The organism is Pseudomonas imperatae (assembly GCF_057128625.1).
In genome coordinates this window covers 1-57289 of record NZ_JBSKHP010000001.1, presented here as the reverse complement: position 1 = coordinate 57289, position 57289 = coordinate 1, and the positions used below count along the sequence as shown (strand labels likewise).

Annotated in this window: 52 protein-coding genes and 2 pseudogenes (1 of these 54 cut by a window edge); 27 read left to right on the top strand and 27 right to left on the bottom strand. The window is 62.5% G+C overall.

Going from position 1 to position 57289, the window contains the following annotated elements; translation table 11 throughout:
* Together hemL and ACWKWX_RS00265 are read left to right on the top strand one after the other, a co-directional pair.
* A protein-coding gene (gene hemL, locus ACWKWX_RS00270; protein ID WP_416427048.1) for a glutamate-1-semialdehyde 2,1-aminomutase crosses the window boundary here: on the top strand, positions 1-282 show its final stretch. It extends 1002 nt beyond the left edge of the window; only the last 282 of its 1284 coding nucleotides appear in the window; the start codon falls outside the window, past its left edge; the stop codon is at positions 280-282.
* A gap of 227 nt (positions 283-509) precedes the next feature.
* A complete protein-coding gene (locus tag ACWKWX_RS00265) occupies positions 510-1058 on the top strand; it encodes a tetratricopeptide repeat protein (RefSeq protein ID WP_416427049.1) in 549 nt (182 codons plus the stop codon).
* A 10-nt stretch (positions 1059-1068) separates the two neighbouring features.
* Here ACWKWX_RS00265 and ACWKWX_RS00260 read toward each other — a convergent pair whose 3' ends face one another.
* Positions 1069-1395 carry a DUF1820 family protein gene (locus ACWKWX_RS00260; RefSeq protein ID WP_008374706.1) on the bottom strand — a complete coding sequence of 109 codons (327 nt, stop codon included), beginning with the start codon at positions 1393-1395 and terminating at the stop codon, positions 1069-1071.
* Between the two features lie 232 nt (positions 1396-1627).
* Here ACWKWX_RS00260 and ACWKWX_RS00255 point away from each other — a divergent pair, with 232 nt between their 5' ends.
* From ACWKWX_RS00255 to lnt, 4 genes are read left to right on the top strand one after another with little or no spacing between them, the layout of a single operon-like run.
* Positions 1628-2623, top strand: a complete 996-nt coding sequence (locus ACWKWX_RS00255; RefSeq protein WP_473004603.1) for a PhoH family protein — start codon at positions 1628-1630, stop codon at positions 2621-2623.
* Positions 2616-3077, top strand: a complete 462-nt coding sequence (gene ybeY, locus ACWKWX_RS00250; protein WP_416427051.1) for an rRNA maturation RNase YbeY — start codon at positions 2616-2618, stop codon at positions 3075-3077. The genes ACWKWX_RS00255 and ybeY overlap by 8 nt, the downstream gene beginning before the upstream one ends.
* A gap of 40 nt (positions 3078-3117) precedes the next feature.
* On the top strand, positions 3118-3957 hold the full coding sequence (locus tag ACWKWX_RS00245) for a CorC family transporter (protein WP_416427052.1): 840 nt from the start codon (positions 3118-3120) through the stop codon (positions 3955-3957).
* 19 nt (positions 3958-3976) lie between these two features.
* Entirely contained in the window at positions 3977-5494 is a 1518-nt protein-coding gene (gene lnt, locus ACWKWX_RS00240) for an apolipoprotein N-acyltransferase (protein WP_416427053.1), read from the top strand.
* Positions 5495-5586: 92 nt separating this feature from the next.
* On the opposite strand, the gene ACWKWX_RS00235 is transcribed toward lnt, so the two are convergent.
* Positions 5587-6351 carry a YdcF family protein gene (locus ACWKWX_RS00235; RefSeq protein WP_416427054.1) on the bottom strand — a complete coding sequence of 255 codons (765 nt, stop codon included), beginning with the start codon at positions 6349-6351 and terminating at the stop codon, positions 5587-5589.
* Between the two features lie 114 nt (positions 6352-6465).
* Positions 6466-6786 carry a hypothetical protein gene (locus tag ACWKWX_RS00230; protein ID WP_416427055.1) on the bottom strand — a complete coding sequence of 107 codons (321 nt, stop codon included), beginning with the start codon at positions 6784-6786 and terminating at the stop codon, positions 6466-6468.
* 273 nt (positions 6787-7059) lie between these two features.
* On the opposite strand from ACWKWX_RS00230, the gene leuS reads away from it, so the two are divergent.
* From leuS to ACWKWX_RS00205, 5 genes are all read left to right on the top strand, one after another.
* Positions 7060-9666 (top strand): leucine--tRNA ligase, encoded by a 2607-nt coding sequence (gene leuS, locus ACWKWX_RS00225; protein WP_416427056.1) that lies wholly within the window; start codon positions 7060-7062, stop codon positions 9664-9666.
* Positions 9667-9738: 72 nt separating this feature from the next.
* Positions 9739-10344 (top strand): LPS-assembly lipoprotein LptE, encoded by a 606-nt coding sequence (locus ACWKWX_RS00220; RefSeq protein WP_416427057.1) that lies wholly within the window; start codon positions 9739-9741, stop codon positions 10342-10344.
* Between the two features lie 40 nt (positions 10345-10384).
* Positions 10385-11422, top strand: a complete 1038-nt coding sequence (holA, locus tag ACWKWX_RS00215) for a DNA polymerase III subunit delta (RefSeq protein WP_416427058.1) — start codon at positions 10385-10387, stop codon at positions 11420-11422.
* A gap of 143 nt (positions 11423-11565) precedes the next feature.
* Entirely contained in the window at positions 11566-11718 is a 153-nt protein-coding gene (arfA, locus tag ACWKWX_RS00210) for an alternative ribosome rescue factor ArfA (protein WP_483826775.1), read from the top strand.
* A gap of 96 nt (positions 11719-11814) precedes the next feature.
* On the top strand, positions 11815-13137 hold the full coding sequence (locus tag ACWKWX_RS00205; protein WP_416427059.1) for a lytic murein transglycosylase: 1323 nt from the start codon (positions 11815-11817) through the stop codon (positions 13135-13137).
* Positions 13138-13189: 52 nt separating this feature from the next.
* On the opposite strand, the gene ACWKWX_RS00200 is transcribed toward ACWKWX_RS00205, so the two are convergent.
* The 13 genes from ACWKWX_RS00200 to ACWKWX_RS00140 all read right to left on the bottom strand — a co-directional run bounded on the left by ACWKWX_RS00200 (position 13190) and on the right by ACWKWX_RS00140 (position 25573).
* Positions 13190-14119, bottom strand: coding sequence for a S66 peptidase family protein (locus tag ACWKWX_RS00200; protein WP_483826774.1), 930 nt, complete (start codon positions 14117-14119; stop codon positions 13190-13192).
* 165 nt (positions 14120-14284) lie between these two features.
* The gene (lipA, locus tag ACWKWX_RS00195; RefSeq protein WP_416427474.1) at positions 14285-15265 is read right to left on the bottom strand and encodes a lipoyl synthase; all 981 of its coding nucleotides are present in this window, start codon (positions 15263-15265) and stop codon (positions 14285-14287) included.
* 40 nt (positions 15266-15305) lie between these two features.
* Positions 15306-15953: a lipoyl(octanoyl) transferase LipB gene (lipB, locus tag ACWKWX_RS00190; protein WP_473004607.1), complete on the bottom strand. Its 648-nt coding sequence runs from the start codon at positions 15951-15953 to the stop codon at positions 15306-15308.
* Positions 15953-16228: a DUF493 domain-containing protein gene (locus tag ACWKWX_RS00185; protein WP_027981082.1), complete on the bottom strand. Its 276-nt coding sequence runs from the start codon at positions 16226-16228 to the stop codon at positions 15953-15955. The genes lipB and ACWKWX_RS00185 overlap by 1 nt, the downstream gene beginning before the upstream one ends.
* 82 nt (positions 16229-16310) lie before the next feature.
* Positions 16311-17471, bottom strand: coding sequence for a D-alanyl-D-alanine carboxypeptidase family protein (locus tag ACWKWX_RS00180; RefSeq protein ID WP_416427062.1), 1161 nt, complete (start codon positions 17469-17471; stop codon positions 16311-16313).
* Positions 17472-17646: 175 nt separating this feature from the next.
* Complete coding sequence (locus tag ACWKWX_RS00175) at positions 17647-18660, bottom strand: septal ring lytic transglycosylase RlpA family protein (RefSeq protein ID WP_416427063.1); 1014 nt, start codon at positions 18658-18660, stop codon at positions 17647-17649.
* Positions 18660-19670 carry a lytic murein transglycosylase B gene (gene mltB / locus ACWKWX_RS00170; protein WP_483826773.1) on the bottom strand — a complete coding sequence of 337 codons (1011 nt, stop codon included), beginning with the start codon at positions 19668-19670 and terminating at the stop codon, positions 18660-18662. The genes ACWKWX_RS00175 and mltB overlap by 1 nt, the downstream gene beginning before the upstream one ends.
* 17 nt (positions 19671-19687) lie before the next feature.
* Positions 19688-20791 carry a rod shape-determining protein RodA gene (rodA, locus tag ACWKWX_RS00165; protein WP_416427476.1) on the bottom strand — a complete coding sequence of 368 codons (1104 nt, stop codon included), beginning with the start codon at positions 20789-20791 and terminating at the stop codon, positions 19688-19690.
* 31 nt (positions 20792-20822) lie between these two features.
* A complete protein-coding gene (gene mrdA, locus ACWKWX_RS00160; RefSeq protein WP_416427065.1) occupies positions 20823-22718 on the bottom strand; it encodes a penicillin-binding protein 2 in 1896 nt (631 codons plus the stop codon).
* An 18-nt stretch (positions 22719-22736) separates the two neighbouring features.
* A complete protein-coding gene (gene rlmH, locus ACWKWX_RS00155; protein WP_027981077.1) occupies positions 22737-23204 on the bottom strand; it encodes a 23S rRNA (pseudouridine(1915)-N(3))-methyltransferase RlmH in 468 nt (155 codons plus the stop codon).
* A 9-nt stretch (positions 23205-23213) separates the two neighbouring features.
* Positions 23214-23606, bottom strand: a complete 393-nt coding sequence (rsfS, locus tag ACWKWX_RS00150) for a ribosome silencing factor (protein ID WP_027981076.1) — start codon at positions 23604-23606, stop codon at positions 23214-23216.
* A 16-nt stretch (positions 23607-23622) separates the two neighbouring features.
* Positions 23623-24291 (bottom strand): nicotinate-nucleotide adenylyltransferase, encoded by a 669-nt coding sequence (gene nadD, locus ACWKWX_RS00145; RefSeq protein WP_416427477.1) that lies wholly within the window; start codon positions 24289-24291, stop codon positions 23623-23625.
* A 10-nt stretch (positions 24292-24301) separates the two neighbouring features.
* Positions 24302-25573 (bottom strand): glutamate-5-semialdehyde dehydrogenase, encoded by a 1272-nt coding sequence (locus tag ACWKWX_RS00140; RefSeq protein WP_483826772.1) that lies wholly within the window; start codon positions 25571-25573, stop codon positions 24302-24304.
* 180 nt (positions 25574-25753) lie between these two features.
* On the opposite strand from ACWKWX_RS00140, the gene ACWKWX_RS00135 reads away from it, so the two are divergent.
* Together ACWKWX_RS00135 and ACWKWX_RS00130 are read left to right on the top strand one after the other, a co-directional pair.
* Entirely contained in the window at positions 25754-26449 is a 696-nt protein-coding gene (locus tag ACWKWX_RS00135) for a DNA-3-methyladenine glycosylase (protein WP_483826771.1), read from the top strand.
* A 3-nt stretch (positions 26450-26452) separates the two neighbouring features.
* Complete coding sequence (locus tag ACWKWX_RS00130; protein WP_483826770.1) at positions 26453-27769, top strand: bifunctional DedA family/phosphatase PAP2 family protein; 1317 nt, start codon at positions 26453-26455, stop codon at positions 27767-27769.
* A gap of 106 nt (positions 27770-27875) precedes the next feature.
* Here the strand turns inward: ACWKWX_RS00130 and ACWKWX_RS00125 are convergent, their stop codons facing one another.
* From ACWKWX_RS00125 to ACWKWX_RS00115, 3 genes are read right to left on the bottom strand one after another with little or no spacing between them, the layout of a single operon-like run.
* Complete coding sequence (locus tag ACWKWX_RS00125; protein ID WP_416427069.1) at positions 27876-28466, bottom strand: LON peptidase substrate-binding domain-containing protein; 591 nt, start codon at positions 28464-28466, stop codon at positions 27876-27878.
* 10 nt (positions 28467-28476) lie between these two features.
* Positions 28477-29187, bottom strand: coding sequence for an LrgB family protein (locus ACWKWX_RS00120; RefSeq protein ID WP_473006907.1), 711 nt, complete (start codon positions 29185-29187; stop codon positions 28477-28479).
* A gap of 2 nt (positions 29188-29189) precedes the next feature.
* The gene (locus tag ACWKWX_RS00115) at positions 29190-29543 is read right to left on the bottom strand and encodes a CidA/LrgA family protein (protein WP_473004612.1); all 354 of its coding nucleotides are present in this window, start codon (positions 29541-29543) and stop codon (positions 29190-29192) included.
* A 157-nt stretch (positions 29544-29700) separates the two neighbouring features.
* On the opposite strand from ACWKWX_RS00115, the gene ACWKWX_RS00110 reads away from it, so the two are divergent.
* The 3 genes from ACWKWX_RS00110 to ACWKWX_RS00100 all read left to right on the top strand — a co-directional run bounded on the left by ACWKWX_RS00110 (position 29701) and on the right by ACWKWX_RS00100 (position 32646).
* Positions 29701-30156, top strand: coding sequence for a MaoC family dehydratase (locus ACWKWX_RS00110; RefSeq protein WP_416427071.1), 456 nt, complete (start codon positions 29701-29703; stop codon positions 30154-30156).
* An 88-nt stretch (positions 30157-30244) separates the two neighbouring features.
* Positions 30245-31978, top strand: a complete 1734-nt coding sequence (locus ACWKWX_RS00105; RefSeq protein WP_473004613.1) for a C13 family peptidase — start codon at positions 30245-30247, stop codon at positions 31976-31978.
* A gap of 26 nt (positions 31979-32004) precedes the next feature.
* Positions 32005-32646 carry an oxidoreductase gene (locus ACWKWX_RS00100; RefSeq protein ID WP_416427073.1) on the top strand — a complete coding sequence of 214 codons (642 nt, stop codon included), beginning with the start codon at positions 32005-32007 and terminating at the stop codon, positions 32644-32646.
* A 160-nt stretch (positions 32647-32806) separates the two neighbouring features.
* Here ACWKWX_RS00100 and ACWKWX_RS00095 read toward each other — a convergent pair whose 3' ends face one another.
* The 4 genes from ACWKWX_RS00095 to ACWKWX_RS00080 form a co-directional block, all read right to left on the bottom strand.
* Positions 32807-33094 carry a YceK/YidQ family lipoprotein gene (locus ACWKWX_RS00095; protein WP_416427074.1) on the bottom strand — a complete coding sequence of 96 codons (288 nt, stop codon included), beginning with the start codon at positions 33092-33094 and terminating at the stop codon, positions 32807-32809.
* On the bottom strand, positions 33087-33716 hold the full coding sequence (gene ubiX, locus ACWKWX_RS00090; protein ID WP_416427075.1) for a flavin prenyltransferase UbiX: 630 nt from the start codon (positions 33714-33716) through the stop codon (positions 33087-33089). Before ubiX ends, ACWKWX_RS00095 begins: the two co-directional genes overlap by 8 nt.
* Positions 33713-35062, bottom strand: coding sequence for a UDP-N-acetylmuramate:L-alanyl-gamma-D-glutamyl-meso-diaminopimelate ligase (gene mpl, locus ACWKWX_RS00085; protein ID WP_416427076.1), 1350 nt, complete (start codon positions 35060-35062; stop codon positions 33713-33715). Before mpl ends, ubiX begins: the two co-directional genes overlap by 4 nt.
* A gap of 145 nt (positions 35063-35207) precedes the next feature.
* Positions 35208-37109 (bottom strand): sigma-54-dependent Fis family transcriptional regulator, encoded by a 1902-nt coding sequence (locus ACWKWX_RS00080; protein WP_483826769.1) that lies wholly within the window; start codon positions 37107-37109, stop codon positions 35208-35210.
* A 286-nt stretch (positions 37110-37395) separates the two neighbouring features.
* On the opposite strand from ACWKWX_RS00080, the gene exaC reads away from it, so the two are divergent.
* The 11 genes and pseudogenes from exaC to ACWKWX_RS00025 all read left to right on the top strand — a co-directional run bounded on the left by exaC (position 37396) and on the right by ACWKWX_RS00025 (position 48018).
* The gene (gene exaC, locus ACWKWX_RS00075) at positions 37396-38916 is read left to right on the top strand and encodes an acetaldehyde dehydrogenase ExaC (RefSeq protein WP_473004614.1); all 1521 of its coding nucleotides are present in this window, start codon (positions 37396-37398) and stop codon (positions 38914-38916) included.
* Between the two features lie 165 nt (positions 38917-39081).
* The gene (locus tag ACWKWX_RS00070; protein ID WP_416427079.1) at positions 39082-39540 is read left to right on the top strand and encodes a GNAT family N-acetyltransferase; all 459 of its coding nucleotides are present in this window, start codon (positions 39082-39084) and stop codon (positions 39538-39540) included.
* 203 nt (positions 39541-39743) lie between these two features.
* Positions 39744-40400 (top strand): DedA family protein, encoded by a 657-nt coding sequence (locus tag ACWKWX_RS00065; RefSeq protein ID WP_416427080.1) that lies wholly within the window; start codon positions 39744-39746, stop codon positions 40398-40400.
* A 3-nt stretch (positions 40401-40403) separates the two neighbouring features.
* On the top strand, positions 40404-41222 hold the full coding sequence (locus ACWKWX_RS00060) for a M90 family metallopeptidase (protein ID WP_483826768.1): 819 nt from the start codon (positions 40404-40406) through the stop codon (positions 41220-41222).
* A 112-nt stretch (positions 41223-41334) separates the two neighbouring features.
* Positions 41335-41862, top strand: coding sequence for an inorganic diphosphatase (gene ppa / locus ACWKWX_RS00055; protein ID WP_416427082.1), 528 nt, complete (start codon positions 41335-41337; stop codon positions 41860-41862).
* Positions 41863-41984: 122 nt separating this feature from the next.
* Entirely contained in the window at positions 41985-42722 is a 738-nt protein-coding gene (locus ACWKWX_RS00050; protein WP_483826767.1) for a LexA family transcriptional regulator, read from the top strand.
* Positions 42723-43101: 379 nt separating this feature from the next.
* Positions 43102-44331: a tyrosine-type recombinase/integrase gene (locus ACWKWX_RS00045; protein ID WP_483826766.1), complete on the top strand. Its 1230-nt coding sequence runs from the start codon at positions 43102-43104 to the stop codon at positions 44329-44331.
* Positions 44332-45338: 1007 nt separating this feature from the next.
* On the top strand, positions 45339-46736 hold the full coding sequence (locus tag ACWKWX_RS00040) for a YfjI family protein (RefSeq protein ID WP_483826765.1): 1398 nt from the start codon (positions 45339-45341) through the stop codon (positions 46734-46736).
* Positions 46720-47079: a hypothetical protein gene (locus ACWKWX_RS00035; protein WP_483826764.1), complete on the top strand. Its 360-nt coding sequence runs from the start codon at positions 46720-46722 to the stop codon at positions 47077-47079. Before ACWKWX_RS00040 ends, ACWKWX_RS00035 begins: the two co-directional genes overlap by 17 nt.
* Positions 47057-47628: pseudogene (locus ACWKWX_RS00030) on the top strand (integrase domain-containing protein); the annotation flags it as partial. The gene ACWKWX_RS00035 and the pseudogene ACWKWX_RS00030, both read left to right, overlap by 23 nt.
* A gap of 44 nt (positions 47629-47672) precedes the next feature.
* A pseudogene (locus ACWKWX_RS00025) lies at positions 47673-48018 on the top strand (hypothetical protein).
* Here ACWKWX_RS00025 and ACWKWX_RS00020 read toward each other — a convergent pair.
* The 4 genes from ACWKWX_RS00020 to ACWKWX_RS00005 are packed head-to-tail and all read right to left on the bottom strand — an operon-like array spanning position 48015 to position 56766.
* Entirely contained in the window at positions 48015-48950 is a 936-nt protein-coding gene (locus ACWKWX_RS00020; protein ID WP_483826763.1) for a diguanylate cyclase domain-containing protein, read from the bottom strand. The pseudogene ACWKWX_RS00025 and the gene ACWKWX_RS00020 overlap by 4 nt on opposite strands.
* The gene (locus tag ACWKWX_RS00015; protein ID WP_483826762.1) at positions 48940-53829 is read right to left on the bottom strand and encodes a PAS domain S-box protein; all 4890 of its coding nucleotides are present in this window, start codon (positions 53827-53829) and stop codon (positions 48940-48942) included. The genes ACWKWX_RS00020 and ACWKWX_RS00015 overlap by 11 nt, the downstream gene beginning before the upstream one ends.
* A gap of 46 nt (positions 53830-53875) precedes the next feature.
* Positions 53876-55594: a putative bifunctional diguanylate cyclase/phosphodiesterase gene (locus tag ACWKWX_RS00010; RefSeq protein ID WP_483826761.1), complete on the bottom strand. Its 1719-nt coding sequence runs from the start codon at positions 55592-55594 to the stop codon at positions 53876-53878.
* A 41-nt stretch (positions 55595-55635) separates the two neighbouring features.
* A complete protein-coding gene (locus tag ACWKWX_RS00005; RefSeq protein ID WP_483826760.1) occupies positions 55636-56766 on the bottom strand; it encodes a response regulator in 1131 nt (376 codons plus the stop codon).
* Positions 56767-57289 lie beyond the last annotated feature (523 nt).

Here is a 57289-nt window from a genome sequence, read left to right as displayed (position 1 = left end):
CTGCAGCAGCGCGCCGACGCCGCCGGCATCCCGTTCGTGACCACCCAGGCGGGCGGCATGTTCGGCCTCTACTTCAGCGGCGCCGACGACATCGTCACCTTCGAAGACGTGATGAGCAGCGACGCCGAGCGCTTCAAGCGCTTCTTCCACCTGATGCTGGAAGGCGGCGTGTACCTGGCGCCAAGCGCGTTCGAGGCGGGCTTCACCTCCATCGCCCATGGCGATGCCGAGCTTAAAATCACCCTGGATGCGGCCGAGCGCGCCTTCGCAGCGTTGAAATAAGAACGTTGTGGGAGCTGGCTTGCCAGCGAGCTTTTGAGGCCCTGAAAAGCTCGCTGGCAAGCCAGCTCCCACACAGCGTTCCAGCTGTTACTTTTACTCAATCCCTACCCACAGAGCAGAAAAACGAGTAAAGACTTTGTAAGGACAGGCCGGCTTATTTCATAATGTGCCACCAGTCCTTGTTCTGGCCGGGTCCGCCCGTTTCCTGTTGAGGTAAGTCGATCCCCATGAACCGCACCGGCCGCGCCCTTGCCCTGGGCTGCCTGTTGCTTCTTCAGCCCCTGCTGGCCTCGGCAGGCGGCAATTCGCTGTTGATTCCGGCGATGGGTCGCTGCACGCTCAACACCCAGCCCCAGGACCTGCCACAGGCCCTGGCCAGCTGCCAGGCGGCCGCCAAGTCCGGCGACGCCCAGGCGCAATACGAGCTGGGGCAGTTCTACTACGACGGCACCGCCACCCCCCGCGACCTGAACCAGGCGCTCAATTACTTCGAGCAGGCCTCGCTGCAAGGCCATGCCGACGCGCAATACCACCTGGGCTTGATGTTCTTCCACGGCGAAGGCGTGCCGGCCAACAACGTGCAGGCCTACATTGTGCTGAAGATGGCCGCCGTGAACGGCCAGGAAGACGCCCTGGACAGCGCCGACGAGGTGGCCGCGCAGATGCCGCGCGACCAGCTGGAAATGGCCACCCAGGTGCTGGGGCAGATTTTCCGCAAATACCTGCTGGAACTGCAGACCGCCGACGGGCGCTCGCCCTTCTCGCCGCTGCCCTGAGCTGACGCCGTTACTTCTCCGGCATCGGCATGGGGAATGGCATCACGTTGCTGACGCCGCGGGCTTCGCTGATTTTCGGCGTGCCCAGGCGCTCCACTTCATCGATGCGCACGATCGAATGCATGGGCACGAAGCTGCGCACCACGCCCTCGAACTGGGCCTTGAGTTTTTCTTCGCTAGGGTCCACGACCACCTGGGTGCGCTCGCCAAAGACGAATTCCTCGATTTCCAGGAAGCCCCACAGATCACTCTGGAAGATCTGCTTGGCGTACATCTCGAACACCTGGCCCTGGTTGAGGAAAATCACTTTGTAGATTGGAGCTTCGCGTTTGGTCATCTTGGGTGGGTAACAGTCGGGGGTGGTAAAGAGGGCGAAAACTATAGCACAGGCGCCCGCCCGGCAATGCCAGGAACCCCGCTCGAAGATGAGCCGACCGATGGCAGGGCGGTTGTTACCGGGGTGGGCGCGTGCATTACATGACCACTGGACATCTGGGGCCTTTCGCCGCTGGCCTGCTGGGGTTATCCTTGAATCCAACTCAATTGCCGTCGGGCGGCTAAAAACGACCTTGAACGCACCCATAGAACCTCATCGCTTCATCCTCGAGCCCTTCGAGGCTCGCCGCTTCGCCAACCTCTGCGGGCAGTTCGACGAACACCTGCGCCTGATCGAACAACGTCTCGAGATCGAGATCCGCAACCGCGGCAACCAGTTCGAGCTGATTGGCGAACCCACGCACACCACCTCTGCCGAGCACCTGCTGCGTCGCCTGTACCGGGAGACCAAGGCCACCGAGCTGTCCCCGGACCTGGTGCACCTGTACCTGCAGGAGTCGGCCATCGAAGAGCTGGACAACCCGTCTTCCAACGAAGTGCCGGTGTCGTTGCGCACGCGCAAGGGCATGATTCGCCCGCGCGGGCTGAACCAGCAGCGCTACGTGAAGGAAATCCTGGGCAACGACATCAACTTCGGCATCGGCCCGGCCGGTACCGGCAAGACCTACCTGGCCGTGGCCTGCGCGGTCGACGCGCTGGAGCGCGAGCAGGTGCGCCGCATCCTGCTGGTGCGCCCCGCGGTCGAAGCCGGCGAGAAGTTGGGCTTCCTGCCCGGCGACCTGGCCCAGAAGATCGACCCGTACCTGCGCCCGCTCTACGACGCGCTGTACGAGATGCTGGGCTTCGAGCACGTGGCCAAGCTCATCGAGCGCCAGGTGATCGAGATCGCCCCGCTGGCCTACATGCGCGGTCGCACCCTGAACAACAGCTTCATCATCCTCGACGAAAGCCAGAACACCACCGTCGAACAGATGAAGATGTTCCTCACCCGCATCGGTTTCGGCTCTACCGCCGTGATCACCGGCGACATCACCCAGGTCGACCTGCCCAAGGGCACCAAGTCGGGCCTGGCGCACGTCATCGACGTGCTCGATGGCGTGCCAGGCATCAGCTTCACCCATTTCAAGCCCAAGGACGTGGTGCGCCATCCGCTGGTGCAGCGCATCGTCGAAGCCTACGAGCGCTTCGATGCCCGCCCGGTAGAAAAGGACAACGTGCGCAATGGTTGAACTGGACCTGCAGGTTGCCACCAATGACCCGGTGCCCAGCGAAACGCTCTTCCAGCAATGGTGCGAGACGGCGCTGGGCATGCGCAAGGGTGACTCGGAGCTGACCATCCGCCTGGTGGACGTGCCCGAAGGGCGCGAGCTGAACAACACCTACCGTCATAAAGATTACGCCACCAACGTCTTATCCTTCCCGGCAGACGTGCCTGACGACATGCTCGACATCCCGCTGCTCGGCGATCTGGTGATCTGCGTGGCGGTGGTGGAACGCGAAGCGGCCGAACAAGGCAAGTCGCTGGAAGCGCATTGGGCGCACCTGGTCATCCACGGCTGCCTGCACCTGCTTGGTTTCGACCATGAAGAGGACGAGGAAGCCGAGGAAATGGAAGCGCTGGAACGAGAGTTGCTTGCCAAACTGGGTCATCCCGACCCCTATGCAGACGACGATGAACACTAATATTCACCACCGAAACAGCAAGGATCACGAGAAAAGGGCCATGAGCGAAGATCGATCGAGCAACGGGCAGAAGTCATGGCTGGGTAAAATCACCCAGGCTTTTGCCCATGAGCCGAAAAACCGCCAGGAGCTGCTGGAGCTGCTGCGCGAAGCCCACCAGAACAAGCTGCTCGACAGCGAAGCGCTGACCATCGTCGAAGGCGCTATCCAGGTTGCCGACCTGCAAGTGCGCGACATCATGGTGCCGCGCTCGCAGATGATCAGCATCAAGTCGACCCAGACACCTCGCGAATTCCTGCCCGCGGTGATCGACGCCGCCCACTCGCGCTACCCGGTGATCGGTGACAGCCACGACGACGTGATCGGCGTGCTGCTGGCCAAGGACCTGCTGCCGTTGATCCTCAAGGAGAACGGCGACAACTTCAACATCAAGGACCTGCTGCGCCCGGCCACCTTCGTGCCCGAGTCCAAGCGCCTGAACGTGTTGCTGCGCGAGTTCCGCGCCAACCACAACCACATGGCCATCGTCATCGACGAATACGGCGGCGTGGCCGGGCTGGTGACGATCGAGGACGTGCTGGAGCAGATCGTCGGCGACATCGAGGACGAGCACGACGTGGAAGAGGACAGCTACATCAAGCCTCTGCCCAGCGGCGACTTCCTGATCAAGGCCCTGACGCCCATCGAAAACTTCAACGAGTTCTTCGACAGTGAGTTCTCCGACGACGAGTTCGACACCGTCGGTGGCCTGGTGATGAGCGCTTTCGGCCACCTGCCCAAGCGTAACGAGACCACGGAAATAGGTGCTTACCGCTTCCGCATTCTCAACGCCGACAGCCGCCGGATACACTTGCTGCGCCTGACCCCCATTTCCCGCTGAAAACGCATTAAGGATCAAGATGCGCTGGATCACCCGCCCCGGCTGGCCCGGTAACCTGCTGGCCGTGGCGGCCGGTGCCCTGACTCCCCTGGCGCTGGCGCCGTTCAACATCTGGCCGTTGTCACTGTTGTCGCTGGCGCTGCTGTACCTGGGCCTGCGCGGGCTCAGCCCGCGCCAGGCGTTCATGCGTGGCTGGGCCTACGGCTTCGGCCTGTTCGGCGCCGGCACCAGCTGGATCTACGTCAGCATTCACAACTTCGGCGGTGCCTCGGTGCTGCTGGCCGGCTTCCTGATGCTGCTGTTCAGCATTGCGGTGGCGCTGTTCTTCGCCCTGCCCACCTGGCTGTGGGCGCGCTGGCTGCGCCGCAACGAGGCGCCGCTGGCCGACGCCCTGGCCTTTGGCGCCCTGTGGGTGGCCCAGGAGGCCTTCCGCGGCTGGTTCCTGACCGGTTTCCCATGGCTGTACGCCGGTTATAGCCAACTTGACGGCCCCCTGGCCGGGCTGGCGCCGGTGGGTGGCATGTGGCTGATTTCCTTCGTGCTGGCCCTGACCGCAGCGCTGCTGTGCAACCTGCATCGCCTGCGCCAGCGCGCCTCCTTCCTGGTGGCCGGCATCGTCCTGCTGCTGGCCCCCTGGGGCATCGGCCTGGCGCTCAAGCATCACGCCTGGACCGAGCCCCTGGGCCAGCCGCTGAGCGTGGCGGCCGTGCAGGGCAACATCGAGCAGGAAATGAAATGGGACCCGGCCCAGGTCGACGCGCAGCTGGCGCTGTATCGCGACATGACCTTCACGGCGAAGAAGACCGACCTGATCATCTGGCCGGAAACCGCCGTGCCGGTGCTGATGGACAACGCCCAGGGCTACCTGGACATGATGGGCAACTTCGCCTCCAGCCATAACGCGGCGCTGATCACCGGCGTGCCGATCCGCCAGCAGGTGCGCCACCAGAACCAGTACTACAACGGCATCACCGTGGTGGGCCAGGGTGATGGCACCTACCTGAAGCAGAAGCTGGTGCCGTTCGGCGAATACGTGCCGTTGCAGGACCTGCTGCGCGGGCTGATCACCTTCTTCGACCTGCCTATGTCGGACTTCGCTCGTGGCCCGGCCGACCAGGCGCTGCTGCAGGCCAAGGGCTACCAGATCGCGCCGTTCATCTGCTACGAAGTGGTGTACCCCGAGTTTGCCGCGGGTGAAGCCGCCAAGGCCGATCTGCTGCTGACCATCAGCAACGACACCTGGTTCGGCACCTCCATCGGCCCGCTGCAGCACCTGCAGATGGCGCAGATGCGTGCCCTGGAGGCCGGCCGCTGGATGATCCGCGCCACCAACAACGGCGTCACCGCGCTGATCAACCCGTTCGGGCAGATCACCGCGCAGATCCCGCAGTTCCAGAAAGGCATCCTGTACGGCGACGTGGTGCCCATGCACCAGCTCACGCCGTACCTGCAGTGGCGCTCGTGGCCGCTGATCATCCTGTGCCTGGTGCTGTTCGGCTGGGCCCTGCTGGCCAGCCGGATCGCCAAGACGGTGTGATTGGGGCCTCGGCTCCCCCGTAGCAGCGGCCGAAGGCCGCGTCCAGGGCACCACGGCAGGGCCAGGACGCAGCCTTCGGCAGCTGCTACGGATTAACGGTAAAACAGGCGATACCCGACCAACCCCACCGCCTCGTTCAACAACTGCCCGCTCTGCCAGAACGCCTTGCCCTCGGGCATCCAGCCGCCCAGCGGGCGGGCGTTGTCGATGCCCAGGAAGCCCACCGGCGCGCTCACCACCTCAAGGCCCGCATGTTCGAAGCTCCAGCGCGCCCGCGGCATGTGCCAGGCCTGGGTGACTACCACCACGCGGTGGATGCCCTGGGCCTTGAGGATCTCGGCGCTCAGGGTGGCGTTTTCCCAGGTGGTGCGGCTGGCGCCTTCCTGCCAGCGGGTGGCCACGCCGAAATCATCGCGCAACGAGGTGGCCATGATGTACGCCTCGCTGGGCGGCGAGCCGTAGTGCAGGCCGCCGGAAGTGAGTATCGGCAAGCCCGAGGCCTTGGCCAGCCGGGCCGCGTAGCGCACGCGTTCGAGATTAACGCCGGTGGGCTGGTCTTCACCGCCCCAGGCCGGGTCGCCGCGCTCGCGGCCGGCGCCCAGGATCACGATGGCATCAGCGCGTTGGGCCAGCTGCGGCCATTGTTCAGCGGTAAGGGCCGGTTCCTGCTCCAGCCCGTGGGCGGCCAACTGCACCACCCGCGGCAGGCTCATCAGCCACAGCCCGGCCAGGCCCACCACGAAGCAGGCCAGGGCCAGGCGCGGCCGCGAGCGGCGCAGCCACCAGGCCAGCAGCAGGCACAGGAAAAGCACGCCAGGCGGCAGGAATAATTGTTTGATGAAGTAACGAAAAGGCATCGAGCATCTCCCAGGATGCCCGAAGCCTAAGGGTTAAGGCGCACGGCCTCAATCTGAATGTGTGTACGCAAGTCTCGCCGGCGGTCTGGGTGCATGAGCAGCGCCTCCGGTCTATTATTTGAACTGCGCGGCCCTTGCCTTGGCGCCGGTCTTTCTCGCGGTCTTGTCCTTGATCCACACCACATTGCTGGTGGCGGGCGCGGCGTCCCTGGGGTCACGCACCACGGCACCGGCATGCACGCCCACTGGCATGGAGTCCAGGTAGGCATTGATCAGTTCCACTTCCGCGCGGCTCAAGCCACGCAACTCGAGTTCGGCAGGCGCTTCGTTGCGCAAACGTACAGATGTGCGGGCAACGTCGAGGGCCAGGCCGAGACGATCGATCAGACGCTCGAACAGCTCCGGCTTCATAGCATTAACATGTGACTCAACCATCCGTTCACCTCATTGAAGATAAAACAGCTTCCCCATTGATGAGCTTAGCGGCGCAGGCGAAACCAGCCCGCTGCAGCGACCAACGGCCAATGCCTGCGGGGCTTTGCTGGCTTTTGGCCGGGTTGGATGGGCATGCCTGGATGCAATATGGGTTTCCCACCTTGAAGCGGGGTCATGTATGCTACGGCGTTTAAAGATCGCCACCGGATTGCCGGGTGTAGCGGATTTCACGCTGCCTGGATAAGGTCACCCATTTCTCAGCGCAAAGTAGCCATGCACGAACTCTATCAGCCCCGCGAAATCGAAGCCGCCGCCCAGTCGTTCTGGGACGAGCAAAAGTCCTTTGAAGTAAGTGAACAACCAGGCAAGGAGACCTACTACTGCCTGTCGATGTTCCCCTACCCCAGCGGCAAGCTACACATGGGGCACGTGCGCAACTACACCATCGGCGACGTGATCTCGCGTTACCACCGCATGCAGGGCAAGAACGTCCTGCAGCCGATGGGTTGGGACGCGTTCGGCATGCCGGCGGAAAACGCCGCCATGAAGAACAAGGTCGCGCCGGCCAAGTGGACCTACGAGAACATCGCCTACATGAAGACCCAGCTGAAAAGCCTGGGCCTGGCCATCGACTGGTCGCGCGAAGTCACCACCTGCAAGCCTGACTACTACCGTTGGGAGCAGTGGCTGTTCACCCGCCTGTTCGAAAAAGGCGTGATCTACCGCAAGAACGGCACCGTGAACTGGGACCCGGTCGACCAGACCGTGCTGGCCAACGAGCAGGTCATCGACGGCCGTGGCTGGCGTTCGGGCGCGCTGATCGAGAAGCGCGAAATCCCGATGTACTACTTCGCCATCACTGCCTACGCCGAAGAGCTGCTGGAAAGCCTGGACGAACTGACCGGCTGGCCCGAGCAGGTCAAGACCATGCAGCGCAACTGGATCGGCAAGTCGCGCGGCATGGAAGTGCAGTTCCCGTACCACCAGGCGTCGATCGGCGAAGCCGGCACCCTGAAAGTGTTCACCACCCGCCCCGACACCCTGATGGGCGCCACCTACGTGGCCGTGGCCGCCGAGCACCCGCTGGCCACCCTGGCCGCGCAGAACAACCCTGAGCTGCAGGCGTTCATCAACGAATGCAAGAGCGGCAGCGTCGCCGAAGCCGACGTCGCCACCCAGGAAAAGAAAGGCATGCCGACGTCGCTGTTCGTCGAGCACCCGCTGACCGGCGACAAGCTGCCAGTGTGGGTCGCCAATTACGTGCTGATGCACTACGGCGACGGCGCGGTCATGGCCGTGCCTGCGCACGACGAGCGTGACTTCGAGTTCGCCCACAAGTATGGCCTGCCGGTGAAGTCGGTAGTACGCACCAGCGCCGGCGACACCAACCCTGCCCCGTGGCAGGAAGCCTATGGCGAGCACGGCACGCTGATCAATTCCGGCGAATTCGACGGCCTGGACTTCGCTGGCGCATTCGACGCCATGGAAGTGGCGCTGATCAAGAAAGAGCTGGGCAAGTCGCGCACCCAGTTCCGCCTGCGCGACTGGGGCATCAGCCGCCAGCGCTACTGGGGCTGCCCGATCCCGATCATCCACTGCGACACCTGTGGCGACGTGCCGGTGCCCGAAGACCAGTTGCCGGTCAAGCTGCCCGAAGACGTGGTGCCGGACGGCGCCGGTTCGCCGTTGGCGCGCATGCCCGAGTTCTACGAGTGCAGCTGCCCGAAATGCGGCGCGCCGGCCAAGCGTGAAACCGACACCATGGACACCTTCGTGGAGTCGTCGTGGTACTACGCTCGCTACGCCTCGCCACAATACGAAGGCGGCATGGTCGACCCAGCTGCGGCCAACCACTGGCTACCGGTTGACCAGTACATTGGCGGTATCGAACACGCCATCCTGCACCTGCTGTACGCGCGCTTCTTCCACAAGCTGATGCGCGACGAAGGCCTGGTCAGCTCCAACGAGCCGTTCAAGAACCTGCTGACCCAGGGCATGGTGGTCGCCGAGACCTACTACCGCCTGGAAGATAACGGCGGCAAGACCTGGTTCAACCCGGCCGACGTCGAGCTTGAGCGCGACAGCAAGGCCAAGGTTATCAGCGCCAAGCTGATCAGCGACGGCCTGCCGGTGGAAATCGGCGGCACCGAGAAGATGTCGAAGTCGAAGAACAACGGCGTCGACCCGCAGTCCATGATCGACCAGTACGGCGCCGACACCTGCCGCCTGTTCATGATGTTCGCCTCGCCGCCCGACATGAGCCTGGAATGGTCCGACTCCGGCGTCGAAGGCTCGCACCGCTTCATGCGTCGCGTCTGGCGCCTGGCCCAGGCCCACGTGGCCCAGGGCCTGCCGGCCGCGCTGGACGTTGCCAGCCTGAATGACGAGCAGAAGGCTATCCGCCGTGCCACGCACCTGGCCATCCGCCAGGCCAGCCAGGATATCGGCCAGCACCACAAGTTCAACACCGCCATCGCCCAGGTGATGACCCTGATGAACGTGCTGGAAAAGGCCCCGCAGGCCACCGAGCAGGACCGTGCACTGATCCAGGAAGGCCTGGAGACCGTGACCCTGCTGCTGGCCCCGATCACCCCGCACATCTGCCACGAACTGTGGAATGCGCTGGGCCACGCCGGTGCCGTCATCGACGCCGGCTGGCCGGTGCTGGACGAAAGCGCCCTGGTACAGGACAGCCTGCAGCTGGTGATCCAGGTCAACGGCAAGCTGCGCGGCCAGATCGAGATGCCAGCCAGCGCCAGCCGCGAGGAAATCGAGGCGGCCGCCCGGGTCAACGAGAACGTGCTGCGCTTCATCGACGGCCTGACGATCCGCAAGGTCATCGTCGTGCCGGGGAAACTGGTCAATATCGTCGCCAGCTGATCGGATCAGCGCGCCCGGGCAACCGGGCGCCATTTACAGAGTCGGCCCACAAGGTTTCTAGGGAGCAACAAGATGATCAAACGCAATCTACTGGTTATGGGCCTGGCCGTGTTGCTGGGCGCCTGCGGTTTCCAGTTGCGCGGCACCGGCACCAGCGTGATGGCTCTCAAGGAGCTGAACATCACCGCGCGTGACGCCTACGGCCCTACCGTGACGCAACTGCGCAAGCAGATCGCCGCCAGCGGCGTGAAGGTCTACGACGGCGCCCCCTACAAGCTGGTGCTGAGCCGCGAGCAGGAAGACCAGCGCACCGCCAGCTATACCAGCGGTACGCGTTCGGCTGAGTACGAGCTGACCACCACCCTGAGCTATGACATCGTCGGCCACGAGAACCTGAACCTGCTCAGCGACAAGGTCGTGGTAGACAAGACCTACACCCAGGATGGCAACAACCTGGCGGGTTCCGACCAGGTCGCTCACGAGACTCGCGACGAGATGCGTCGTGAAATCGTCCAGCGCCTGATGCTGCGCCTGCAGCAGATCACCCCGCAGCAGCTGGACAAGCTGCAGGATGATGCCGAAGCCAAGGCCAAGGCCCTGGCCGAGCAGGAAGCCGAAGCGCAACGCATTCGTGACGCGACGCCGCAACAGTCGCCTGTCCAGATCCCTTCGAAGTAAAAGAGGAACGGGGCGCTCAGGCGCCCCTTCTTTCATCACCATGAAACTGACCCCCGCCCAACTCAACAAGCACCTGCAAGGCAGCCTCGCGCCGATCTACGTGATCAGCGGCGACGACCCGCTGCTGTGCCAGGAAGCCGCCGACGCGGTGCGCGCCGCTGCGCGCCAGCAAGGCTTCGATGAACGCCAGGTGTTCAGCGCTGACGCCAACTTCGACTGGGGCACCCTGCTGCAGGCTGGCGCCAGCCTGTCGCTGTTCGCCCAGCGCCGCCTACTGGAGCTGCGCCTGCCCTCGGGCAAGCCCGGTGACAAGGGCGCTGCGGCGCTGATCGAGTACTGCTCGCGCCCTGCCGAAGATACCCTGCTGCTGATCAGCCTGCCCAAGCTCGATGGCAGCGCGCAGAAGACCAAGTGGGGCAAGGCGCTGGTCGAAGGCCAGCAGACCCAGTTCGTGCAGATCTGGCCGGTGGACGCCAACCAGCTGCCGCAATGGATTCGCCAGCGCCTGTCCCAGGCTGGCCTGGCTGCGCAGCAGGATGCGGTGGAGCTGATTGCCGCCCGCGTGGAAGGCAACCTGCTGGCTGCCGCCCAGGAAATCGAGAAGCTCAAGCTGCTGGCCGAGAACAACCAGGTAACCCTGGAAACCGTGCAATCGGCGGTGGCCGACAGCGCGCGGTTCGACGTTTTCGGCCTGGTGGACGCGGTGCTGAACGGCGAGGCCGCCCATGCCTTGCGCATGCTCGAAGGGCTGCGTGGCGAAGGCGTGGAACCGCCGGTCATCCTCTGGGCCCTGGCCCGGGAGTTGCGCACGCTGGCCAACATCTCGCTGCAATACAGCCAGGGCACGCCACTGGACAAGGCCTTCAGCAGCGCCAAGCCGCCTGTGTGGGACAAGCGCCGCCCTTTGATGAGCAAGGCCCTGCAACGCCATTCGGCAAAACGCTGGGGCGAACTGCTGCAGGACGCCCAGCACATCGACGCGCAGATCAAGGGCCAGGCGCAGGGGTCGGTGTGGATCAGCCTGTCGCGGCTGTCGCTGTTGATGGCTGGCCAACGAACGGTGCTCCCCGCCCAATGATGAAACCCGTAGCAGCGGCCGCAGGCCGCGTCCCAGGCAACTCGGTACAAGCGCGGCGCCCAGGACGCGGCCTGCGGCCGCTGCTACGGTTGCATGGTGTGTGCAGAGGCGTATGATCGGCGCTCCAACCAAGGAGACCCGCCATGAGTAAAAAGCGCCCCAACAAGGCCAAGTCCATCATCGCCCAGCCCCTGTTCCGCAGCCGCCAGGAACGACCCACCAAGGGCAAGGGCAGCTACAAACGCGAAGCCTTCCAGTCGAAAAACTGGGAGGCTTCTCCTTTTGTGGCTGCCTGAAAAGCCCATTCACGCCGAACGTTGCCCCGCGCTACCCCTCCCCCCCTGCTCTCATGTTATGGTCCACACCTGAACCCGAAATACCTGGACCTGTGAATGCCTCTTCGTCGTCCCCAGCGTGTGCACATGCGTCACCTGCTCGCTGCTTCCGTTCTCGTTCTGCTGGGCGCTTGCGCTGAAAAGCCGACCGTCGCCGCCGATGCCCTGCCCGTCCCTGCCCAGAAAAGCTCGCCACAGGCCCCGTTGACCACGGCCGCGCCGGTGGATGCCGATGGCGTGGTGTTGCCCAGCGAAACCTTCACCCAGTGGGAAGACGGTTTCCGCCAGCAGGCCCTGCAGGCTGGCATTCGTCCGGATGTGTTCGACCGCGCCTTCGCCGGTGTTACCCCGGACCCGAGCGTGGTCAAGGCCGACCGCAGCCAGCCGGAGTTCACCCGGCCGGTGTGGGAATACCTGGATGGTGCCATCTCGCCGGTGCGCGTGCGCAAGGGCCAGGCGTTGATGAGCCAGTACGGCGACGTGCTGCAACGCATCGAGCAGCGCTATGGCGTGGACCGCCAGGCGCTGGTGGCGGTGTGGGGCATGGAGAGCAGCTTCGGCCAGTTCCAGGGTGACAAGTCAGTGATCCGCTCCCTGGCGACCCTGGCCTACGAAGGCCGCCGCCAGAGCTTCGCCCAGGACCAGTTGATTGCCGCGCTGCAGATCCTGCAGAACGGTGATATTCAACCAGAGGCGATGCTGGGCTCCTGGTCCGGCGCCATGGGCCAGACCCAATTCATCCCGTCCACCTACAACACCCACGCGGTGGACTTCGACGGCGATGGCCGCCGGGATATCTGGAACAGCGCGCCGGACGCCCTCGCCTCCACCGCCCACTACCTGCAAAGCTCCGGCTGGCAGCGTGGCCAGCCGTGGGGCTTTGAAGTGCAACTGGCGCCAGGCTTCGACTACGCCCAGGCCGACGGTACGCTGCGCAAGCCGGTGGGCGAATGGCTACAGATGGGCGTGAAGGTCACGCCGGGCACCCGCCTGCCCACCGGCAGCGAGCAACTGTCGGCGTCGCTGCTGTTGCCGGCGGGCTACCGTGGCCCGGCGTTCCTGGTGCTGGACAACTTCCGCGCCATCCTCAAGTACAACAACTCGTCGTCGTACGCGCTGGCGGTGAGCCTGCTGTCCCAGCGTTTCGATGGCGGTGGCTACGTGACCGGCGAATGGCCGCGCGATGACCTGCCGTTGAGCCGCACCGAGCGTATCGAGCTGCAGACGCTGCTGACCGCGAAGGGGTATGACGCCGGCACGCCGGACGGCATCATCGGCGCCAACACCCGCAAGTCGATCCGCCAGGCGCAGCAGGCGCTGGGCTGGCCGGCGGATGGGTATGCCAACCACAAGCTGCTGGATAGTTTGCGGGGTCAGTAAGCCCTGGACGCGGCCTGGCGGCCGCTGCTACGAGAGGGGTGTGGTCCAGCCACTACCGCACCACATCCTGCTCCAGCATCAGGGTCTTCTGGCCCGCGTCCAGGCGCACCTGGGCGCCTAGCGGCAAGGTCAGGTTCGGGTCGCAATGGCCACTGCGCCAACCCGCCAGCACCGGGATGCCCATCGGCTCGAACACCTCCTTGAGCAACGGCGTCAGCCGCGGCACGTCCAGCCCCGAGAAGTCGCCCACCAATACCCCGCGAAGGCCCTTGAAACGCCCAGCAAGGCGCAAGTGCGTGAGCAGCCGGTCAACCCTGTACAGGGGCTCGCCAACGTCCTCGATGAAGAGGATGGCGCCGTTCAGGTCGATTTCGTAGTCGGTGGCCAGGGTGGCACAGATCATCGACAGGTTGCCGCCGGTCAGGCGCCCGCTGGCCACGCCATGCTCGATGCAGGTCAGCGGGTGGGCCACCGGGTGCGCCAGCAGGTCACCGGCGCGCAGCTGGCCGCGCAGCAGGCGGCGCAGCGAGTCCTCGGTGGGCGCCTGGCGGTTGGCCAGCAGGTCCGAGGTAAGCATGGGGCCGTGGAAGGTGACGAAGTTGCAGTGCCGGGCGAACGCCAAGTGCAAGGCGGTGATGTCGCTGTAGCCGATGAAAGGCTTGGCGTGGCGGGCGATCAACTCGTAGTCGATGTGCTCCAGCAGCCGCGGGGTGCCGTAGCCACCGCGCAGGCAGATGATCGCGTCGTTCTCGGGGTCGGCGAAGGCGTCGTGCAGGTCCTGCACGCGCGCCTGGTCGCTGCCGGCCAGGTAGCCCTGGTGCTGCAGCACGCCAGGGTAGACCTTGAGCCGGTGGCCTCGGCTGGTGACCCAGCGTTCGGCGGCCTCGACACTGAAATCCTTGGGGCCGGCGGGCGCGATCAGGGCGATCTGCGCCTCGGTGGGTACCCTGCGCGGCAGGGTGGCAGCGGCTTGGTGTGTCATTCGATGGGCTCCTTGCGTGGATCGAAAGCGCCTACTTTAGAGCGTTCCCGGTGACAGAACAGCATAGCCGTGTAACCCCCTGTATCCCAATGTCATGGCCCATGAACAACAATGCCGGCCGCAGTTCGGTGAACTGCCGGCCGGCACGGGTGCTTCAGGCGTCGATCAGAGCTTGATCTTGGCCTCGTGCGCCTGCTGGTCGGCGTGGTACGAGGAACGTACCAGCGGGCCGGAGGCGACGTTCTTGAAGCCCATCTTGTAGCCTTCCTCGGCGAACCAGGCGAAGGTGTCCGGGTGCACGAAACGCTGCACCGGCAAGTGGCTGCGCGATGGTTGCAGGTACTGGCCCAGGGTGAGCATGTCGATGTTGTGCTCGCGCATGCGATGCATCACCTCGATCACTTCCTCGTCGGTCTCGCCCAGGCCCAGCATCAGGCCGGACTTGGTCGGCACATGCGGCACCAGTTCCTTGAACTTCTGCAGCAGGGTCAGCGACCACTGGTAGTCCGAACCCGGGCGCGCGGCCTTGTACAGGCGCGGCACGGTTTCCAGGTTGTGGTTGAACACATCCGGCGGCTCGGCGGCGGTGATGGCCAGCGCCACGTCCATGCGGCCGCGGTAGTCCGGCACCAGGGTTTCCAGCTGCACGCCCGGCGACAGCTTGCGGATCTCCCGCAGGCAGTCGGCGAAGTGCTGGGCACCGCCGTCGCGCAGGTCGTCGCGGTCCACCGAGGTAATGACCACGTACTTCAGGCGCAGGTCGGCGATGGCCACGGCCAGGTTCATCGGCTCGTCGGCATCCAGGGCTTTCGGACGGCCGTGGCCGACGTCGCAGAACGGGCAGCGACGGGTGCAGATGTCACCCATGATCATGAAGGTAGCGGTACCACCGGAGAAGCACTCGCCCAGGTTCGGGCAGGACGCTTCCTCGCACACGCTGTGCAGCTTGTGCTTGCGCAGCAGCTGCTTGATGCGGTCGACTTCCGGCGAAACCGGGATGCGCACGCGGATCCAGTCAGGCTTCTTCGGCAGTTCTTCGGTAGGGATGATCTTCACCGGAATACGCGCGACCTTCTCGGCACCACGCAGCTTCACGCCGGCCTCGACTTTTGGCCGGGGCGGGGTCACGTTGGTCACCGGGATCATGGATTGCACGGATTCAGCTGTGTCTTGCGCGGTAGTCATATCAATCGATTCCGCCCGTCAGGGTCGTCTGCTCAGCGTAGTCGAGGTGCTTGACGAGCTGCGCGCGCAGCCGGGCACCAACCTCGGCATATTCAATCTGGCCTGCATGATCGCACAACTGGGTCATCGCCAGCCCGGCATATCCGCAGGGGTTGATACGGCGGAACGGCGCCAGGTCCATGTCCACGTTCAAGGCCAGGCCATGAAAGGAACACCCGTTGCGGATCCGCAGGCCCAGCGAGGCGATCTTCGCACCCTGGACATACACACCGGGGGCATCGGCCTTGGCCGCCGCCGGTACACCATACTCGTCCAGCAGCGCGACGAGGGTCTGCTCGATGCGCGTGACCAGGTCACGCACGCCATAGCCCAGCCGTCGCACGTCCAGCAGCAGGTACGCCACCAACTGGCCGGGGCCGTGGTAGGTCACCTGGCCGCCACGGTCCACCTGCACCACCGGGATGTCGCCGGGCACCAGCAGGTGCTCGGCCTTGCCCGCCTGGCCCTGGGTGAACACCGCGGGGTGCTGCACCAGCCAGACCTCGTCCCCGGTGGCCGGGGTGCGCTGGTCGGTAAAACGTTGCATCGCGTGCCAGACCGGCTCGTAGGCCACAAGGCCCAGTTCGCGAAAGCCCAGGCACCGCGACATCAGAGCACCATTTTAACTACGCCGGTGGCACGCAGTTCGCTGTTGATGTTGTAGAGCTGGTCTTGCCCGGTGGCCAGGATGTGCAGCTGCAGCGTGGTGTACTTGCCATTGCTGCTCTGGCGTTCGGCGGTCTTGTCATGCTCGATGTCGGCGTGACGCGTGACAATTTCGATGACTTTGTCTTTGAAGCCCGCGCCGGTGTCACCGATTACTTTGATCGGATAATCGGCGCAAGGGAATTCGATTTTAGGAGCCTTGACTTCTGTGTCTGTCATAGCAGTAACGGCCTCTTAAGCCGTGAAGACGGACAAACCCCCTGGCCGCACGGCGCAGCCAGGGGGCATGCTGTTCACGTAATCAGTTGAACAAGCCGTAGAAGAATAGACGAATGCTATCCCACATGCGGCGGATGAAGCCACCTTCCTCGACCGCGTCGAGGGCGATCAGGTCGGCGCTGTGGACCACCTGGTCACCGTTTTTGACTTCCACTTTACCGATCACGTCACCTTTGGCGATAGGCGCGGTCAGCTGTGGCTTCATGGTCATGGTGGCGGTCAGGCCTTTCAGCTGGCCTTTTGGCAGGGTCATGGTCAGGTCGTCGGCAAGGCCCGCACGCACTTCGTGGGTAGCACCTTTCCATACCGGGGCTTTAGCCAGCTCGGTGCCCTTCTGGTAGAAGGTCTGGGTTTCGAAGAAACGGAAACCGTAGGTCAGCAGCTTCTGGGTTTCGGCAGCACGGGCCGCTTCGCTGGTGGTACCGAACACGACCGCGATCAGGCGCATGCCATCACGTACGGCCGAGGCCGCCATGCAGTAGCCGGCTTCTTCGGTGTGGCCGGTTTTCAGACCGTCGACGGTCTTGTCGCGCCACAGCAGCAGGTTGCGGTTAGGCTGCTTGATGTTGTTCCAGAAGAACTCTTTCTGCGAATAGATCGCGTAGTGGGCCGGGTCGATGTTGATGATCGCGCGGGCCAGCTTGGCGATGTCGTGCGGGGTGGAGTAGTGATCCGGGTTCGGCAGCCCGGTAGGGTTCATGAAGTGGCTGTTCTCCATGCCCAGGTCGCCGGCGGTCTTGTTCATCATGTCGGCGAAGGCGTCTTCGCTGCCGGCGATGTGCTCGGACAGGGCCACGGTGGCGTCGTTGCCCGACTGGATGATGATGCCGTGCAGCAGGTCGCTGACCGACACTTGCGAGCCGACTTTCAGGAACATCCGCGAACCACCGGTGCGCCAGGCGTTCTCGCTGACGGTCACCGGATCGTTCTCACCGATCTGGCCGCGCTTGATCTCCAGGGTGGCGATGTAGGCGCTCATCAGTTTGGTCAGGCTGGCTGGCGGCAGACGCTGGTCGCCGTTGCTATCCACCAGGACTTGCCCGCTGGACGCTTCCATCAGTACGTAGGCCTTGGCAGCCAGTTGCGGCGCCGCAGGCGTCATTTGCTCGGCCGACATGGCAACTGGGGCGATCAGCAGCAGTACAGGCAGGCACAGGCGTTTGGCAAAGGTGGTGATGTTCATCCGTCTCTCGAAATTGCTAATGGGCACATGCCCTCTCGGGCAAAATCTGTTTTGTGTCGGGGCCTATGACCCCATTTATTGCTCAGCCGTTCTGCGGGCCGTTAATCAAACGGCTGGCACCCGCCCCCAAGGACAGGCGCCAGCCGTGGTCCGGCCTGTTGCCAGGCCGGAAAAGTCATTCGGCGGTGACCACGCTAGGCGAACCCAGGTTGGCCAGGCGCACGCTGTCCTGGGTCTGCTGCACCTCACCCGGCGTGCCGATCGGCCCCATCCGCACTCGATACAGTGTCTGCTGGTTGCGCACGATCGAGCTGACGAACACCGGGGCTCGCACCATCGAACTCAGCTTCGACCTCAGCAGCTCCGCAGCGTCCGGATTGGCGAACGCTCCCACCTGGAGAAACTGGCCAGAGACTGGAACAGAAGCGTTTTTTTTTGCGTCGATCTGCGCGGGCAGGACGGCGGCGGCATGCTGTTGTGGCGGCGGCGTCCATTGCTCGATGGTGCCGGCCGACGCGGTGATGGCCGGCTTCTGCGGCACCTGCGCCACCTGCGGCTGGTCAAGCATCAGCGGCGCCGGGCGGCCGCGCTGGGCCCAGTACTGGGCCGGGTCGATACCTTCGACCTTCACGCGCGCGGTGCCGATCTCGGCATAGCCCAGCTTCTTGGCGGCGGCGTAGGACAGGTCGATGATGCGGTCGGAGTAGAACGGCCCGCGGTCATTCACGCGCAGGATCACGCTGCGGTTGTTGTCCAGGTTGGTGACGCGCACGTAGCTGGGCAGCGGCAGGGTCTTGTGCGCGGCACTCATGCCGTACAGGTCGTAGACCTCGCCGTTGGCAGTGTTCTGGCCATGGAACTTGGTGCCGTACCAGGAGGCCGTGCCGGTGGCCACGTAGCTGCTGGCATCGTTGAGCGGGAAGTAGGTCTTGCCCAGCACCGTGTAGGGGTTGGCCTTGTACGGGCCGCTGTGCAGCGTGGGCACGGCGTCAGGGATGCGCGAGACGTCCACGTCCCACCACGGCGCGCCGTCCTTGTGGGCCCGGTTGATGTCCAGGCCAGGCTGCGAGCGCACGGTATAACCGCCGCTTTGCGGGGCACGGCTGGTCGACGAGCAGCTGACGACGAGCAGGGCCAGGGCTGCGTAGCCCATCAGCTTCAGTGGTGTGCGAATCGGCGTAGTCCGCATTACTTGACGCCCCGTGCTTGAACCAGTGCTTGCGACAGTTGATAGACGGCCATGGCATACATGGCGCTGCGATTATAGCGAGTGATGGCGTAGAAGTTGCCAAGCCCCATCCAATATTCCGGACCGAACTCACCGTCGAAGCGGAAAGCAGTCACTGGCATATCGTCGCGCAGCGCATCATGACTCGACCAGCCCAGTGCTCGCAACTGTCCAACGTTCTTGACCGGATCAATGCCCGGGCTCAGGCCTTCGTCCACGTGCTGGCCACGCACCGAGGCGCGGCTCACCACCGGCTGGCCCATCACCCAGCCGTGCTGCTTGAAGTAGTTGGCGACACTGCCGATGGCGTCATCGGGGTCACTCCAGATGTTGATGTGGCCATCGCCGTCGAAATCCACGGCATAGGCGCGGAAACTGCTGGGCATGAACTGCGGCAGGCCCATGGCGCCGGCGTACGACCCCTTGATGCTCAGCGGGTCGACCTGCTGCTCACGCGACAGCAGCAGGAACTCGCGCAGCTCCTTGCGGAAGAAGTCGGCCCGTGGCGGGTAGTCGAACGCCAGGGTGGAAAGCGCGTCGATCACCCGGTAGTTGCCGGTATTTCTGCCGAAAAACGTTTCGACACCAATAATAGACACGATTATCTGCGCCGGCACGCCGTATTCCTGTTCGGCACGCTTGAGCGCTACCTCGTGCTGGCGCCAGAAGTCCACGCCACGGGCAATGCGCGCGTCGGTGATGAACAGCGGGCGGTATTCCTTCCACGGTTTCACCCGTTCGGCCGGCTTGGAGATGGCGTCGAGGATCGCCTGCTTGCGCTGCACTTCCTCGAACACGCCAATCACCTGCTCGCCGGCGAAGCCGTAGTCACGGGTCATCTCGCCAACGAACTTGGCCAGTTGCGGGGTGCCATCGTAGTCGCCGGCCGTCGCCTGTTGCGACGACCCGAGGATGCCCACCAGGCCGACCCAGGGAATGCACCGAGCGGCCCAGTTGCATACTGCTTGCATGAAATTCTTCACCTTAATCAAACCTGCGCGATCCACTTGCGATGGGTATGGATCGACATCAAAACCCCAAACGCTGACATCAGCGTCACCAGCGAAGTTCCGCCGTAGCTAATGAAGGGCAGCGGCACGCCTACGACGGGCAATAGGCCGCTGACCATACCGATATTGACGAAAACGTAAACAAAAAACGTCATGGTCAGGCTGCCGGCCAGCAGCTTGCCGAACAGCGTCTGCGCCTGGGCGGTAATCACCAGGCCACGGCCGATCAGCGCCAGGTACAACAGCAGCAAGGCGCAGATGCCCACCAGGCCGAACTCCTCGCCGAGCACGGCGATGATGAAGTCGGTGTGGCTTTCGGGCAGGAAGTCCAGGTGCGACTGGGTGCCCAGCAGCCAGCCCTTGCCGAACACCCCGCCCGAACCGATGGCGGCCTTGGACTGGATGATGTTCCAGCCGGTGCCCAGCGGGTCGCTCTCGGGGTCGAGGAAGGTCAGGATCCGCTGCTTCTGGTAGTCGTGCATGATGAAGAACCACATCGCCACCGCCACCGGCACCGCCGCGGCGATCACGCTGATGATCCAGCGCCAGCGCAGGCCGGCCATGAAGAGTACAAATGTACCCGAGGCCAGAATCAGCAGCGAGGTGCCCAGGTCCGGCTGGCGCACGATGAGAATGAACGGGATGCCGATCATCATCAGGCTCGCCCCTACATGCTTGAGCGTGGGCGGCAGCGTGCGCTTGGCCAGGTACCAGGCGATGGTGGCCGGCATGATGATCTTCATGAATTCCGAGGGCTGGAACTTGATCACCCCCGGGATGTTGATCCAGCGCGTGGCGCCCATGGCGTTGTGGCCCATGACGTCCACGGCCACCAGCAGGATCACCCCCAGGCAGTAGGCCAGCGGCACCCAGCGGGCCATGAAGCGCGGTTCCAGCTGGGCGATCAGCAGCATGGACACCAGGCCGATGCCGAACGAGGTGGCCTGCTTGATCAGCAGGTCCCAGCTCTTGCCACTGGCCGAATACAGCACGAACAGGCTGCCGGCCGCCAGGGTCAGCAGCAGGATCAACAGCGGGCCGTCGATGTGGATGCGCTGCAGCAAGGTGGCGCGGCGGCGCATCACGTCCTCGCTGGAGAGCATGCGATCGAAATTACTCTTCACGTGCGGTGATCTCCGTTGCGGTATTGCTGGCGTACTCGGGCTTGAGCCGGCCATCGGGGCCCAACAGCCAGGCGTCCATCACCTGGCGCACCACGGGCGCCGCGACGCCGGAACCGGACTCGCCGTTCTCCACCATCACCGCAACTACAATTTTGGGATTGTCAGCCGGCGCAAAACCCACGAACAGGGCGTGGTCGCGATGGCGTTCCTGAAGTTTGGAGCGGTCGTATTTTTCGCCCTGCTTGATGGCCACCACCTGGGCAGTGCCGCTCTTGCCGGCAATGCGGTATTGGGCGCCGACCGACGCCTTGCGGGCGGTACCACGGGCACCGTGCATCACTTGCTGCATGCCGTGGTTGACGCGGTCCCAGTCGTTGGGGTCGCGCAGCACAATGTCTTCCATGGGGTTCTCGTCCACCGGCGGTTCACCTTCGATGGTGCGCGCCAGGTGCGGACGGTTCCACTTGCCCTTGTTGGCCACCAGCGCGGTGGCCTGGGCCAGTTGCAGCGGGGTGGCCTGCATGTAGCCCTGGCCGATCCCCAGGATCAGGGTTTCACCCGGGAACCATGCCTGGCGCCGGGTAGCGCGCTTCCAGTCCCGCGACGGCATCAGGCCCGGGGACTCCTCGAACATGTCCAGGGCGACCTTCTGGCCGATGCCGAAACGGTTGAGGTAGCTGGACAGGCGGTCGATGCCCATCTTGTGCGCCAGGTCGTAGAAGTAGGTGTCGTTGGACCGCATGATCGCCGTGTCCAGGTCCACCCAGCCGTCGCCGCTGCGGTTCCAGTTGCGGTACTTGTGGTCGAAGTTGGGCAATTGGTAGTAGCCGGGGTCGAACACCCGGGTGCTGGCAGTCACCACACCAGTGTCGAGGCCGGCGATGGCCACCGCCGGCTTGATGGTCGAGCCCGGCGGGTACAGGCCGCGCAGCACGCGGTTGAACAGCGGCCGGTCGATGGAGTCGCGCAGGTCGGCATAGGCCTTGAAGCTGATGCCGGTGACAAACAGGTTGGGGTCGAAGCTCGGCTGGCTGACCATGGCCAGCACCTCGCCGGTCTGCGGGTCGAGGGCTACAATGGCGCCACGACGGCCGGCCAGCGCGGCCTCGGCGGCTTCCTGCAGGTTGATGTCCAGGCTCAGGACGATGTCCTTGCCAGGCACCGGGTCGGTGCGCTTGAGCACCCGCAGCACGCGGCCACGGGCGTTGGTCTCGACTTCTTCATAACCCACCTGGCCGTGCAACTGCGGCTCGTAGAAGCGCTCGATGCCGGTCTTGCCGATATGGTGGGTGCCGCTGTAGGCCACGGCGTCGAGGCTCTTCAGCTCTTTCTCGTTGATGCGCCCCATGTAGCCCACCGAATGGGCGAAATGCGGCCCCTGGGGGTAATGGCGCACCAGCTGCGCGACCACTTCCACCCCAGGCAGGCGGAACTGGTTCACGGCAATTCGGGCGATCTGTTCTTCGTTGAGCTCGAACAGTATCGGTACCGGCTCGAACGGCCGGCGGCCCTGCTTCATGCGCTTTTCGAACATGGCGCGTTCGTCAGGGCCCAGGTCGAGGATCTGGACGATGCTGTCCAGCACCTGCGCCCAATCCCCGGCCCGCTCACGGGTCATGCTCAGGCTGAAGCTGGGCCGGTTATCGGCGATGATCACCCCGTTACGGTCGTAGATCAGCCCGCGCGACGGCGGAATCGGCTGCACGTGCACCCGATTGTTCTCCGACAGCGTGGAGTGATATTCGTACTGGATGACCTGCAGGTAATACAGGCGAGCCACCAGCGCACACACCATCACCATCACCACGATTGCGCCGACCACGACGCGGCTACGCACCAGGCGTGCGTCTTTCTCGTGATCCTTGAGGCGAATCGGCTGGGACATGAAAGGCGGCTTGTACGCTTATTTGTGGTAAGGGTGCCCGGACAGGACTGTCCAGGCGCGATACAACTGCTCGCCGATCAGGATGCGTACCAGCGGGTGCGGCAAGGTCAGGGGCGACAGCGACCAGCGCTGGTCGGCGCGCGCGCACACTTCAGGCGCCAGCCCCTCGGGGCCGCCCACCATGAAGTTGACGGTGCGCGAATCCAGCCGCCACTTGTCCAGCTCTACCGCCAGCTGCTCGGTGCTCCACGGCTTGCCGTGCACTTCGAGCGTGACGATACGCTCCCCCGGCTGAACCTTGGCCAACATGGCTTCGCCTTCCTGACGGATGAAGCGCGCCACGTCGGCGTTCTTGCCGCGGGTGTTGAGCGGGATTTCCACCAGGTCGAGGGCAAGCTCGGACGGCAGACGCTTGGCGTATTCCTGCCAACCGTCTTCCACCCACTTCGGCATGCGCGAGCCGACCGCAATCAGACGCAGACGCATGGCCCGGCCTTATTCGTTGCCCGGGGTGTGGTGCGCGCCGCTGGCGGCACGGCTCTGCTCGGCGCCCTGCCACAGGCGTTCCAGGTCGTAGAACTGGCGGGCAGCAGCGGTCATCATGTGCACGATGACGTCACCCAGGTCCAGCAGCACCCAGTCGCTTTCGCCCTTGCCTTCTTCACCCAGTGGCTGCGCGCCCTTGGCCTTCACGTTCTCGCGAACCTTGTCCAGCATGGCGTTGATCTGGCGGCTGGAGGTACCGGTGGCGATGACCATGTAGTCGGTCAGGCTGTGCTTGTCCTTCACGTCGATGACCAGGATGTCCTGGGCCTTGACGTCTTCCAGTGCGGCCTTGGCCAGTTCGACCAGCTCTTCGCCGGATACGCTGATTTTTTGCTTAGTCATATAAAACTCGTTCAGTTCAATTGGACGCACGGTACAGCCCGTGCGCCTCGATGTAGGCCAGTACCGCGTCAGGCACCAGGAAACGTACCGACTTCCCGCTGGCCAGCAGTTGACGGATCTGGGTGGCCGACACCGCGAGGGGGGTCTGCCAGACGAAAGTAATATTCCCGCCAGGCCCTTCAAGGGCCAGCGGGTCGCTGACCGACCGCGCGGCCAGCAGGTTGCGCAAGGCATCCGGCGGCTCGCTGTCGGCGTCAGGCCGCTGCAATACCAGGATATGGCAGTGCTGCAGCAGTTCTTCCCAGCGGTGCCAGGAAGGCAGGCCACAAAAGGCATCCCAGCCCAGCAGCAGGAACAGCTGGTCATCGGCGGCGAGTTCCGCGCGCATCAGCTCCAGCGTATCAATGGTGTAGGACGGCTTGTCCCGTTGCAGCTCCCGGGCATCCACCGTCAACGGCGCCACGCCCTGCACCGCGCATTGCACCATCGCCAGGCGGTCCTGCGGCGTCACCTGCGGGGTGTCGCGGTGCGGCGGCCGGGCGTTGGGCGTCAGGCGCAGTTCGTCCAGGCGCAGCGCATCGGCCACTTCCAGCGCGCTGCGCAGGTGGCCGATGTGCACCGGGTCGAAGGTGCCCCCCAGCACGCCGATACGGCGTGGCGCGGGTTTGCTGCCTGGCTGGCTCAGGTCGCCCAAGTCAGGCCGGCTCCTGGCCGCGCAGCTGGCCGTCGCCGACCACGATGTATTTCTCGCAAGTCAGGCCTTCCAGGCCTACCGGGCCACGGGCGTGGATCTTGTCCGTGGAAATGCCGATTTCCGCACCCAGGCCATACTCGAAGCCGTCGGCGAAGCAGGTCGGGGTGTTGATCATCACCGAGGCGGAATCGACTTCGGCGGTGAACCGCCGGGCCTCGGCCAGGTTCTCGGTGGCGATGGAGTCGGTGTGGTGCGAACCGTAGTGATTGATGTGCTCGATGGCCTGGTCCAGGCCGTCGACCACGCGAATCGACAGGATCGCCGCCAGGTATTCGGTGTGCCAGTCGGCCTCGGTGGCCGGCAGCGCCTGGATGATGTCACGGGTGCGCTCGCAGCCGCGCAGTTCCACGCCCTTCTCGGCGAACTGGGCAGCCATGGCCGGCAGGAAGTCGGCGGCCACGGCCGCGTCCACCAGCAGGGTTTCCATGGCACCGCAGATACCGTAGCGGTAGGTCTTGGCGTTGAAGGCGATGCGCTGGGCCTTGGCCAGGTCGGCGTCGGCGGCAACATAGATATGGCAGATGCCATCCAGGTGCTTGATGACCGGCACCTTGGCATCGCGGCTGACGCGCTCGATGAGGCCGCGGCCGCCACGGGGCACGATGATGTCGACATACTCGGGCATGCTGATCAGCGCGCCCACGGCCTCGCGGTCGGTGGTTTCCACTACTTGCACCACGGCGGCTGGCAGGCCGGCCTCGGCCAGGCCGCGCTGCACGCAGGCGGCGATGGCACGGTTGGAATGGATGGCCTCGGAGCCGCCGCGCAGGATGGTGGCGTTGCCGGACTTCAGGCACAGGCTGGCGGCGTCGATGGTCACGTTGGGGCGCGACTCGTAGATGATGCCCACCACGCCCAGGGGTACGCGCATCTTGCCGACCTGGATACCCGACGGCCGATAGCTCATGTCGCGGATCGCACCCACCGGGTCCGGCAGGCTGGCCACCTGGCGCAGGCCGACGATCATGCCGTCGATGCGCGCAGGGGTCAGCGCCAGGCGCTCGAGCATGGCCGGCTCCAGGCCGTTGGCCCGGCCAGCGGCCAGGTCCTGCTCGTTGGCGGCGGTGAGTTCGCTGCGGGCGGCGTCCAGGGCGTTGGCGGCAGCCTGCAGGGCGCGGTTCTTCTGCGCAGTGCTGGCGCGCGCGATCACGCGGGAGGCGTCGCGGGCGGCGCGACCCAAACGGGTCATGTAGTCAAGAACGGACTCAGTCATGGTCTCTGTGGTCTTGGCAAAGAGGAAAGCGGCTGATTATAGCTGTCTCGAGGGTCCACCGACAGCGGTGGCAGGCGGATGGTCAAAAACAGTCACACAACGGGCAACGATTCAGCCGTGATTAAGCCACAGATGAATATTATCCTTGCGAGCTCTTTCGTATCTTCCGGTAACCGCCCGATGCTGCCTGCCCTGCCCTGGCCCGATGCTCGCCCCCTGCCCGACACTTTCTTCGACCGCGACGCCCAGGTGCTGGCCCGCGAGCTGCTGGGCAAGGTGATTCGCCATCGCCAGGGGCCGTACTGGCTGTCGGCACGCATTATCGAGACCGAGGCCTATTACTGCGCCGAGAAAGGCAGCCACGCCTCCCTGGGCTACACCGAGAAACGCAAGGCGCTGTTCCTCGACGGCGGGCACATCTACATGTACTACGCCCGGGGCGGCGACTCGCTGAACTTCAGCGCCCAGGGTCCCGGCAACGCGGTGCTGATCAAGTCCGCCTACCCCTGGGTGGACGCCCATGCCGACGCCAACGCCCTGGCGCAGATGCAGCTGAACAACCCCGACGCCAGCGGCAACCCCCGCCCGCCGGAGCGCCTGTGCGCCGGGCAGACCCTGCTGTGCAAGGCGCTGGGCCTGAAGGTGCCCAATTGGGACGCCCGGCGCTTCGACCCTGAACAATTATTTGTCGAAGACCTTGGCATTATCCCGAAACAAATTATCCAGACCACCCGCCTGGGCATCCCCCACGGGCGCGACGAACATCTGCCGTACCGCTTCGTGGACGCCGAGCATGCCCGCCATTGCACAAGGAACCCCTTGCGCCGCGGTCAAGTCGAAGGTCGCGACTTTTCCATCCTCACGCAAGGAAACTGAAACATGGGCCCATGGCTCGACGGGCTGACCGCCTGGTTGTCCGCTCACCCCCAATGGCTGGGGCTGGCGATTGTGCTGGTGGCCTGCACCGAATGCCTGGCGATTGTCGGCCTGATCGTGCCCGGCACCGTGCTGCTGTTCGCCATCGCCGTGCTGGCCGGCAGCGGCGCGCTGTCGCTGGGCGAGACCTTGCTGCTGGGCTATATCGGCGGCCTGCTGGGCGACGGTTTGTCCTACTTCACCGGGCGCCATTTCCACCAGAACATCCGGCGCCTGCCTGGCTTGCGCCACCATCCCGAATGGATCGGCCGCGCCGAAGGCTATTTCCAACGCTACGGCATCGCCAGCCTGCTGGTGGGGCGCTTCATCGGCCCGCTGCGGCCGATGCTGCCCATGGTGGCGGGCATGTTCGACATGCCGCTGGTGCGGTTCGTGGGGGTGAGCCTGCTGGCGGGTGCCGGCTGGTCGGTGGTGTACCTGATGCCCGGCTGGGCCACCGGTGCCGCCATGCGCCTGCCGCTGCCGGAAGGCTTCTGGCCCCAGGCAGGCGTGCTGGCCGCAGGCTTCGCCATCCTGATCGGCCTGAGCGTGAGCGCCGCCTGGCAATCGCGCCGCCGTGGCACCCGGCTGGTCACGGCCATGTGCCTGGTGCTGCTGGCGGGCGTGTTCCTGGGCTGGCCGCACCTGGTGCAGTTCGACCAGGGCATCATGACCCTGGTGCAGGAACACCGCGGTGCGCTGGCTGACGACATCGCCGTGGCGCTGACCAAGATGGGCGACTTCCGCACCCAGTTCGTGCTGGCGGCGCTGCTCTGCGGCCTGCTGCTGGTGCTGCGCCAGTGGCGGCCGGCCGTGTTTGCCGTCGGCACGCTGCTGGGGACCGCGCTGGGCAACGGGCTGATGAAGCACGTGTTCGCGCGCATGCGCCCGGACGTGATGACCCACCCCCTGGGCACCTACAGCATGCCCAGCGGCCACAGTTCGGCGGCGTTCGCGCTGTTCCTGACCCTGGCCGTGCTGGCCGGGCGCGGCCAGCCGCCAAGGCTGCGGCTGACCTGGTTGTTGCTGGGCATCCTGCCGGCGGGGAGCATCGCCCTGTCACGGGTGTACCTAGGGGCGCATTGGCCCACGGATATCCTGGCGGGCGCCCTGCTGGCGTGCTTCGTGTGCGCGGCCAGCCTGACCCTGAGCCAATGGCGCCAGCAGTTGCCAGCCATGGCGCCGAGGGTGTGGTGGGTGGTGATGCCGGTCACAACGGTGGTGCTGGCCTATTTCGCCACGCGGGAGTTTTCCCATACCCTGCTGCGCTACGCCTATTGAAGGCCGCTACGACGTTGTTGTGGGAGCTGGCTTGCCAGCGAGCTGTTGAGGCCCTAAAAGCTCGCTGGCAAGCCAGCTCCCACAAAGACGGTTGTTGATACAGGGGTCAGGCGAACAGTTCGCCCTGCAGGTCGTCGAGCAGTACCTGGATGCCCGCGAGCCGTTCGGAAGGTTCCTGCAGCGCCAGCAGGTCGATCTTGTCCAGCTCAGGGAACGGCAGCAGGTACGCCAACTGGTTCGCCAGCGACTGGCGCCCGGGGATCTCGTTGCCCATGTCCAGCGCTGCCACCATGGGGTGCTCGGCCAGGGCATGCAGCAGCGCCACCAGGTCGTCGTCCTCTTCCTGCAGCGGCTGGTCGGCGCTTTCCGGCAACCACTCCACGTCCGCCACCAGCAGCTGGTCGCGCTGCAGCTCGGTGCCGGTCACGCGGAAGCGGCGCACGCCCTCCACGCGAATGCCCAGTAGGCCGTTGTCCTGCTGCTGGAAATCGCGGATCACCGCCTCGCAGCCGATAACCGCATGCCCGGTGGGCGCCGGGCCGACTTCCTGGCCTTCCAGGATGCACACCACGCCAAATCCGGCGCCCTGCTTCATGCAGCGGCCGATCATGTCCAGGTAGCGTGCCTCGAATATCTGCAGGTCGAGCATGCAGCCGGGGAACAGCACGGTATTGAGGGGGAATAACGGCAAGGTCATAGTGGTTTCCTTAAACGAACAGGCTGACGACCAGCGGCAGGAACACCGCGGTCGACACCCCCATCAGGCTCATCGCCAGCGCAGCGAAGGCCCCGCACTCCTCGCCTTCCTGCAGGGCCACCGAAGTGCCCACCGCATGGGCGGTCATGCCCAGGGCCATGCCCCGGGCTGCGGGGCTGCGTACCTTGAGCATGGACAGCATGGCCGGGCCGAAGATCGCGCCGATCACGCCGGTAATCAGCACGAACACTGCCGCCAGCGCTGCCACGCCACCAATCTGCTCCGCTACCAGCATAGCGATGGGCGAGGTCACGGACTTGGGGGCCAGGGTCATCAGAATCATGTGCTCGGCGCCGAAGCTCCAGGCCAGCAACAGCCCCAGGCCGGTGGCGAACACCCCGCCTACCACCAGCGTAGCCAAGGTGGGCGCCAGCAATTGGCGGATACGCTTGAGGTTCAGGTACAGCGGCACGGCCAAGGCCACGGTGGCGGGCCCCAGCAGGATGCCGAGAATGTCAGTGCTCTTGCGGTATTCGCCGTAGCTGACGCCAGTCAGCAGCAGGATACCGATGATCACCAGCATGGACACCAGCACCGGCTGCAGGAAGATCCAGCGGGTGCGCTCGTACCCGGCCAGCACTAGCTGGTAGGTGCCCAGGGTGATGCCGATGCCGAACAGCGGATGGTGAATCACCGACGCCAGCGCGCCGTGCCAGTCCAGGGTCATGAGTGGTCCCCGCGCCGCGCCAGCATTTTCTGCATCAGCCAGCCCGCCAGCGCCATGGACACCAGCACCGAGATCACCAGGGTGCCGGCAATCGCCCAGAAGTCGGCAGCAATATCACTGGCATAGGCCATCACGCCCACGGCCGGCGGCACCAGCAACAACGGCAGGTAGCGCAGCAGGCTGGACGAGGCGTCGCCCAGAGGCTTGCCCACCTCGCCGCGCACCATCAGGAACGCCAGCAACAGCAGCAGGCCGATAATCGGCCCCGGCAGCATGCTCAGCACCAGATGATTGATGGCTGTGCCCAGCAATTGGAAAACGATCAGCCACGTCAAACCACGTAACAACATATTTTTCTCCGCCCCTGGCATGCCGGGCCATTATAAGCACGCAAGCTTGGCGGCTATAAACCGCCATTCGCCATGGCCATGGAAGCTTGACCGGCGTGGATGACCATGCTGATCTAGACGCGCGTATGCCAACGCGCCATCAACAAGGAGAGTGCAGATGCCCTTTGTACCCGTTGCAGAACTCAAGCAGTACGTCGGTAAGGAACTGGGGTATTCCCAATGGTTGAAGATCGACCAGGCTCGCATCAACCTGTTTGCCGAGGCCACCGGTGACTTCCAGTTTATTCACGTGGACCCGGAAAAAGCCGCCAAGACCCCGTTTGGCAGCACCATTGCCCACGGTTTCCTGTCGTTGTCGCTGATCCCCAAGCTGATGGAAGACCTGCTGGTGGTGCCCGAGGGCCTGAAAATGGTGGTCAACTACGGCCTGGACAGCGTGCGCTTCATCCAGCCGGTGAAGGTCGACTCCAACGTGCGGCTCAAGGTGGAACTCACCGAAGTCACCGAGAAAAAGCCCGGCCAATGGCTGCTCAAGGCTACCGCCACCCTTGAAATCGAGGGTTCGGAGAAGCCGGCGTATATCGCCGAACCGCTATCACTCTGCTTCGTGTAATAACCAGACAGCGGGCAATGCCGCCGGTGGCTGTTTCACCGGGGGCATTGTGCGGCATACTCGGCGCCTTACTTGCCCGGATCCCGCCATGCGCCCACTCGTTCCCCTCGCCCTGACCTTATTGATCACCGCCTGTGGCGATGGCGAGTCCCTTTCCCCTCCCGACGCGCGCCTGCCCGATGGCGGCCGCTACCGTGGCGAGGTGGTCAATGGCCTGTTGCAGGGCCAGGGCCGGATCGACTACCCCAACGGCAGCTGGTACACCGGTGCGTTCCTCAACGGCCAGTGGCACGGCCAGGGCGAATGGCACGGCAGCAACGGCGAACTCTACCGCGGCGAATTCAAGCAGGGCCTGTTCGACGGCCAGGGCACCCTGAGCGCCAACGGCACTACCTACACCGGCACCTTCAAGCTGGGCCGCCGCGACGGCGAAGGCACGCTGAAAGAGCCGGGGCAAAGCTACCGTGGCGGCTTCAAGGCCGACCAGTATTCGGGCGCCGGGCACCTGGAGCTGGACGACGGCAGCGACTACCAGGGCGTGTTCGCCCAAGGCAAACCCAACGGCGAAGGCGTGCGCAGCGACGGCAGCGGCAACCAGTTCACCGGCAATTTCGTCAACGGCGAGCTGGAGGGCCACGGCACCTTCAGCAGTTCCGACGGCGACCAGTACATCGGCGAGTTCCAGCACAACCGCCTGCAAGGCCGCGGCCGCTACGAAAGCGCCGAGGGCGACGTCTGGATCGGCGAGTTCAAGGAAGGCGCGCTGAGCGGTGAGGGCGAAATGTTCGGCAGCGACGGCAGCCACTTCAAGGGCCGTTTCGAGGACTGGCATTTCGCCGGCCAGGGCACCCTGAGCCTGGCCGATGGCAGCAGCTACGTGGGCAACTTCGACACCGACACCTACGACGGCAAGGGCACCCTCACCCACAAGGACGGCGAGGTGGAAAGCGGCTGGTGGACCAACGGCCAGCGCGTACGCGACGCCCAGGGCAAGCTGCTGCCCGACACCCTCGAACTGGGCCTGCTGAACCAGGGCGCGCTGCTGGACAAGGCGCTGGCCGCCGTGCCCGCCTCCACCAATGGCGAAATCCAGCTGTACAGCCTGACGCTGGCCGGTGATGGCAAGCAGAGCGTGTTCATGCGCGAGGCCGACTACGTCAACCACATGCTCGCCAGCCGCTTCGGCGCCGTGGGCCAGGTGAACCTGGTGAACCACCGCGACCACCTGGGCGACCGGCCCATGGCCACCCGCGAGACTCTCAGCCGCGCGGTGCAGACCATCGCCCAGCGCAGCGGCGCCGAGGACCTGGTGTTCATTTACCTGACGAGCCACGGCACCCACGAACATGAGCTGGTGCTGGACCAGCCGCGCCTGCAGCTGTCGGACCTGCCACCCGACGAACTGGCCGCGGTGCTGGCGCCGCTGAAGAACCGCGACAAGATCGTGGTGATTTCAGCGTGCTACTCCGGCGGCTTCGTGCCGGCGCTCAAGGACGACCACACGCTGGTCATGACCGCCTCGCGAGCCGACCGCGTGTCGTTTGGCTGCTCGGAGGAGTCGGACTTCACCTATTTTGGCGACGCGCTGTTCGCCCAGGCCCTGAACGAAACGGACGACCTGCAACAAGCGTTCGAACTTGCCCGCAAGCATGTTGCCGAACGTGAACAGGCGGACGGCTTCGATGCGTCCGAGCCGCAGATCTGGGCCCCCAAGGGCGTGCTTGCACACTGGCAACGCCTGCGCCAGCAGCAGGCCAAGCGGGCGCTGCAAAGTGCGGCACTGGGCAGTGGGGCCCAGGCGAAAAGTGCAGGAAGCCACTAGACTTCCTGTAACAGGGGAGAGACAACATGTATTTGACGCCGCAGCACATCATGCTCGCTGGAGCCACCGGTCTCACGGGTGAACATCTGCTGGACCGCCTGCTCAACGAACCCACGGTGAGCCGCGTACTGGCGCCCACCCGTCGCCCCCTTGCCGAGCACCCGCACCTGGAAAACCCGGTAGGGCCGTTCACTGACCTGCTGCCGGCGCTGGCGGGCCGCGTCGACGTGGCCTATTGCTGCCTGGGCAGCACCATCAAGCAGGCCGGCTCCCAGGAGGCGTTCCGCCAGATCGACCACGACCTGGTCATGGCCTACGCCCACCGCGCCCGGGAGATGGGCGCCCGGCACCTGCTGGTGATCAGCGCCATCGACGCCGACGACAAGTCGAAGATCTTCTACAACCGCGTGAAAGGCGAGACCGAGCGCGACCTCAAGGCCATGAACTGGCCACAGCTGACCATCGTGCGGCCTTCGTTGCTGCTGGGCACCCGGGTGCAGCCTCGCCTGGGCGAGCAGCTGGTGGCACCGCTGGCCAAATTGATTCCGGGCAAATACCGCGGCATCGAAGCGTGCCAGCTGGCGCGGGCGCTGTGGCGCCTGGCGCTTGAGGAGCAGGACGGCATCCGCGTGGTTGAATCCGACGAACTGCGCCGTCTGGGCAGGTAAGGGCCGCGTTTTCGCGCGGGACGCAGCCTGCGGCAGCTGCTACGCGAAGATCGCCTCGCCTGCATCGCGGCCAAGGCCGGCTCCTACCACGAACGGTGTAGGAGCCGACTTTAGTCGCGATGCAGGCGACGCCATTTCAAGACAGTTACCGGTACGGAATCTACAGGCCGCCTTGGGCTTGCACGCCGAAGCCGAGCACGTTGAGCACCGACAACGGCAACAGCAGCGTATCCAGCAAGGTGCTGAACGGCAGGTCAACCTGCGGCCAGGCCGGCGCCTCGGCGCCAAACTTATCCACAGGGCAGCACCCGCCTTCGATTGCATACCAATCCAGCCGCGCCCCGGAATACACCACCGGCGCGCCCGGCTTGGCCGCGTCCAGGGTGCGCACGCTGGCGCAGCCGCCCAGTTGCAGGGCGGCCAGCAGGCACGGCAGGAATCTATTCATCGCCGCCCAGGTGGTACTCGCCCCAGCGCGGCAGCATGTCCTGGGGAATGTTCAGCAGGTTCAGCACCCGCGCCACCACGAAGTCCACCAGGTCATCGATGGTCTGCGGCTGGTGGTAGAAACCGGGCGATGCCGGCAGCATCACCGCGCCCATCTGCGACAGCTTGAGCATGTTTTCCAGGTGAATGGTGGAGTACGGCGCCTCGCGCGGCACCAGGATCAGCTGCCGACGCTCCTTGAGGGTGACGTCGGCGGCACGCTCGATCAGGTTGTTGCAAGCGCCGGTGGCAATGGCCGACAGGGTGCCCGTGGAGCACGGCACCACGACCATGGCGGCTGGCGCGCCGGAGCCTGAGGCGACCGGCGACATCCAGTCTTCCTTGCCGTAGACGCGGATCTGGTTGGCCGCAGCGCCGGTGTATTCGGTGAGGAACGCCTGCATGGCCTGGGGCTTGGCCGGCAGCACCACGTCGGTCTCGGTGGCCATCACCAGCTGCGCGGCCTTGGAGATCAGGAAGTGCACCTCGCGGTCTTCGCGCACCAGGCAATCGAGCAGGCGCAGGCCGTACTGGGCGCCCGAGGCGCCAGTCATGGCCAGCGTGATGCGTTCGGGGCCACTCATTTGAGCGCCTCGGCCAGCTTCAGGTGCAGGCCGCCGAAGCCGCCGTTACTCATGATCACCACGTGGGTGCCTGGCTGCGCCTGGCTTTGCACCCGGGCGATGATCGCCTCCAGCGAGTCGGCGACAATGGCCGGCACCGGGCACTGCGCCGCTGTGGCGGCCAGGTCCCAACCCAGGTTCGGCGGTGCGTACCAGATCACCTGGTCGGCATCGCGCACGCTGTCCGGCAGGCCGTCGCGGTGGGCGCCCAGCTTCATGGAGTTGGAGCGCGGCTCGATCACCGCGATCAGCGGTGCATCGCCGATGCGCTTGCGCAGGCCGTCCAGGGTGGTGGCGATAGCCGTGGGGTGGTGGGCGAAGTCATCGTAGATGGTCACGCCCTGCACCTGGGCCACGGTTTCCATGCGGCGCTTGACGTTCTTGAACGCGCTCAGGGCTTCGATGCCCAGGGCCGCCACCACGCCAACGTGGCGTGCCGCGGCCAGGGTAGCCAGGGCGTTGGCGACGTTGTGCTGGCCGGTCAGCGGCCAGTCCACGGTGCCTTCTACCTTGCCATCGAACAACACCTCGAAGCGCGAGCCGTCTTCGCTCAACAGGCGCGCCTGCCATTGGCCGCCAGCGCCAGTGGTCTGCACCGGGGTCCAACAGCCCATCTGGATCACGCGCTGCAACGCCGGCTCTGTGGTGGGGTGAATCACCAGGCCTTCGCTGGGAATGGTGCGCACCAGGTGGTGGAACTGCCGCTCGATGGCCGGCAGGTCGGGGAAGATGTCGGCGTGGTCGAATTCCAGGTTGTTGAGGATCGCCGTGCGCGGGCGGTAGTGGACGAACTTCGAGCGCTTGTCGAAGAAGGCGCTGTCGTACTCGTCGGCCTCGACCACGAAGAACGGCGTGTCGCCCAGGCGTGCCGACACCGCAAAGTTCTGCGGCACGCCACCAATCAGGAAGCCCGGCGCCATGCCGGCGTGTTCCAGCACCCAGGCGAGCATGCTGCTGGTGGTAGTCTTGCCGTGGGTGCCGGCCACGGCCAGTACCCAGCGGCCCTGCAGCACGTGGTCGGCCAGCCATTGCGGGCCCGACACGTAGGGCAGGCCCTTGTTCAGCACGTATTCCACTGCCGGGTTGCCGCGCGACAGGGCGTTGCCGATCACCACCAGGTCAGGCGCAGGGTCCAGCTGGGCGGCGTCGTAGCCTTGGGTCAGTTCAATGCCCTGGGCCTGCAGTTGCGTGCTCATGGGCGGGTAGACGTTGGCGTCCGAGCCAGTGACGTGATGGCCCAATTCCTTGGCGAGTACCGCCAGCGAGCCCATGAACGTGCCGCAGATACCGAGAATATGAATGTGCATGATTGACCTCGTAAAACATCGAGGCAGGGTAGCCCACGGTAGGAAAAATCTCACGCGCTGATTGCGGCACCTGTCCGTGTGAGAGCTGGCTTGCCAGCGAGTTTTTCGCGGCCCCGACAACTCGCTGGCAAGCCAGCTCCCACGGTCACGCGTTCAGCTGGCGGCTGATGCGGTGTTTGCGCAATTTTCTATACAAGGTGTTGCGGCTCACGCCCAGCTCCTCGGCCACATGGGTCATGTGCCAGCGCTGGCGTTCCAGCACGCCGATCAACGCCGTGCGCTCGGCTTCGGCCAACGGCTGCTCGGGCAAGGGTGCGGGCTGCGCCTGGTCGCGCAGGTACCCCGGCAGGTCGGCGAAGGTCACCTGCCCGCCTTCGCTCAGGGCCACCAGCGTGCGCAACACGTTGCGCATCTGCCGCACGTTGCCGGGCCAATTGAAGGCCAGCAGCGCCTGCCGTGCTTCCAGCGCCAGGCGCATCGGTTCGCCACCAGCCTCCTGGGCCAGGATGAAATCCAGCAGGGCCGGTTTGTCGGTGCGGTCGCGCAGGGCCGGCAGGTCGATTTCCAACCCGTTCAGGCGGTAATAGAGGTCTTCGCGGAAACTGCCCTCGCGCACCCGCTCCAGCAGGTTGCGGTGGGTGGCGCTGATGATACGCACATCCACTGCCACGGCCTCGCCACCCAACGGCACCACCATGCGGTCTTCCAGCACGCGCAGCAGGCGGGTTTGCAGGGCCAGGGGCATATCGCCAATCTCATCCAGCAACAAGGTGCCGCCGTCGGCCTGCTGCAACTTGCCGCGCATGCCTTCCTTGCGCGCGCCAGTGAAGCTGCCGCCGCGGTAGCCGAACAGTTCGCTCTCGATCAGGCTCTCGGGCAGCGACGCGCAGTTGAGGGCGACGAAGGCCTTGTCGGCGCGGCGGCTGGCCTGGTGCACGGCCTTGGCGAAGGCCTCCTTGCCCGAGCCGGTTTCGCCATGGACCATCAGTGGCACGTCACGCTCGAAGACCTTCAGCGCCCGGCGGAAATCCAGCTGCAGGCGCTCGTCGCCCAGGCAGATATCCACAGCCGGGGCCGCCGGTTGCCGCGCCGGCACGGCCAGCACCTGCGGCCGCGGCCGGCCGCGCAGGCTGGCAAACAGTGGCCGGCCATCGCGGCTGCGCAGCGGCCAGCTGGCGGTGGCCTCCTGGGTGGCGCGGCCCAGCAGTTCACCCAGCGCGCATTCGAAGAACGCCTCCACGGGCTGCCCCACCAGGGTGCCGCGCCCGCGCCCCAGCAGGTTCAGGGCGCTCTGGTTGACGGCCACGATGCGCCCCTGTTCGTCGAAGGCCAGCAGGCCTTCACTGAACATACCCACGGATTCGGCTTGCAAGTGGAAGCGCAACAGCCACTGGTCTTCGAAGTGGCGCATGAAATAGCAGCTCTCGATCATCTTCGCCGAGAGGTTGACCAGGGTCATGGTGTGGAACTGGCTCTGCCGCGAGACGTCGGCCCGCGCCGAAGACACGTCGAGCACCGCCAGCAGCTCGCCATTGGGGTCGAACACCGGGCTGGCCGAGCAGGTCAGGCCCGTATGGCGGCCGCGGAAGTGTTCATCCTGGTGAATGGTCAGGGCCTGGCGCTCCACCAGGCAGGTGCCGATGCCGTTGGTGCCCTCGCGCGCCTCGCTCCAGTCGGCGCCCAGCCACAGCCCGGCGCGCTCGAACACCTTGCGTTCGGTGGGCGCGGTGACACAGTTGAGGATCACCCCGCGGGCGTCGGTGAGCAGCACCGCGTGGCCCGCGCCGGACAACTGTTGATGCAAATTGGCCATTTCGCCGCCGGCAATCTGCAGCACCTGCTGCATGCGCTCGCGGCTTTCAAGGATGCGCCCATGCTCCAGCACCGTGGGCGCCATGGCCACGGAAGGGTCCAGGTGGTAGTCCTCCAGGCAACGCAACCAGGAGCGGGCGATAGAAGGATCGCTGGCAGGGCTGCCGGACGGTGCCTGGCCCCGGGCGACGGTCAGCACCTGGCGGGCGTGGCGGCTGAGATGATCACTGTGCACTTTTTATTATTCTCCAGTGGAGGTGATCTCCAGCATCCTCCAGGCGCCCCCCCAATGCAATGCCACCTTCGACCCATGGGTCACGGCTGTGTCATGCCTGGCACAAAGTGTCACGCCCACTGTCGCGGGGTTGCCACGAAGCCTTGCTACAACTTATCCACAGGGCGGCCGCAAGCCTCGACTTTGCTGGGTTGCAGGGCGCTGGCCCGACACTTGCTCTACGCTTTGTACACGCCGCAAACGCGTCCTCCAGCCAAAAGCATAAAAACCCAAGGAGATACTCACCATGCGTTACGCACATCCCGGTACCGAAGGGGCTCTGGTCAACTTCAAGAGCCGCTACGGCAACTACATCGGCGGCGAATTCGTGGCGCCGGTCAAGGGTCAGTACTTCACCACCACTTCGCCGGTCAATGGCCAGCCCATTGCCGAATTCCCCCGCTCCACTGCCGAAGACATCGATAAAGCCCTGGACGCCGCCCACGCCGCTGCCGACGCGTGGGGCAGCACCTCGGTGCAGGCCCGTTCGCTGATCCTGCTGAAAATCGCCGACCGCATCGAACAGCACCTGGAAACCCTGGCCATCACCGAGACCTGGGACAACGGCAAGGCCGTGCGCGAAACCCTCAACGCCGACATCCCGCTGGCCGCCGACCACTTCCGCTACTTCGCCGGCTGCCTGCGCGCCCAGGAAGGCAGCGCTGCTGAAATCGACGGCAACACCGTGGCCTACCACATCCACGAACCGCTGGGCGTGGTCGGCCAGATCATCCCGTGGAACTTCCCGATCCTGATGGCTGCGTGGAAGCTGGCCCCGGCCCTGGCCGCCGGCAACTGCGTGGTGCTCAAGCCCGCCGAGCAGACCCCGCTGGGCATCACCGTGCTGATCGAGCTGATCGGCGACCTGCTGCCACCGGGCGTGCTGAACATCGTCCAGGGCTTCGGCAAGGAAGCTGGCGAAGCGCTGGCCACCAGCAAGCGCATCGCCAAGATTGCCTTCACCGGCTCAACCCCGGTGGGTTCGCACATCATGAAATGCGCCGCCGAGAACATCATACCGTCCACCGTGGAGCTGGGCGGCAAGTCGCCGAACATCTTCTTCGAAGACATCATGCAGGCCGAGCAGAGCTTCATTGAGAAGGCCGCCGAAGGCCTGGTGCTGGCGTTCTTCAACCAGGGCGAGGTGTGCACCTGCCCATCGCGTGCGCTGGTACAGGAGTCGATCTACCCGGCCTTCATGAAGGAAGTGATGAAGAAGATCGAGCAGATCAAGCGCGGCGACCCGCTGGACACCGAGACCATGGTCGGCGCCCAGGCGTCCGAGCAGCAGTTCGACAAGATCCTGTCCTACCTGGACATCGCCAAGGGCGAAGGCGCCGAGCTGCTGACGGGCGGCCAGGTGCAGAAACTGGAGGGCAGCCTGGCGACCGGCTACTACATCCAGCCAACCCTGCTGAAAGGCAACAACAAGATGCGCGTGTTCCAGGAAGAAATCTTCGGCCCGGTGGTGAGCATCACCACCTTCAAGGACGAAGCCGAAGCCCTGGCCATCGCCAACGACACCGAGTTCGGCCTCGGCGCCGGCGTGTGGACCCGCGACATCAACCGCGCCTACCGCATGGGCCGCGGCATCAAGGCGGGCCGCGTGTGGACCAACTGCTACCACCTGTACCCGGCGCACGCGGCGTTCGGCGGCTACAAGAAGTCTGGCGTAGGCCGTGAAACCCACAAGATGATGCTGGACCACTACCAACAGACCAAAAACCTGCTGGTGAGCTACGACATCAACCCGCTCGGGTTCTTCTAAGCTTCTAAGCTGAAGGCAAGGCAGCCCGTTCATGCTTCCTGGGTGAACGGGCTGATTCATTTCAGCGTCCGTTTGATTGCGTTTTCTAATTGTTTTAAGGCAGCATCGGACCAACGGCATGCTGTGGTATTGGCCGCCAACATCCGTCAGCACGTGAGGCCCGTTATGCGAATTATCCAAGCATCGCTGGAGCATCTGGACATGATTGCTCCGTTGTTCGTCAAATACCGCGAGTTCTACGGCGAGCTGCCCTACCCCGATTCGTCCCGGGCGTTCCTGGAAAAGCGCCTGCGCCGCAAGGAATCGGTGATCTACCTGGCCCTGCCCGACGATGATGACAGCAAGCTGCTGGGCTTCTGCCAGCTGTACCCCAGTTTTTCCTCGCTATCGCTCAAGCGCGTGTGGATTCTCAACGACATCTATGTCGCCGAGGACGCCCGTCGCCAGTTGGTGGCCGACCACCTGCTGCGCACCGCCAAGAAGATGGCCAAGGAAACCCACGCCGTGCGCATGCGCGTGTCCACCAGCGCCGACAACGAAGTGGCGCACAAGACCTACGAATCCATCGGTTTCCACCAGGACACTGAATTCCTCAGTTACGTGTTGCCCATCAACTCCGATTGATCCCCCCCGGCAGCCGCTGCCGTTTGGCGGCGGCTGCACGCTTTCACGGAAATCCGACACGCCTGGCTACAAACTCGTGGGGCATTCCCGGTGTCCGGTCGTATAATCCTGACGCCGCAGGTTGTACGATTTGTTACCGAACAGCCTCACGCCCTTAAAGTCGCCCCAAGCCCGTAGCCTCGGGCCCTGCACAGGTGTTGCACATGGATTTCAACCCGCTTGACCTGATCCTGCATCTCGATACCTACCTCGACCTGCTGGTGAACAACTACGGCCCCTGGATCTACGCGATCCTGTTCCTGGTCATCTTCTGCGAGACCGGCCTGGTGGTGACGCCTTTCCTGCCTGGCGACTCGCTGCTGTTCATTGCCGGCGCCGTGGCCGCTGGCGGCGGCATGGACCCGTTCCTGCTGGCAGGCCTGTTGATGGCAGCCGCCATCCTGGGTGACAGCACCAACTACATCATCGGCCGTACCACGGGGGAGAAGCTGTTCAGCAACCCCAACTCGAAGATCTTCCGCCGCGACTACCTGCAGCAGACCCACGACTTCTACGAGCGCCATGGCGGCAAGACCGTGACCCTGGCGCGTTTCCTGCCGATCCTGCGTACCTTCGCACCGTTCGTGGCCGGTATCGCCAAAATGTCCTACCCGCGGTTCCTGGGCTTCAGCGTGGCGGGTACCGTGGTGTGGGTCTGCGGCCTGGTAGCGCTGGGCTACTTCTTCGGCAACGTGCCGTTCATCAAGAAGAACCTGTCGCTGCTGGTACTGGCCATCATCCTGCTGTCGCTGGTGCCCATGGTCATTGGCGTGGTCAAGAGCCGCATGGCCGGCAAGGCCGCCAAGGCCACGTCGCGCTAAGCCATGTGGTCGTTGCGCGCCTGGCGCCGCCGCCGGGCCCTGGCCCGGCACCCACTGGACCCGCAACTGTGGAAACAGGCACGGCACGCCCTGGCCATCCTCGACGACATCACTGTCGAGGAAGACCAGTGGCTGCAGGAGCACAGCGTGCTGTTCCTGCTGGACAAGCACCTGACCAGCCTGGACGGCGTGCAGCTGGATGACCTCACCCGCCTGCTGCTGGCCGCCCAGGCCCAGTTGCCGCTGCTGCACCTGGGCGACCTCAACTGGTACGGCAACTTCCACGAGATAGTGCTCTACCCCGACGACTTCCTCAGCCCCCAGCGCCACCGCGACCCCAGCGGCGTGGAGCACAGCTGGGACGGCGAGCACAGCGGCGAGGCCTGGCAGCAGGGCCCCATCATCCTGGCCCTGCCAGGCGTGCTGGCCAGCGGCGGCTGGGAGGGCTACAACCTGGTCATCCACGAACTGGCGCACAAGCTGGACATGCTCAACGGTGACGCCAACGGCCTGCCGCCCCTGCACGGCGACATGCGCGTCAGCGACTGGGCCGCCGCCATGCAGCACGCCTACGATGACCTGAACCGGCAACTGGACCACAACCCTCACGCCGAAACTGCCATCGACCCTTATGCCGCGGAAAACCCGGCGGAGTTCTTCGCCGTCACCAGCGAGTATTTCTTCAGTGCCCCGGACCTGCTGCACCAGGCCTACCCGGAGGTTTACCGGCAACTCCAGGCGTTCTACCGCCAGGATCCGCTGACCCGCCTGCAGGGCCTGCAACGCAGCCATCCCGACTACCGCCACAGCCACCCGGCCTAAGGCGGGTGTCGGTCCGGCCGGGCGTGGCAACGCTGCCAATCTATGCAATAATCCCTGCCACTTTTTGGCCTAGACGGCCATTTTTACTGGCCTACAACGGGGGCAACGCCCAATGAGCTACAGCAAGATTCCGGCTGGCAAAGACCTGCCGAACGACATCTACGTCGCCATCGAGATTCCGGCCAACCACGCGCCGATCAAATACGAAATCGACAAGGACAGCGACACCCTGTTCGTCGATCGCTTCATGGCCACCCCAATGTTCTACCCGGCCAACTACGGCTTCATCCCCAACACCCTGGCCGACGACGGCGACCCCCTGGACGTGCTGGTAGTTACCCCGTACCCAGTGGCGCCAGGCTCGGTAATCCGCGCCCGTCCGGTCGGCATCCTGCACATGACCGACGACGGCGGCGGCGACGCCAAGGTCATCGCCGTACCGCACGACAAGCTGTCGCAGCTGTACGTTGACGTGAAGGAATACACCGACCTGCCAGCCCTGCTGCTGGAACAGATCAAGCACTTCTTCGAGAACTACAAGGATCTCGAGAAAGGCAAGTGGGTCAAGATCGAAGGCTGGGGCAACGCTGACGCTGCCCGCGCTGAAATCACCAAGTCGGTTGCTGCCTTCAAAGGCTGAGCCGCCCGGTGACAAAAAACCCTGCCTTGCGCAGGGTTTTTTTATGCCCTCGGAAAAGTCCTACAGCTCTTGAGACTAATGCTCGGCAAGCATGCAGGACCACCCACAACCGGAGCACCGCCATGCTCACATCCGGCGACCGCCTGAGAACCCTGCTGAAAGACTGCCACCTCAGCCCTTCCGACCTGGCCCTGCACCGCAATGTACTACCCCAGCACGTGAACAACTGGGTACGCAGGGGCGTGCCCGTGGCACGGCTGGACGACATTGCCGAGTTGCTGTGCGTTCATACCCGCTGGCTGCGTACCGGCCTGGGGCCCAAGTACCGCTTCCCTCCCCCCAGGCCGCCCTATGATCCCCAGGACGAATTCTACGATCAGGACGACCTCGATCCTACGGGCAACCCTACCGTGCTGGCCGCCTCCAGCGCAGATGACGTCTTGCTGGCGTTCTACCGCCCACTAAACCGTCAGCTCATCGCCGTGGAGCACCGGCACCTGCGCCTGCCCAGGGCGGCGTTCTCCCGGCTGCTGATAAACCCGGCCCACTGCATGGCGTTGATCATGCCCGATGGCGGCATGGCCCCGCGGCTGCCCCTGGGCGCCGCCCTGGCCATCGATCGTAGCCTCACCACCCCGGTTTCGGGCCAGCCCTACGCCTTCCTACGAGATGGCGAACTGTGCGTGCGCACGATTTACCCCATGACCTGCGATGCGTTGCGGCTGCGGGCAGACAACCTGGGGGAGTTCGGCGATGAGCTAGTGAGCGCCGAGGAGCCCATCGAAATCCTGGGCTGGGTGTTCTGGTGGGCCAGCCTGCAGCCAGCGCGGCCGGATGGGCGCCGGGATGAGAAGGAATGACATTTGTGCTGGGCTTTTGGCGTGAATGTCGCTATTCTTGGCGCACCTTTTGGTAGGCGCTGTTGCTGGACAACATGCAGCCTGCCCAAGCCTGGTGACGGTATCACCGCCCTGGCTGACCTGTAACGCAAGGTTACTGGTCCTTACATTTTTAGAAGGCGGTTGCGGTTTGCCAAAAACAAACCAGGACTGTCGACGAGAAGCCGGCCACAAGCCGGCTTTTTAATAATCATTTGAAAGTCACTCTCATCTTTTAAAGTCCACTGCAACCTTGTTAAATCAAGGGTTTCAGCCTATTTTCGTTCCTTCGAGTTCTTTTTTCATCCAAGCGATTCCACGTCCAAGTGGGGGAGTAAATGGGGGATAGGAGAGCAAAGTCATGGGCAAGTTGACCGCAAAATTTGTCGAGAATCTGACCGAGCCGGGCACGTATGAGGATGGCGATGGGCTACGCATGGTCGTAACCCCTGCAGGCACAAAATACTGGGTACTGCGGTTTCAGATACAAGGCAAACGCAGGGAAATGGGACTTGGTGGTTATCCAAGACTCGACCTGAAGAAAGCACGTGCTACCGCGTACGAAAATCGCAGTCAGCTTTTACGGGGCGAGGATCCGCTTGCTAAGCGTCAAGCCGAGCAAGCGGCCAAGAAAGAAGCTGAGCGGCGTGAGCAAGCCAAACAAATCACCTTCCAAACTTTAGCCGTTGACTATCGGGATGCTCATGGCTCTAGCTGGTCTGAAAAGTGGCGCAAAGGGTGGCTCCGCAAGCTAGAACTCTATGCATTTCCCTCGCTGGCGAAGCTCTCTGCAGATGAGATCGAGACCAAACAAGTTCTCAATGCTCTGCAACCGATCTGGGCCACAAAGACACGCACGGCAGATGAGGTCCGAGGCCAGATCGAACAGATCCTAGATGCTGCCCGCTCAAGAGGGTTAAGGGCTGGAGAAAACCCCGCCCGTTGGCGCGGCCATCTGGAAAACCTGCTCAGCCGTCATGAGAAGAAGAAAGCTCGCAAGCGTATGCATCACCCGGCCCTTCCGTGGCAGGATCTACCCGAGCTCATGCAGGCACTGCGCAACGATCCCTCCAGCGCCTCGGCAGCGGCTCAGTTGTTGATCCTTACTGGTGCGCGAAGTCACATGGTCAGATTCGCTCAATGGGAGGAGTTCGATCTTGATTTGTGCCGGTGGTCATTGCCTGCAGAACGAATGAAAACGCGGGAACCGTTCTCTATCCCGCTCGCCCCCGAGGTTATCGGGCTGGTGAAAGCCCTGCCACGAACTCGAGCCAACAGCCCTTACCTCTTTCCTGGCAGCGGCCGTAGCGGCGTGATGCACACTAATGCCATCCGCAAGCTACTGCATCAATTGGGTTATGAGCACATCACCCGGCATGGATTTCGCTCAACATTCCGGGACTGGGCAGGAGAAACCACTTCCTTCCCCCGAGAAGTTTGCGAACTTGCCCTCGCTCACGACGAGCGAGGGGAAACTGAAAGCGCATATTCCCGCTCAGACTTTTTCGACAAGCGAAGACAACTGATGAATGCTTGGGCGAAATATGCCACATCGCCCCCCAAGCAAAAGCTGAGCAATACCAGCGCCTGAACACTTGATAGGACGCCCCGCGCACGTCGCGGGCCTTACTGCTGGCGACAGTGGCGACAACGGCGCTAGCCCACGAAATTCGCGGGATCCGGGATGGCGACAGGGGTAGCGACTGTCGCCATTTCTCCGCCCACTTTGCGCTTTTCAGGCAAAGTCCCTGCGCATAGGAAGGCTCCGCATTCCCATGCGCAGGGGCTCGCATCAACAAGGCGACAAACGGCCTATCGTCCACTCACCACCACTCACGGCTACCACCTTCCGCTATCGAATGTTGGCGCAATGAACAGTCCCTAGCCTGGTTGCTCCATCCATCACACCTGCGCTAGAAAGAAGGCTCGAAGCGCTGCCGTTGGCAGCACCCAGGTGGCCCGAACCTTCAAGGTCACGCCGCTTTATGCGGTGGTTCTCCCAAGGGCGATTAGCATCTGGCAGCTCGCCCGGTCACCTTCCCGGTGATGGGTGCTCCTTAACCTCATGGCCCTCGTGCGCCAGCTATACCGTACTGCGCTGTGCTGCAGCAACCTAATCGCTTGGCCGATTCTTGCGCCAACTTGCGCCCGTCTCTTTTTCCAGAAAAGAGACGGGCGCTCCTGACACTGCTGCAGCCCCGATCGCACATGGCTTTGCGGCAATCCCCCTCGTGACAATCGGTGTGACAAACGCCGATGTCACCAGCGCAACAGCGCTGTAGATGATGGCGCCGCAGACCAGGGAATGGACTGCACCTGACTGACAGTCAGGCATGCCCCAGTCATCGCAGTGCTGCTTGCACCCGGCTCAGGATCTCGCGGCACTGGTCTCGTCAGCCAGTGCAGCCTCCACCCGCCCACCGCTATCGGTGCTCAGGAGGCCAGATCATGAGACGCCCTTGCTCCTGGTCGTAAGGAGCCGCCAGTCCCGCGTCAGTGGACACCCTCACAGGTCGCAGGGGCCTTGATCCCTGATAACACTCAGCATCCTTGGCGGGATGACGTGAGGGGGAGATCGGTAACTTATGGAGGACGGCTATGCAACTGCGCGAAGTTCAAGGGCCACCACGTCCTTTGCTGGAAAAGCAGATTACGCCCCTACCCTACCCAGTCGCGGCGCTAGGCGATCTTTTCGGGCCGGCCGTAGAGCGCATGGCCGATGTGGTCGGCGTGCCCTGCGCCATGGCCGCGCAATCCGTTCTGGCCACGGCAGCTTTGGCAAGCCAGGCGCATGCCAATGTTCACTTAGACGGCCGAATGTATCCGTTGTCGCTGTACTTGCTGACAGTGGCCTGCTCGGGTGATCGCAAAAGTGCGGTGGACCATGTTGCGTTGCGGGCTGTCCGCGACTGGGAGAGACAGCAGTGGATCGCTTATGGCGAACAGCTCAAGGCGCACCGCGCTGCAATGAGCCAAACCGCGAAGTCACCAACCTCGAAAAAGTCTGCACAGATCGCGCTGGACGCCCAACCTGAACCCGTCCAACCAAGACTGCTCACTGCTGAGCCTACCATTGAAGGCCTGGTGAAAAGCCTGTGCCATGGTTTGCCAAGCATGGGGCTGTTCAGCGATGAAGGCGGGCAGTTTTTGGGCGGCAGCACCATGAGCAAAGACAACATGATCAAGGCGATCACTCACTTGTCGACGCTGTGGGACGGCAGCCCGATTGATCGGTCGCGCGCGATGGCCGGGGAAAGTCTGCGTGCCTATGATCGCCGTCTCAGCATGCACTTGATGCTGCAACCCCGCATGGCAGACCGCTTGCTTCAGGACGCTGATATCAAGGACCAAGGCATCCTCGGGCGCTGCCTGATCAGTTGGCCCGAGCGCCTGGTTGGACACCGGCTGTACAAGGCCTTCGACCTGACCCGAGATCCAAAGGTGCAGCTGTACCAGCGACGCATTGCCGCGCTGATGCAAAAGCCGTGGTCACGCCATAAAGACGGCGGCCTCAACCCTGCAACCCTGGAGTTAAGCACCCGCGCCCGCGAGGCCTGGATTGCCATTCACGACACCATTGAATGCGAGTCCGGGGAATTCGGCGAGCTGGTCAACGTGCAAGCTGCCGCGGGCAAAGCCGCCGCGAACGTACTACGCATGGCTGGTGTGATGGCGGTGGTTGAGGAATCGACTGTATTGGAAGACATGCACATTCAGCGCGCCTCCACGCTGATGGATTACTACCTGGCCGAGAACCAACGCCTGACTGAACAGGAACCACTGAATAAGCTTCGCGCAGAAGCAGATTGCTTGCTGCGCTGGTTGGTAGAGAAGAAGTGGCCTTCGTTCAACATACGCGACCTCACGCGCAAAGGTCCTCGCTTTGCCCGTAAAAGTACCCAACACACCGCTGCGTTGCTGGTGCAATTGATAGATCACCGGTGGTTGAACACCGACGGCAAGAAGTTTGAGGTGCGCCATGTTCCGCCTCACTGAAGCCGTACGCCGCTATAGGGCGCAACATCGCTCACCGATCGAGCTACGGTGTGTCGCCACCACCGTCACTACTTTGTCGCCACGTGCCAAGCCAGATGCGGAGGGGCTTGTCGCCAGCGTCGCCGCTGTCGCAAGTACACCCACTGAGCCCATCTACCTCGCCCAGCTCATCGAGCAGTTGCAAGAAGAAGGGGCTCTTCTGCAACACAGCGAAAATGCCCTTCTCATCCGCCCAACACATTGGGAGCAACTGGACAGCATCAGCTTTCACTGGAAAGCCCTGCTGGTGCTCCTGCAAACCAACGATCAAGGTGAAAACAATGGCGCTGGTCGGTCGACGTGACGGTCGCACTTTGGCTATGGCCGCCAATTGAGCTATGCCGGACGGCAGGCACTCGAGGATATGTTCGCAGGCTGCCACTTCGCCACCGTGAAAGCACATACCGATCGAGCCTTCGTGCGCTGGTGCCGGTCAGAGGACGGCCCCGGTTACAACGATGCGCGCCGGATCGATCACCGGACGCTGCAAGACTACGCTGCGTATCTGCGCCAGCAGATCCAGCAAGGCGAACTCTGCATCGCCACCGCGCAGAACCGCCTAAGCAGCGTCAACCGCACCCTCGCAGCGCTGCGCGGTGATCAGGCTGTGAGAGTCATCAGCCCGAGCCAGACGCTTGAACACCACCGCTCCAACGTACGCAGTCGTGCGCCGGAGGGCAAAGATTGTCAACACGCAAAGCGAGTGGCGCTGTCGCTGGTGGAAGACCAACACGAACGGGGGGCCGCTATCATCATGTTGGCCCGAACTACCGGGATGCGCCTGCGCGAAGTGATCCTGTCGGACCTGCCACGCTTGCACTGCGAGGCCGAGGCGCTTGGTCGGATTGCTATTCTATTGATTCATTTCCAGCCATCCCACAACGGGAATTCAATAGCATGAGAAAATCATTGATGACTGCCATGATGCTTGTCGCCCTAGGCACTGCAAATGCAGGCGTTCCACTGCAAAATGCAATTTGTCCAACTGGTATTGAAGTACACGCTGACAAAGGAGGGCCGATTTATATCAATGGCAAGGAGGCTAAGCTAAAGAGGTTCAACGACAACGCTTTTGAGGCTAGAGGGAGTGGAGTGATCATCTCCCTGAGCATACGGTAAGCAGGGTTACAACGGTATATGTAAGGTCAAATCTCCAACGGATCAGCAGGGTACTAAGAGCAGCAAAGAAGTGCTGAGCAATCAGACCGCTATCGATGCCCCACTGCACGTTGATTGCCGCTAGCCCCCGCACATCTCGGAAAGGTAGAATCTCGCTCGACCACTCTCCTTGGCCTGGTACAAAGCCTGGTCTGCCAGTGCCACCAAGTAGTGGGCGTCTTGCCCTGGTTTAGGCTGGAGGCAGCCGACCCCTTGCGAGATTGTCACCTTGTCACCAACGAGCGAATTCACGTGAGGAATCCGCAGACGCTCTACAGCAGTGGATAGCTGCTCGGCAACGATGGCGGCGCCATTGAGGTGAGTGCTAGGTAGAATGCAGACAAACTCTTCGCCGCCGAAGCGTGCGACCATATCGAATGGGCGTTTGATCACATCGGCTAGTGCCTGGGCGACACGGCAAAGGCACTGGTCGCCTTGTAAGTGCCCATAGTGGTCATTGAAACGTTTGAAGTAATCGATGTCGATAAGGATCAGTGCCAGCCACCCTCCATCACGGCACAAGTGACTCCACGTATCACTAAGGTGTTGCTCGAACGCGCGTCGATTGGCTATGCCTGTCAAACCGTCGAGCGACGCGAGGCCCTTGAGGTAATCGCTTTGTAATTTCAAAGTCAGGTGGGTTTTCACCCGAGCACGGGCAATACCGGGATGAAATGGCTTGCTTATGTAGTCGACGGCTCCAAGCTCGAGTCCTCTTGCCTCGTCCTCTTCTTGCCCTTTGGCGGTCACGAATATCACAGGTATGTCCGCAGTCAACGGAATGGCCTTCAGACGACGACACACTTCGTAGCCATCGATGTCAGGTAACATCACATCGAGCAGGATCAGATCCGGTAACTGCGTCCGGGCGATCTCCACGGCCTTGTTTCCATCCATGGCCATGTAAATCTCATGGTCAGCACGGAACATCTCATTCAGCACACGAATGTTGAGTTGCTGGTCATCCACGATCAGCAACCGTGGCATGCCCCGCACGCACCTATATTCAGCGTTCATCAATATTCCTTTTGATTGAATGAGCCAACTTATCGCACCATACAGTCGCTGAATGGAAATCGAGATCGTCAACGGCCTGCTTGAGCGCCTCGTAAAGCGCCTTACTCCTTAGCGGAACCCCATCCTGCAGGGCTTCAGTCTGCTGGAGGGCCAAGAGATTGCTGCTGACCAACAGCTCACGTAAGGAACCCAAGTCACTCTCCCAGTCCCGCTCCATCATTGCAGCTTGGCGTTCAGTAACGGACGGCACGGAAGCGGCAAAGGCAAGATTGAGCCGAGCGCAGTCGGACGCCAGTTGCATGTGCAGGTGCGACAGCCACCGAGGGCTGGCCATCAACGATTGCCCGTCCTCTACCGACGCCCGCAGCAGGCGCTGCTCCAGCTCAGCAGCCAATTCAGACAAACCACTGGCCCCCATGGTACCTGCACTGCCCTTGATGGTGTGCAATTGCATCAGCGTACCTGGTTTGTCAGCACTACTGCAGTGTCGCTCTAGCTGCTCGAGATTCTGTCGCATCTCGTGCGGGAAACGCTGCAGCACATTACGCAGCAGCGTCAGGTTGCCGCCAAAGCGCCGCAATACACTCTCGGAGGGTTCATCACCCGACGAGTCATCTGGCCGATGAGAGGAGCGGACAGGCTCTTCGCGGTACAGAAGCCGCGTGAGAACAACAACCAGTCTTTCCAGGTCGATAGGTTTGCCCACATGTTCATTCATTCCCGCAGCCAAGCACGCCTCTCGCTCGGAAAGTGAGGCGTTGGCCGTCATGGCGACAATGGGCAAGCTGGCATGCAACTTGTTTTGACGAATTAGGCGAGTCGCCTCCAGCCCGTCCATATCAGGCATCTGGATATCCATCAGAACGGCGTCGAAGGTTTGTGTGCCTTGCAACACAGCGTCAACGCCCTGCCGACCACCCTCGGCCAACGTCACTTCAGCCCCCTCAAGCTCTAACAGCTCCTGCGCCACTTGGCGATTGAGCGGATTATCCTCGACTACTAACAACTTGATACCCTCGAGCCTGGATACCGGGTTCACGTGTGCAGTGGTGTCAGAAGGTTGCGGCCCCGAGACTGCAAGTCCCACGGCGGCGAAAAGTTGCTTAGGCGTGATGGGCTTACTCAAGACTTCGGCATAAGGCCTCTGAGTTACCAGCTGTAGGTCTGCGAACACTTCGCGACTGTGCGCAGTGACCATTACCACCACCGGCGCAGGACCATCCATCACATCCTGCATAAGGCGTGCGGCAGTCGAGCCATCGATGTCCGGCATACGCCAGTCCATGAGCACTACATCATAAGGGGTCCTATCCGCAGCCCTTACCACGCGCTCCACAGCCTCCAGCCCTCGACTGGCCTGATCCACCCGCCAGCCTAACCCGACAGCCATTCTTGCGAGTACTTCACGGGCTGTGTCGTTGTCATCGACTACCAACACCTTGAGGTCAGCGCTAGCTGTCGCTGCCGGCACCTTAGTCGCTGTGGTATTCGCCAGGGCAAACTCCAGCTCGAACCAGAAGCGGCTGCCCTTACCCTGTTGGCTCTCCACCAGCAGAGTGCCGCCCATCAGTTCGATCAACCGCTTGCAGATCACCAGCCCCAAGCCTGTTCCACCATAGCGCCGGCTGATGGAAGCCTCAGCTTGATTGAACCCGTCGAAGATTCGCTCGATCTGCTCCTCGCTGATACCGATTCCGGTATCGGTCACAGCGATTCGCAACCGAACAGCATCGGGATGACGAACACACTCATGAAGGCTCACGGTAATTTCGCCACGCTCGGTGAACTTCAGCGCATTACCAGCCAAGTTGATAAGAATCTGTTGAAGTCGCAGGCTGTCGCCAACCAAGCACTCAGGTAAGGAGGTATCGAGATCGAACAGCACTTCGACGTCCTTATCCGCCTGATTGCCCGACAGCACCACTGCGAGGTCCATCATTAACCGATTGAGCTCGAAAGGATGTGGATCGATCTGCAGCTTACCGGCCTCGATCTTGGAGTAATCAAGAATGTCATTGAGCAGCCCCAAGAGTGACTTCGCCGCACCGTGCGCTTTGCGGATATAGTCAAGCTGCCTCGAATCAAGCTGGGTGGCCTGAACTAAGTGCAGCATGCCAAGCACCGCATTCATAGGGGTGCGGATCTCATGGCTCATGTTCGCCAGGAAAGCACTCTTGGCGGCACTGGCTGCATCTGCCTGTTCCTTGGCGAAATACAAGCGGGACTGCAATTCGTGTTCTGCAGTGACATCACGATTGATCCCCGTGATTTTCTGGCTACCGGTTTCAGCACCATGCTCTATCCTAGCTGCGGCCTGAACATAACGAATATCGCCGTTAGGTAACTGAAGACGGAAAGATGTCTCGAACACGCTGTTCCCTTCCAGCAAGCGCTGGAGCCATCTACTGGCGACTTCCACATCGTCGGGGTGCAGGCGTTCCCGCCAGTGCTTGTAACCAAGGCCTGCTGCTTTCAAGGCGGGCGGCTGTTCGTAGATTTCGAACATCCGATCATTCCACTGCAGATCATCATCTTGAGGCGACCATGTCCATACTCCCAGCTTCGCCACGTCCGAAGCCAAGGCCAACTGGTCGCGGGCCGAAGCGATGGCATCATGCTGACGGCGTTGTTCAGACAAATCGAAGAGTACGGCCACAAGCATGGGCTGACCGTCGATCTGCACGCCGCCCAGAGTAATTTGTGCGGGGAAGATGTGCCCATCCCTTCGTCGAGCCTGAACTTCTCCGGAACCTCCTACCATAACGCGGCTGGCTGGATCATCATGCGCATCCTTCGTAGGCGACAAGAAATCCTTGGAGAACGCGGGCAACAAGACTCGCACATTGCTGCCAACAAGCTCGTCTGGCAGGTAGCCGAAAACGGTCTGGGTGGCACGATTACAGGATTGAATCACCCCTGCCTGATCAAGCCTGATGACAGGATTGACTGCAGTATCGAGAATGGTCTGCGTCAGCGTCAGGCTGTCGGCCAAGCGCTGCTCCACTTGCTTGCGCCGACTGATATCGATGGCGATGCACAGGTACCCACTCAACCTGCCATCAGCATTGTGCATGGCAGTGACCAGCAAGGTCACACTGAACCGCGTGCCGTCCTTGCGCACGTATGTCCACTCCCGAACCTCCGCCTCGCCTAATGAAGCCTTGTGCACAAATACGCGGAAACCTTCTATCGTTTCGCCATACGCTCGGCTCAACTCTTCGCCACGTGGCGCCACCTCTTCATCCAGATGGAAAATACCAGGGGTGTGAATGCCAACAACTTCCTCGGCCGTATAGCCAAGCAATTGCTCAGCCCCGTTGTTGAAAACGGTAATGATGCCCGTGAGGTCGGTGGCGATAATGGAGACCTGTGATGCGGAGTGCAGAACGCTGGTCAGCAGGGCATTCAGTTCGCGCAACTCTGAGGTGCGCTCGACGACCTGATGTTCCAGGCCGACATTCAGCTCGAGAATACGTGCCTCTACCCGCTTCTGCTGGGTGATGTCACGGACTGTCTTGGACGCGCCAACGACCTGCCCGGTAGCATCACAAATAGGAGAGATGGTTACCGACACCTCTAACGACTGGCCGTCTTTACGCACACGACGCGTCTCGAAATGCTCGATACGCTCACTACGCGCAATCTTGCCGAGCAAATGAACTTCCTCATCCGCCAACTCGGCCGGCAATACCAGCCCTAGCAAGGTACGCCCCAGTGCCTCATCGCTACCGTAGCCGAAAATATTCTCGGCGCCTTGGTTCCACGCCGTAACGATACCGTCCAAGGTCAGGCCAATGATTCCGTCGTTGGAGTTCTCCACAATGGCCGCGAGCTTGGCCTTTTCAGCCAGAATGTCACGTCGTCGCCTACGGCTGACGCTGAAGACGCCCACCAATGCCGTGACCAAAAGAGTGCTGCCCAGGCCGATAGCGAAGGTGCTACGCGGGGAAAACTGACGCAACTCCTGTACGAAAGAGGGATATGCAACCAACTCGATATCCCAGCGCCGACCAAAAACCACCTGGGTCAAATGGGTACGCATGAGCTCCTGCTCGTCCTCACTGCTTTGTTTGCGATCATAGAACTGCACCGGAGCGGCAGCATCAGTCACATCACGCAACTTCAACCGCACACCACCGGAGGGCAATGGAAGCCCTGTCAGGACATCCTCGGTCAGCAACGGCGCATAGCTCCAACCAAACCCTTGTGCCAAACGTTCGGAAACAGTGTCCGGTGTGACGACCGTTCGATAAATCGGCAACAGGAACAGAAACGACTGCAGTGGCTTGCCCGTCGCCTGGACGAGCGTAATTGGACCTGTAAGTCGCGCTTCGCCGGTCTGCAGCGCTGCCTCAGCGGCCTCTCGTCTATTTTTTTCGGATGCAATATCCAGGCCTATCGCTGCCTGGTTCCTCGCCTGCGGCTCGACATACTGAATGATGAAACGCTCGCCATAGTGCGGCGTGAGCTGGCGTAGCGTGAAGTCAGGTTTACCGTCGAGCCGGGCCTTTTGAAGGAAGGCCGCCTCTGCACTGGCTGGAACACGACGAATGAAGCCAAACCCGCGAGCTCCAGGAAACTCGGCATCAAGGTTTCGTGTCTTGCTGTAGGTTAAAAAGCCATCACGGCTGACCTGCTGCTCTCCCATGACCTGAACAACACCACGCGCGCCCCGCAAGCCAAACTCATAGAGATGAATGCGTGTATTAACAGCATCGCTCGTACGTCTGAGCGCAAGACTCAATGCAGCCTCGGCATGCTCCCTGTTGCTCCTCAATAGGCCGTAAGTGCCAAGAATGGTAATTATTAATCCTGACGCAAAAACAGCGATCAGAGCTGTAACGAATTTGGATTGGAGTTTCAGAATGCGATTCTTCAATTACACCCCACATCGACGGCTGGCCGAACGAGAAAAATCGATTGCCCTAAACGAGCCTCAGCTTGCCGCACTCCAACATCTGTCGAACCTGTACAAATGGCACCGGTCGGGAGTAGTGATACCCCTGCTGCATCCTGCAGCCCAATGCCATAAGGTTGTTTGCTTGCTCTTGGTTTTCCACACCTTCTGCGATCAGCTCCAACTCTAACGCTTGCCCCATACGCACGATGGCCTCAGTGATAGCAGCATCGCTGTGATTGTCGAGCATGCCGCGCACAAAACTCTGATCTATTTTCAGAACATCAATAGGCAGTTGCTTGAGATAACTTAGGCTCGAGTAGCCGGTGCCAAAATCATCGATCGCGATCCGCACACCCAATTGTTTCAGTGCCTCCAGCACCTCTCGTGCTTTGGCTACATTGTCGGCCAACACACCTTCGGTAATTTCCAGCTCAAGCAGGTGTGGAGGAAGACCGGAGTCCTCGAGCCCCCTGTAAACCATGTCAAAGAAGTTATCCTCACGGAACTGAACAGCAGAAATATTGACACTTACAGGCACTTGAAAACCTGAATGCATCAATGTACGCGCGTCTGCACATGCCTGCGCCAATACTTGACGCCCCAGTGGAACGATTAACCCAGTCTCTTCTGCCACAGGAATGAATTCAGCAGGCGAGACTAACGTACCGTCGGACTGCCGACAGCGAATCAGCGCCTCCATGCCACACATACTCTCAGTTTGTGCATCCATTTTAGGCTGGTAGAAAACCTCAAAAAAACCCTCTTCCAAAGCGCTGCGCATATGTTGCTCGAGGATATGCCTAGCACGGGTGCTAGTTTCCAATGCCCTGGAAAAGAACCGAGAACGGTTCCGACCGTCGCGCTTTGCCTGGTACATAGCCGCATCGGCATGGCTATACAGCAATTCCAAATCAATACTGTCTTCAGGGTAGATGCTAATACCAATGCTTGCAGTAATACTGTAACGACTTTCGCCAATCGACATAGGGGATGCAAGTGTTTTCAATAGCTGCTCGCTCAAATCACCAACAGCTTCTAGCCGAGTGACTTGCGGCAGTAAAATCGAAAACTCATCGCCTCCCGGCCGACTCACCGTGTCCATAGGGCGCACACTGATGCTCAAGCGCTCGGCGACGCACTTGAGAATGCTGTCCCCAACTGAATGACCCTGTGAATCATTGATGCTCTTAAAATTATCCAAATCCAATAGCAACAATGCCACCTTATCGCCATTACTTTTAGCCTGCTGAATCGCTTGGCCTGAGCGGCTAATGAATAATTGGCGATTAGGCAAACCAGTGAGTCCATCATAATAAGCCAAGCGCTTGGCGTCGGTGCGCAGTTTTATGTGAGCACGTACATGGGCTCTTACCACCGAGATATTGATAGGCTTTTGAATAAAGCCTAATCCTCCGAACTCCAGGGCGCGCACTTGATTGTCCCACTGGCCGTGGGTACTAACGAACAAAATGGCAGCATCACAAAGTTTCGGGTCGGTTTTGATCGCCCTGCATAGCTCAAAGCCGCTCATATCGGGCAACATGATATCGATCAGGATTAGATCTGGGCGGCAGGATCCGGCCACTTGCAGTGCTTCACGGCCGTCATGGGCTACACGGATCTCACCGAGGTTGCAGATAGCCTCTTGCAGAATTTCAACATCCGTTGATTGATCATCAACGATCAGGATTACAGGAATCATCTGCTCTGCCAGCTCAAACATAACTGACTCCAGGAAGTCCATTTCTCAGCTTCAGTCTAGACGATCAACTGCGAATTGTGCAGTTAGACCAGCCCCGCCAAGGCTTTCAAACGTGCGATCGTTTCCGCGGGCTCATCGTATTCGATCGCTGCCGCCAGGCGCATGATGACCTGATCTCGATGCACATGAGACTTTGGCAACGCATAAACAGCGCCTATCAGCTCACGCATCGACATCGGCAACGCCCAACGTGACTTCAGCGAAAGCGCAAAAGGACGCCCATAGGTAGCAAGTGCTGCCGATAGGATATCATCATCCACCATATGCCCACGCCCAGCCCAGAGATCCGCCTGGTACAAAACACACAACTCACCCATTCTATGCAGCAACGCAGCAGCATGCATTGCCCCCGATGCCAAACCACATTGCTTGGCAAGGGATACCACGCGCTCCGCCAAGCGCTCCGAAGCTACAAACTGCTCGTGTAAGCATACTCCAATCAGCGGATCTTCAGTCACCGATGCCTGACGCAACGCCATCGCTATCGCCAAGTTGAGCGCCGTCCGCCCGCCAAGGTGTGTCAACGCTTGCGCCAAGCCCTCACACGGCCGCCCTCCACCGCCATAAGCGGCGCTGTTCGCGGCCGAGATGAGGTAAGCGCACAACGCCGGTTCGTTTTGCCAGTGAGTAGCCAGCTCGCGAAAATCCGTCACAATGCCACTGAACGCTTGCTGGAGGCTTTCCTTCACAGTAGAAAATAGTGGCAGATCAAGATCAGAGGCAGACAACTGCCCCAGATGGGCCTCCAGGCTATCACTAAGGGCAGGAGCCGCAGGGGCCGGCTCGTCCTCTGGCAATAGAGCATTGATCTTCGCCATGACGGCAGGAATATCGAAAGGTTTAGTGATGTAGGCACTGATCCCCAGTTGCCTTACTTCCAAAACGCTCTGTCTGTCAGAGCGCCCAGTAATGACCACCAGGGGTGTTTCCGAATCAGACATGCGCATGCTACGAAGCAGATCGACGCCAGCGCCGTCGGGAAGATTCCAGTCCGACAGCACCAGTTGATAAAGCCCACTGCGCCAGGCCGCCAGCGCAGTTTCGACGCAGGAAAAGCACTCGACCTCAGCAGCAGGTCGAGCTGACTGGATCATCTGGCGAATAAGCTCAGACATCCACGGATCATCGTCCACCACCATGATGCGTATCGACAATACCAATCACTCCATTGACGAAGGCTGAATCGCTTGCAGGTATACACCGGTCATAATCCGCTAACGTCAATATGCGACGCCACCCACGCTGCAGATGCATAGGGTATAGCACGCATTGGTGAGGCGCGTCTCGACTCAGGCTTGGACCGCGGTATCTAGTAACTCTGCCATCACCTGATTTCGTAACAGCCCCTACAGGAATGAGTACATCAATAGATGACGTCCGCCTTGAGCGCAAGCATCCGCGCGGTCCACCCAGGCGAAATTATTCAATCCCCTCGACCGAAAAAGCCGGGAAAATGCCGGGCAAAAACGATGAAAAAGTGGGGGATCGATTGGGGGATTTCAGTGTCGATCAAAATTTGTAAAATGTTTATTTTCATATAGTTATATGAATAAAAAGCTAACCACAAGCCGGCTTTTTAATGCCCGCAAAAAACCCATCCCCCGTAGCAGCAACTGTCTTGTGGGAGCTGGCTTGCCAGCGAGCTTTTAAGGCCCCAACAGCTCGCTGGCAAGCCAG

Coding starts and splice junctions, on each gene's coding strand:
- ACWKWX_RS00265 (WP_416427049.1), top strand. CDS start 510: ATGAACCGCACCGGCCGCGCCCTTGCCCTGGGCTGCCTGTTGCTTCTT.
- ACWKWX_RS00260 (WP_008374706.1), bottom strand. CDS start 1,395: ATGACCAAACGCGAAGCTCCAATCTACAAAGTGATTTTCCTCAACCAG.
- ybeY (WP_416427051.1), top strand. CDS start 2,616: ATGGTTGAACTGGACCTGCAGGTTGCCACCAATGACCCGGTGCCCAGC.
- ACWKWX_RS00245 (WP_416427052.1), top strand. CDS start 3,118: ATGAGCGAAGATCGATCGAGCAACGGGCAGAAGTCATGGCTGGGTAAA.
- lnt (WP_416427053.1), top strand. CDS start 3,977: ATGCGCTGGATCACCCGCCCCGGCTGGCCCGGTAACCTGCTGGCCGTG.
- ACWKWX_RS00235 (WP_416427054.1), bottom strand. CDS start 6,351: ATGCCTTTTCGTTACTTCATCAAACAATTATTCCTGCCGCCTGGCGTG.
- ACWKWX_RS00230 (WP_416427055.1), bottom strand. CDS start 6,786: ATGGTTGAGTCACATGTTAATGCTATGAAGCCGGAGCTGTTCGAGCGT.
- leuS (WP_416427056.1), top strand. CDS start 7,060: ATGCACGAACTCTATCAGCCCCGCGAAATCGAAGCCGCCGCCCAGTCG.
- ACWKWX_RS00220 (WP_416427057.1), top strand. CDS start 9,739: ATGATCAAACGCAATCTACTGGTTATGGGCCTGGCCGTGTTGCTGGGC.
- holA (WP_416427058.1), top strand. CDS start 10,385: ATGAAACTGACCCCCGCCCAACTCAACAAGCACCTGCAAGGCAGCCTC.
- arfA (WP_483826775.1), top strand. CDS start 11,566: ATGAGTAAAAAGCGCCCCAACAAGGCCAAGTCCATCATCGCCCAGCCC.
- ACWKWX_RS00205 (WP_416427059.1), top strand. CDS start 11,815: ATGCCTCTTCGTCGTCCCCAGCGTGTGCACATGCGTCACCTGCTCGCT.
- ACWKWX_RS00200 (WP_483826774.1), bottom strand. CDS start 14,119: ATGACACACCAAGCCGCTGCCACCCTGCCGCGCAGGGTACCCACCGAG.
- lipA (WP_416427474.1), bottom strand. CDS start 15,265: ATGATCCCGGTGACCAACGTGACCCCGCCCCGGCCAAAAGTCGAGGCC.
- lipB (WP_473004607.1), bottom strand. CDS start 15,953: ATGTCGCGGTGCCTGGGCTTTCGCGAACTGGGCCTTGTGGCCTACGAG.
- ACWKWX_RS00185 (WP_027981082.1), bottom strand. CDS start 16,228: ATGACAGACACAGAAGTCAAGGCTCCTAAAATCGAATTCCCTTGCGCC.
- ACWKWX_RS00180 (WP_416427062.1), bottom strand. CDS start 17,471: ATGAACATCACCACCTTTGCCAAACGCCTGTGCCTGCCTGTACTGCTG.
- ACWKWX_RS00175 (WP_416427063.1), bottom strand. CDS start 18,660: ATGCGGACTACGCCGATTCGCACACCACTGAAGCTGATGGGCTACGCA.
- mltB (WP_483826773.1), bottom strand. CDS start 19,670: ATGCAAGCAGTATGCAACTGGGCCGCTCGGTGCATTCCCTGGGTCGGC.
- rodA (WP_416427476.1), bottom strand. CDS start 20,791: ATGCGCCGCCGCGCCACCTTGCTGCAGCGCATCCACATCGACGGCCCG.
- mrdA (WP_416427065.1), bottom strand. CDS start 22,718: ATGTCCCAGCCGATTCGCCTCAAGGATCACGAGAAAGACGCACGCCTG.
- rlmH (WP_027981077.1), bottom strand. CDS start 23,204: ATGCGTCTGCGTCTGATTGCGGTCGGCTCGCGCATGCCGAAGTGGGTG.
- rsfS (WP_027981076.1), bottom strand. CDS start 23,606: ATGACTAAGCAAAAAATCAGCGTATCCGGCGAAGAGCTGGTCGAACTG.
- ACWKWX_RS00140 (WP_483826772.1), bottom strand. CDS start 25,573: ATGACTGAGTCCGTTCTTGACTACATGACCCGTTTGGGTCGCGCCGCC.
- ACWKWX_RS00135 (WP_483826771.1), top strand. CDS start 25,754: ATGCTGCCTGCCCTGCCCTGGCCCGATGCTCGCCCCCTGCCCGACACT.
- ACWKWX_RS00130 (WP_483826770.1), top strand. CDS start 26,453: ATGGGCCCATGGCTCGACGGGCTGACCGCCTGGTTGTCCGCTCACCCC.
- ACWKWX_RS00125 (WP_416427069.1), bottom strand. CDS start 28,466: ATGACCTTGCCGTTATTCCCCCTCAATACCGTGCTGTTCCCCGGCTGC.
- ACWKWX_RS00115 (WP_473004612.1), bottom strand. CDS start 29,543: ATGTTGTTACGTGGTTTGACGTGGCTGATCGTTTTCCAATTGCTGGGC.
- ACWKWX_RS00110 (WP_416427071.1), top strand. CDS start 29,701: ATGCCCTTTGTACCCGTTGCAGAACTCAAGCAGTACGTCGGTAAGGAA.
- ACWKWX_RS00105 (WP_473004613.1), top strand. CDS start 30,245: ATGCGCCCACTCGTTCCCCTCGCCCTGACCTTATTGATCACCGCCTGT.
- ACWKWX_RS00100 (WP_416427073.1), top strand. CDS start 32,005: ATGTATTTGACGCCGCAGCACATCATGCTCGCTGGAGCCACCGGTCTC.
- ACWKWX_RS00095 (WP_416427074.1), bottom strand. CDS start 33,094: ATGAATAGATTCCTGCCGTGCCTGCTGGCCGCCCTGCAACTGGGCGGC.
- ubiX (WP_416427075.1), bottom strand. CDS start 33,716: ATGAGTGGCCCCGAACGCATCACGCTGGCCATGACTGGCGCCTCGGGC.
- mpl (WP_416427076.1), bottom strand. CDS start 35,062: ATGCACATTCATATTCTCGGTATCTGCGGCACGTTCATGGGCTCGCTG.
- exaC (WP_473004614.1), top strand. CDS start 37,396: ATGCGTTACGCACATCCCGGTACCGAAGGGGCTCTGGTCAACTTCAAG.
- ACWKWX_RS00070 (WP_416427079.1), top strand. CDS start 39,082: ATGCGAATTATCCAAGCATCGCTGGAGCATCTGGACATGATTGCTCCG.
- ACWKWX_RS00065 (WP_416427080.1), top strand. CDS start 39,744: ATGGATTTCAACCCGCTTGACCTGATCCTGCATCTCGATACCTACCTC.
- ACWKWX_RS00060 (WP_483826768.1), top strand. CDS start 40,404: ATGTGGTCGTTGCGCGCCTGGCGCCGCCGCCGGGCCCTGGCCCGGCAC.
- ppa (WP_416427082.1), top strand. CDS start 41,335: ATGAGCTACAGCAAGATTCCGGCTGGCAAAGACCTGCCGAACGACATC.
- ACWKWX_RS00050 (WP_483826767.1), top strand. CDS start 41,985: ATGCTCACATCCGGCGACCGCCTGAGAACCCTGCTGAAAGACTGCCAC.
- ACWKWX_RS00045 (WP_483826766.1), top strand. CDS start 43,102: ATGGGCAAGTTGACCGCAAAATTTGTCGAGAATCTGACCGAGCCGGGC.
- ACWKWX_RS00040 (WP_483826765.1), top strand. CDS start 45,339: ATGCAACTGCGCGAAGTTCAAGGGCCACCACGTCCTTTGCTGGAAAAG.
- ACWKWX_RS00035 (WP_483826764.1), top strand. CDS start 46,720: ATGTTCCGCCTCACTGAAGCCGTACGCCGCTATAGGGCGCAACATCGC.
- ACWKWX_RS00020 (WP_483826763.1), bottom strand. CDS start 48,950: ATGAACGCTGAATATAGGTGCGTGCGGGGCATGCCACGGTTGCTGATC.
- ACWKWX_RS00010 (WP_483826761.1), bottom strand. CDS start 55,594: ATGGACTTCCTGGAGTCAGTTATGTTTGAGCTGGCAGAGCAGATGATT.